This window comes from Pedobacter quisquiliarum, from assembly GCF_014642175.1.
Taxonomy (GTDB): domain Bacteria; phylum Bacteroidota; class Bacteroidia; order Sphingobacteriales; family Sphingobacteriaceae; genus Pedobacter; species Pedobacter quisquiliarum.
Genome location: NZ_BMIL01000011.1, coordinates 1 through 57671 on the forward strand (window position 1 = coordinate 1; position 57671 = coordinate 57671).

43 protein-coding genes (1 of these 43 running past the window's edge) are annotated in these 57671 nt (G+C 46.9%); 16 read left to right on the top strand and 27 right to left on the bottom strand.

Annotated features, from left to right (window positions below; genetic code table 11):
- Positions 1–121: 121 nt before the first annotated feature.
- The 5 genes from prfB to IEW69_RS14770 form a co-directional block, all read right to left on the bottom strand.
- Positions 122–1199, bottom strand: a protein-coding gene (gene prfB, locus IEW69_RS14750) for a peptide chain release factor 2 (RefSeq protein WP_229663636.1) whose coding sequence is annotated in 2 segments (ribosomal slippage) — positions 122–1138 and positions 1140–1199 — 1077 coding nt in all. Because the reading frame shifts where the segments join, the coding sequence is not laid out codon by codon here.
- Between the two features lie 55 nt (positions 1200–1254).
- Positions 1255–2331, bottom strand: coding sequence for an ACR3 family arsenite efflux transporter (arsB, locus tag IEW69_RS14755; protein ID WP_188627649.1), 1077 nt, complete (start codon positions 2329–2331; stop codon positions 1255–1257).
- Positions 2332–2745, bottom strand: coding sequence for an arsenate reductase ArsC (locus IEW69_RS14760; protein ID WP_188627776.1), 414 nt, complete (start codon positions 2743–2745; stop codon positions 2332–2334).
- Positions 2746–2776: 31 nt separating this feature from the next.
- Positions 2777–3247, bottom strand: coding sequence for a DUF6428 family protein (locus IEW69_RS14765; RefSeq protein WP_188627650.1), 471 nt, complete (start codon positions 3245–3247; stop codon positions 2777–2779).
- Between the two features lie 37 nt (positions 3248–3284).
- Positions 3285–3614 (bottom strand): ArsR/SmtB family transcription factor, encoded by a 330-nt coding sequence (locus tag IEW69_RS14770; protein WP_188627651.1) that lies wholly within the window; start codon positions 3612–3614, stop codon positions 3285–3287.
- 471 nt (positions 3615–4085) lie between these two features.
- Between IEW69_RS14770 and IEW69_RS14775 the strand changes: the two genes are divergently transcribed.
- From IEW69_RS14775 to IEW69_RS14790, 4 genes are all read left to right on the top strand, one after another.
- Positions 4086–7160: a SusC/RagA family TonB-linked outer membrane protein gene (locus IEW69_RS14775; RefSeq protein ID WP_188627652.1), complete on the top strand. Its 3075-nt coding sequence runs from the start codon at positions 4086–4088 to the stop codon at positions 7158–7160.
- Positions 7161–7177: 17 nt separating this feature from the next.
- Positions 7178–8518 (top strand): RagB/SusD family nutrient uptake outer membrane protein, encoded by a 1341-nt coding sequence (locus tag IEW69_RS14780; RefSeq protein ID WP_188627653.1) that lies wholly within the window; start codon positions 7178–7180, stop codon positions 8516–8518.
- A gap of 25 nt (positions 8519–8543) precedes the next feature.
- Positions 8544–11237 (top strand): M14 family metallopeptidase, encoded by a 2694-nt coding sequence (locus IEW69_RS14785; protein WP_188627654.1) that lies wholly within the window; start codon positions 8544–8546, stop codon positions 11235–11237.
- A 69-nt stretch (positions 11238–11306) separates the two neighbouring features.
- Positions 11307–11606, top strand: a complete 300-nt coding sequence (locus IEW69_RS14790; RefSeq protein WP_188627655.1) for a hypothetical protein — start codon at positions 11307–11309, stop codon at positions 11604–11606.
- Between the two features lie 189 nt (positions 11607–11795).
- Here the strand turns inward: IEW69_RS14790 and IEW69_RS14795 are convergent, their stop codons facing one another.
- Positions 11796–12239: a hypothetical protein gene (locus IEW69_RS14795; RefSeq protein ID WP_188627656.1), complete on the bottom strand. Its 444-nt coding sequence runs from the start codon at positions 12237–12239 to the stop codon at positions 11796–11798.
- 269 nt (positions 12240–12508) lie between these two features.
- On the opposite strand from IEW69_RS14795, the gene pgi reads away from it, so the two are divergent.
- The 4 genes from pgi to IEW69_RS14815 all read left to right on the top strand — a co-directional run bounded on the left by pgi (position 12509) and on the right by IEW69_RS14815 (position 18357).
- Positions 12509–14158: a glucose-6-phosphate isomerase gene (gene pgi, locus IEW69_RS14800; RefSeq protein WP_188627657.1), complete on the top strand. Its 1650-nt coding sequence runs from the start codon at positions 12509–12511 to the stop codon at positions 14156–14158.
- Between the two features lie 100 nt (positions 14159–14258).
- Complete coding sequence (locus tag IEW69_RS14805) at positions 14259–15572, top strand: M16 family metallopeptidase (protein WP_188627658.1); 1314 nt, start codon at positions 14259–14261, stop codon at positions 15570–15572.
- 82 nt (positions 15573–15654) lie between these two features.
- Positions 15655–17727, top strand: a complete 2073-nt coding sequence (locus tag IEW69_RS14810; protein ID WP_188627659.1) for a M16 family metallopeptidase — start codon at positions 15655–15657, stop codon at positions 17725–17727.
- A 102-nt stretch (positions 17728–17829) separates the two neighbouring features.
- Entirely contained in the window at positions 17830–18357 is a 528-nt protein-coding gene (locus IEW69_RS14815; protein ID WP_188627660.1) for a DUF4251 domain-containing protein, read from the top strand.
- A gap of 56 nt (positions 18358–18413) precedes the next feature.
- On the opposite strand, the gene IEW69_RS14820 is transcribed toward IEW69_RS14815, so the two are convergent.
- The 8 genes from IEW69_RS14820 to secA all read right to left on the bottom strand — a co-directional run bounded on the left by IEW69_RS14820 (position 18414) and on the right by secA (position 29651).
- Positions 18414–19430: a glutaminyl-peptide cyclotransferase gene (locus tag IEW69_RS14820; RefSeq protein ID WP_229663637.1), complete on the bottom strand. Its 1017-nt coding sequence runs from the start codon at positions 19428–19430 to the stop codon at positions 18414–18416.
- Positions 19431–19491: 61 nt separating this feature from the next.
- Positions 19492–19854: a YraN family protein gene (locus IEW69_RS14825; RefSeq protein ID WP_188627662.1), complete on the bottom strand. Its 363-nt coding sequence runs from the start codon at positions 19852–19854 to the stop codon at positions 19492–19494.
- Between the two features lie 205 nt (positions 19855–20059).
- A complete protein-coding gene (gene dnaG, locus IEW69_RS14830; protein WP_188627663.1) occupies positions 20060–22111 on the bottom strand; it encodes a DNA primase in 2052 nt (683 codons plus the stop codon).
- The gene (locus IEW69_RS14835) at positions 22101–23669 is read right to left on the bottom strand and encodes a serine hydrolase (RefSeq protein WP_188627664.1); all 1569 of its coding nucleotides are present in this window, start codon (positions 23667–23669) and stop codon (positions 22101–22103) included. Before IEW69_RS14835 ends, dnaG begins: the two co-directional genes overlap by 11 nt.
- Positions 23670–23719: 50 nt before the next feature.
- Positions 23720–24652 carry a hypothetical protein gene (locus IEW69_RS14840; RefSeq protein WP_188627665.1) on the bottom strand — a complete coding sequence of 311 codons (933 nt, stop codon included), beginning with the start codon at positions 24650–24652 and terminating at the stop codon, positions 23720–23722.
- 5 nt (positions 24653–24657) lie between these two features.
- On the bottom strand, positions 24658–25845 hold the full coding sequence (locus IEW69_RS14845) for a M20 metallopeptidase family protein (RefSeq protein WP_188627666.1): 1188 nt from the start codon (positions 25843–25845) through the stop codon (positions 24658–24660).
- The gene (locus IEW69_RS14850; protein ID WP_229663638.1) at positions 25835–26275 is read right to left on the bottom strand and encodes an SPOR domain-containing protein; all 441 of its coding nucleotides are present in this window, start codon (positions 26273–26275) and stop codon (positions 25835–25837) included. The genes IEW69_RS14845 and IEW69_RS14850 overlap by 11 nt, the downstream gene beginning before the upstream one ends.
- A 70-nt stretch (positions 26276–26345) precedes the next feature.
- Positions 26346–29651: a preprotein translocase subunit SecA gene (gene secA / locus IEW69_RS14855; protein WP_188627667.1), complete on the bottom strand. Its 3306-nt coding sequence runs from the start codon at positions 29649–29651 to the stop codon at positions 26346–26348.
- Positions 29652–29844: 193 nt separating this feature from the next.
- Between secA and purD the strand changes: the two genes are divergently transcribed.
- Complete coding sequence (purD, locus tag IEW69_RS14860) at positions 29845–31131, top strand: phosphoribosylamine--glycine ligase (protein WP_188627668.1); 1287 nt, start codon at positions 29845–29847, stop codon at positions 31129–31131.
- Between the two features lie 125 nt (positions 31132–31256).
- On the opposite strand, the gene IEW69_RS14865 is transcribed toward purD, so the two are convergent.
- From IEW69_RS14865 to IEW69_RS14890, 6 genes are all read right to left on the bottom strand, one after another.
- Positions 31257–31922, bottom strand: coding sequence for an HAD family hydrolase (locus tag IEW69_RS14865; protein ID WP_188627669.1), 666 nt, complete (start codon positions 31920–31922; stop codon positions 31257–31259).
- Between the two features lie 5 nt (positions 31923–31927).
- Positions 31928–33004 carry a glycoside hydrolase family 43 protein gene (locus IEW69_RS14870; RefSeq protein ID WP_188627670.1) on the bottom strand — a complete coding sequence of 359 codons (1077 nt, stop codon included), beginning with the start codon at positions 33002–33004 and terminating at the stop codon, positions 31928–31930.
- A gap of 208 nt (positions 33005–33212) precedes the next feature.
- Positions 33213–34283, bottom strand: coding sequence for a c-type cytochrome (locus IEW69_RS14875; protein ID WP_229663639.1), 1071 nt, complete (start codon positions 34281–34283; stop codon positions 33213–33215).
- A gap of 129 nt (positions 34284–34412) precedes the next feature.
- A complete protein-coding gene (locus tag IEW69_RS14880) occupies positions 34413–34901 on the bottom strand; it encodes a DinB family protein (protein ID WP_188627671.1) in 489 nt (162 codons plus the stop codon).
- 24 nt (positions 34902–34925) lie between these two features.
- Entirely contained in the window at positions 34926–36461 is a 1536-nt protein-coding gene (locus IEW69_RS14885) for a SulP family inorganic anion transporter (protein WP_188627672.1), read from the bottom strand.
- Complete coding sequence (locus IEW69_RS14890; RefSeq protein ID WP_188627673.1) at positions 36442–37662, bottom strand: glycosyltransferase; 1221 nt, start codon at positions 37660–37662, stop codon at positions 36442–36444. Before IEW69_RS14890 ends, IEW69_RS14885 begins: the two co-directional genes overlap by 20 nt.
- 283 nt (positions 37663–37945) lie before the next feature.
- On the opposite strand from IEW69_RS14890, the gene IEW69_RS14895 reads away from it, so the two are divergent.
- The 3 genes from IEW69_RS14895 to IEW69_RS14905 are packed head-to-tail and all read left to right on the top strand — an operon-like array spanning position 37946 to position 41746.
- Complete coding sequence (locus IEW69_RS14895; protein WP_188627674.1) at positions 37946–39106, top strand: CDP-glycerol glycerophosphotransferase family protein; 1161 nt, start codon at positions 37946–37948, stop codon at positions 39104–39106.
- Positions 39107–39121: 15 nt separating this feature from the next.
- Entirely contained in the window at positions 39122–40483 is a 1362-nt protein-coding gene (locus IEW69_RS14900; protein WP_229663640.1) for a bifunctional cytidylyltransferase/SDR family oxidoreductase, read from the top strand.
- Between the two features lie 30 nt (positions 40484–40513).
- Positions 40514–41746: a glycosyltransferase gene (locus IEW69_RS14905; RefSeq protein ID WP_188627676.1), complete on the top strand. Its 1233-nt coding sequence runs from the start codon at positions 40514–40516 to the stop codon at positions 41744–41746.
- A gap of 15 nt (positions 41747–41761) precedes the next feature.
- On the opposite strand, the gene IEW69_RS14910 is transcribed toward IEW69_RS14905, so the two are convergent.
- Complete coding sequence (locus IEW69_RS14910; RefSeq protein WP_188627677.1) at positions 41762–42925, bottom strand: MFS transporter; 1164 nt, start codon at positions 42923–42925, stop codon at positions 41762–41764.
- 165 nt (positions 42926–43090) lie between these two features.
- Here IEW69_RS14910 and IEW69_RS14915 point away from each other — a divergent pair, with 165 nt between their 5' ends.
- Complete coding sequence (locus tag IEW69_RS14915; RefSeq protein WP_188627678.1) at positions 43091–43774, top strand: MCP four helix bundle domain-containing protein; 684 nt, start codon at positions 43091–43093, stop codon at positions 43772–43774.
- 149 nt (positions 43775–43923) lie between these two features.
- Here IEW69_RS14915 and IEW69_RS14920 read toward each other — a convergent pair whose 3' ends face one another.
- From IEW69_RS14920 to IEW69_RS14930, 3 genes are all read right to left on the bottom strand, one after another.
- Complete coding sequence (locus IEW69_RS14920; protein ID WP_188627679.1) at positions 43924–45639, bottom strand: GMC oxidoreductase; 1716 nt, start codon at positions 45637–45639, stop codon at positions 43924–43926.
- 14 nt (positions 45640–45653) lie between these two features.
- On the bottom strand, positions 45654–46184 hold the full coding sequence (locus tag IEW69_RS14925) for a gluconate 2-dehydrogenase subunit 3 family protein (RefSeq protein WP_188627680.1): 531 nt from the start codon (positions 46182–46184) through the stop codon (positions 45654–45656).
- Positions 46185–46331: 147 nt separating this feature from the next.
- The gene (locus IEW69_RS14930) at positions 46332–48215 is read right to left on the bottom strand and encodes a sensor histidine kinase (protein WP_188627681.1); all 1884 of its coding nucleotides are present in this window, start codon (positions 48213–48215) and stop codon (positions 46332–46334) included.
- Between the two features lie 140 nt (positions 48216–48355).
- On the opposite strand from IEW69_RS14930, the gene IEW69_RS14935 reads away from it, so the two are divergent.
- Positions 48356–49603 (top strand): cation:proton antiporter, encoded by a 1248-nt coding sequence (locus IEW69_RS14935; protein ID WP_188627682.1) that lies wholly within the window; start codon positions 48356–48358, stop codon positions 49601–49603.
- 20 nt (positions 49604–49623) lie between these two features.
- Here IEW69_RS14935 and IEW69_RS14940 read toward each other — a convergent pair whose 3' ends face one another.
- The 3 genes from IEW69_RS14940 to IEW69_RS14950 all read right to left on the bottom strand — a co-directional run bounded on the left by IEW69_RS14940 (position 49624) and on the right by IEW69_RS14950 (position 54565).
- Positions 49624–52296: a glycoside hydrolase family 78 protein gene (locus IEW69_RS14940; protein WP_188627683.1), complete on the bottom strand. Its 2673-nt coding sequence runs from the start codon at positions 52294–52296 to the stop codon at positions 49624–49626.
- Positions 52297–52462: 166 nt separating this feature from the next.
- A complete protein-coding gene (locus IEW69_RS14945) occupies positions 52463–53722 on the bottom strand; it encodes an MFS transporter (RefSeq protein ID WP_188627684.1) in 1260 nt (419 codons plus the stop codon).
- Between the two features lie 18 nt (positions 53723–53740).
- Positions 53741–54565, bottom strand: coding sequence for a hypothetical protein (locus IEW69_RS14950; protein WP_188627685.1), 825 nt, complete (start codon positions 54563–54565; stop codon positions 53741–53743).
- A gap of 444 nt (positions 54566–55009) precedes the next feature.
- On the opposite strand from IEW69_RS14950, the gene IEW69_RS14955 reads away from it, so the two are divergent.
- Both IEW69_RS14955 and IEW69_RS14960 read left to right on the top strand, forming a co-directional pair.
- Positions 55010–55597 (top strand): TlpA family protein disulfide reductase, encoded by a 588-nt coding sequence (locus tag IEW69_RS14955; protein ID WP_188627686.1) that lies wholly within the window; start codon positions 55010–55012, stop codon positions 55595–55597.
- Positions 55598–55648: 51 nt separating this feature from the next.
- Positions 55649–57671: the 5' portion of a transferrin receptor-like dimerization domain-containing protein gene (locus IEW69_RS14960; RefSeq protein WP_188627687.1), read on the top strand. It continues 212 nt past the right edge of the window; 2023 of the gene's 2235 nt are visible here — the first part of the coding sequence; it begins with the start codon at positions 55649–55651; its stop codon lies beyond the right edge, outside the window.

Below are 57671 nucleotides of genomic sequence, written 5' to 3' on the forward strand. Positions count from 1 at the left end.
ACAGTCAACACATTTTGCATAACAACAATATATTGACCTTTTTAAAATTCTCAGTAAAAATAAAAGGCTCCCAAAGTGGAACCTAGGAGCCTTAGTTTACATGCCGATAGGAGCCCGGCGTTTAAAATTCCATTAAATAAGCTTTCAGAAATTCATTCAACTCTCCATCAAGAACGCCTTGCGCATTCGAGGTTTCATAGTTGGTACGAAGGTCCTTCACCAGCTTATACGGATGCAGTACATAATTGCGGATTTGCGAGCCCCATTCAATTTTCTTCTTGGAGCCTTCAATCAACGCAGTAGCTTCCATGCGCTTACGCATTTCAGCTTCATACAACTGCGACTTCAATAGGCGCATTGCATTCTCCTTATTCTGGAGCTGTGAGCGTGATTCCTGGTTCTTGATCACGATCCCAGAGGGCTTGTGGTACAAACGAACAGCCGTCTCGACCTTGTTCACATTCTGCCCTCCAGCACCACCGGAGCGGAAGGTTTCAAACTCTATGTCCGCATCCTTCACTTCAATCTCTATTGAGTCATCCACCAAAGGATATACATATACAGAAGCAAATGAAGTGTGCCTGCGGGCATTAGAATCGAATGGTGAAATGCGGACCAAACGATGAACACCGTTTTCCCCTTTAAGGTAGCCGTAAGAAAATTCTCCTGCAAATTGAAGCGTCACAGATTTAATGCCTGCGACCTCCCCTTCCTGAGAATCTTGTTCTGTAACCTTGTAGCCATTTTTTTCACCCCACATGATGTACATACGCATCAGCATGGCGGCCCAGTCACAGCTTTCTGTACCGCCCGCACCTGCCGTTATTTGCATGACGGCATGCAGCTGGTCTTCCTTGCTGCTGAGCATGTTCTTAAGCTCTAAATCCTCTATGGCGGCACGGCAGGTTTCATACTGTTCCTGCATTTCTTCTGCAGAGGCATCCCCGGCGAGCATAAACTCGAAGAGCACCTCCGTATCTTCCAGCATGGCATTCGCCTGTTGCCAGGCATCAGTCCACACCTTCATGCCGTTCAATGAAGCAAGATGCTTTTCAGCTTTCTTGGGATCATCCCAAAAATCTGGCGCCAGCGTAAGCTGTTGCGCGATATAAATATCTTCTAGTCGGTTTTCGACGTCAAAGATGCCTCCTCAGCGACGCTACTCTGTCCCTTAAATCCTGTATTTGTTCTTTTGTCATAATTTCAAAGTTATAATAATTCTTAGGAAACAGACACTTCCGCAATTCGGTGCAGCTATGAATTTATTGGTTCGCCATAATACTTTTTGCGGAAGTAAAAGGCCAGGTTGACCAGCGCAATCAAGGCCGGTACTTCAACCAAAGGTCCGATAACGCCTGCAAATGCCTGCCCCGAGTTGATCCCGAACACACCAATCGCCACGGCAATAGCAAGCTCGAAGTTGTTCCCGGTGGCGGTGAATGCAATAGATGTGCTCCTGGAATAATCGGCTCCAAAATATCGCCCTGCAAAGAAACTGAGCACAAACATGATGGCGAAGTAGATCACCAGCGGAATTGCGATCCTGACCACATCCAGTGGAATCTGCACGATAAGCTCACCTTTAAGGCTAAACATCACCACAATGGTGAACAGTAAAGCAACCAGCGTAATTGGAGATATGAATGGAATGTATTTATGCTGGAACCAATCTTCACCTTTTAAACGGATGAGCACAAAGCGGCTAATCAATCCCATGGCAAACGGCACACCCAGGTAAATCCCTACACTTTTTGCAATCTCGGCGATCGTTACATTTACTTCAAGACCATCAATGCCAAAGTAGGGCGGCAGCACAGTAATGAACAGGTAAGCGAAAACACTGTACAGCAACACCTGGAAAATACTATTCAGCGCAATCAAGCCCGCAGCATATTCGCGGTTGCCCTCCGCAAGTTCATTCCAGACGACGACCATGGCAATACATCGGGCTAAGCCGATCAGGATCAGGCCCACCATATACTCCGGGTAGTCCTTCAGAAATACGATTGCTAATAAGAACATCAGGATTGGACCAACTACCCAGTTCAGCAACAGCGACACGCTGAGTACCTTTGTGTCTTTGAATACCTCACTCATCTGCTCGTACTTCACCTTTGCTAAGGGCGGATACATCATCAAGATCAAACCGATGGCCAGGGGGATGTTTGTCGTTCCACTGGAAAAAGAATTGATGAAGCCCGAAGAGGACGGCAGGAAGTGACCAATGCTTATTCCTATTGCCATGGCAACAAAAATCCAAAGGGTGAGATAACGGTCTAAGAAACCAAGTTTCTTTCTTTGTACAGCTGGTGCACAGTTATTTGCAGACATCTAAAAATGAGTTTCGATAAAAGCTTTTGAATATTGCTTGATCATGTCTCTGACACGCTCGAAAGCTGCATTAATTTCCGCTTCTGTGCCTGTTGCTTTGGCCGGGTCGGGAAAGTTGTAATGGAACTTTTTCGCATCCGAGGGAAAGAAGGGACAAACCTCCCTGGCATGATCACAAACCGTAATCACGTAGTCGAACGCAACATCCTGATATTCGTTGATGTTATTTGAAGTATGCTTTGAAATATCGATGCCATCAGCTCTCATCGTTTCGACAGCTTTGGGATTCAGTCCATGCGTTTCCACACCGGCACTGTAGACTTCAGCCCTTCCCGCAGCAAAATGCCTGAGGTAACCTTCGGCCAGCTGACTTCTGCAGCTGTTGCCGGTACATAATACGAGTATTTTCTTCATCATTTCTATTCGCTAGGTGCTATCTTTAATGTTAGCAGCAGCCTCCGCCCGGTGTACAAACGCCGCCTGTTGCCGCAAGATTCTGCATCTGCAGTTTAGGCTTTTCTGCCGGTACGCCACATTGTTCTGGTGCGAGGCAAGCCGTTTGCTTGGACAAAAGCAGGAAATTTTCACCATCATAACCCAGGTCGTACTTTCCTATGGTTTGTGCCTGATATTCAACTTCAATATCCAGGTCTTCCATACCCAATACCTTTTCTGACAATCCGATAATGCTCAGCAGTTTTCCGGCTTTTAGGCGATGTTCATGATCATCGGCATTCCAGAGTTGGAAGTTGGCCACTTTCTCATGCCTAACCACGCCGCCACAGTCAATGAAGTCTTTCGTGATGATGCCCACTTCGGTAACATGGAAATGTTCTGGCACCATGGTGCCGTCTTCGAGTTTGAAGTTTACGCTTTCTGCGTTCGACAGGTATTGTTTTACTTCTGATAGTTTCATGATAAAAATTTTACGATTAATGGAAACAAAAAAAATGCTAACAGCAGCTTACTGGTCCTTTGTAGGCGTTTAAAAAAGTTCCAATCTGCGCAGTCATTAAACCCCAGATCTCCGGGTTGATGCAATAACACACACTTACCCCTTCGATTGTACCCTGGATAATTCCAGCGTTCTTAAGTTCTTTTAAGTGCTGTGAAATGGTCGCCTGCGCAAGTCCAAGCTCATCTACCAAATCACCACAGATGCAAGTGTTTGAGGCCATGATCCTTTGTAAAATGGCAATCCGCGCCGGATGCGCCATTGCTTTTAGCAATTGTGCCAGCTGATTTTGTTCTGCTGTAAAGATTTCTGTTTTTGTAAGTCCCATATTCTATTGTAATATTACGATTAAGCTTGGAATAATCCAAATCTCCGGGATGTTTTTACCTTAAAAAGGCAATTAAACATAAACGTGTAGCTTGTAGATTTTACTTATAACGGCATATTCTCCAAATTTTATACGGTTTGTGGTTTTTATTGTGTTTTATTTAAAATATAATTTTGATTCGTGGATAATAGCGCTATATTTGTCTATCAATTTAATAGACTTTAATATGTATTCAACACATGCCACAGAAAAGGATCTGATCCTTACGAAAAAAGTCCAAATGCCAGTTGCTGCTTTAGAACCACAAGTTGCTGCTGACAATGGCTTTTTTCGAATGTGTATGTGCATGTGTTAATCCCCCGCTTACGGCCGATCCCCGGTCTATAAAGAATATAAATTCCTGCTTTAAAATAATCATGTGCGCCAGCGCAGCAGGAATGCTATTGCCTTAAACCTCCAACCTAAATAACCATGAAATCTTTGTTTACAAAAGGTTTCTGCGTGACCCTGCTTGCCCTTTGGGCGCAGCTTGGTGCTGCGCAGGTAAACCCAGCGACCATTAAGTCCCGACTTCAGGGCACAATCCTCGATGCCCGAACGAAACAACCCCTTGCCGGTGCAGTGCTTAAGATTAAAGGCACCACCCATGCCGTCTCTGCAGACCAGGATGGCAAGTTCACCTTTAACACCGGCCAAGCCTTCCCCTACACCTTGCAGGTGAGCTACATTGGCTACATTCAGCAGGAAACCGTTGTAAATGGCACACCCGTTACCATCTTCCTGGAAGAAAGTCAGGTACAACTAAGCGACATTGTCGTTACGGGCTACAGTACCCAGCAGCGGAAGTATATTGCCAGCTCCATTTCCAGTGTCAGTGGAAAGATTGTGCAGGATCAACCTTCAGGAGGTTTCAATCAGCTTCTACAGGGTAAAACCACTGGTGTGCAGGTGAGTTCAAACTCCGGGGTACCTGGTGGCGGCATCACCTTTCGTGTACGAGGTAATAACTCCATCAATGCTTCTGTTGACCCACTGTACATCATAGATGGCGTTTTTGTCAGCAATGCCGATCCCATTACCGCTGGTCTGGGTAACCAGCAAGCCTCCAACCCCATTGCAGATTTAAACCCTTCTGACATAGAAAATATTCAGATCCTTAAAGATGCCAACGCCACAGCCATCTATGGATCATTAGGTGCAAATGGTGTTGTTATCGTAACCACCAAACGTGGTAAACGCAACACCAATGCACGCATAAACTTCAACACCATTCAGGGCTGGTCGGCCGCGGTCGACAAGTATGACGTCGCCAACGGTCCTGATGTTGCGCGACTCACAAATGAGTCCAGAATAAACACCGCTATTGACAACGGTATAGATCCGAGTACCATAACCCTGCCCTTTCCAAATCCGGAGTCATTACCCACCTACGATCGTATTTCGGGATTGTTCCTGACTGCTAAAACATCTAACTACGAACTATCAACGCAAGGGGGAACAGATAAGAGCACCTATTACATCAGCCTGGGCTACCTGAATCAGGAATCCATTGTAAAACCATCTGATTACACCCGATATGCAGGTCGTTTGAATTACGACAACTTCCTGAATGACAAACTGAAGGTCGGCACCAGCCTGAACTTCACCCGGTCAGAAAGAAACCTGAGCGGCAGTGACAATAGCCCAACCGGTGTCATCAACTCTGCCCTTTTCCCCCGGTCTTACCTGCCCATTTTTAATGAAGACGGCACTTTCGCTCGCTATGGCAGCTTCGACAACCACCTGGCGCTGATTGAAAACCTCGACAATAAAGCGGTGGGTTGGCGAACGATCGGCAACATCTACGGCGAGTATAGCTTCCTGCCGGAACTTAAACTGAGAAGCAGCTGGAGCATAGACAACAGCAGCGAATACGACAACAGCTACTCGAATACCTTAATCAGCGCAGGGATTGCTAACCGTGGTTCCGCCTCATCATCCGAAAACAAGAACCTGGTGCTGACCAACGAACAGGTGCTAACCTATATTAAAACCTTTGGAGAAAACAAACAACATAACCTGAATGCGCTTGTCGGAAACACCATAAACACCGTACTAAATGAAGGTACGAGTGCAACTGGCACCGGCTTCGCGGCGAACAGCCTGCGCTCTGTGGCTGTTGCCGCTACGCGATCGGGCTCTTCTTTCCGCAGCAGCTCAAAACTGCTTTCCTTTTTCAGTAAGGTGAGCTATACCTATAAAAACAAATACATCATCGACGGTAGTATTCGTGCGGATGGCTCATCCAAATTCGGCGCCAATAAACGCTGGGGCTACTTCCCTTCAGGTGGTGTTGCCTGGCTTGTGGGAGAGGAAGCGTTCATTAAAAACCTGAACGTTTTTGATGAGTTAAAACTTCGTGCAAGCATTGGATTGTCCGGAAATCAAAACGGCATTGGCGCCTATGCCGCACAAGGCTTATGGTCGTCCGGCGCCAACTACCTGGAGCAGCCAGGAATTGCACCTACACAGCTCGCCAATCCAGACCTTACCTGGGAAACCACCAGGCAGTTTAACCTTGGCGCCGAGTTCGGCATCCTCAAAAACAAACTCAGCATCGTTGCTGATTATTACAACAAATACACGTACGACCTGCTGTTGAACGTACCCGTGCCATACCGCTCGGGGTTTGCATCTTACCTGCAGAACTATGGTGCGGTACGGAACAAGGGTTATGAACTTGGCATAAACTCGACCAACATCCAAACAGAAAACTTCAGCTGGACCACAAATTTCAACGTATCCTTCAACAAGAATAAGATTGAAAAGCTAGCCTCCGACATCAGTCTTGGTGCTTCCGGCAGAAATATCTCCATTTTAAAACAGGGCTATGCGGTAAACTCCTTCCAGCTTTACAAACAGCTATCTGTTGACCCACAAACCGGGAATGCCGTTTACGATGATGTAAATAACGACGGCATCATCACCTCTGCGGACCGGCAGATTGTTGGCAATGCACTGCCGGATTATACCGGCGGTTTAACGAACAACATTACCTACAAGGGACTGGATTTTAGTTTCTTCTTCTATTTCCAGAAGGGGAACAAAATCATGAACATGAACGACTTCTTCATGGTTCATGGCGGCACGCAGGCCAATATCGGCTTTCTGCCGCGGCAGTTGGAGCGCTGGCAGCAGCCCGGAGATGTAACAGATATCCCACGACTGACCACCTATTCCGGGAATCCGACAGCAAATGGCGGTGCAGCCAACAATTACGGCGGTAATGTGGCAAGCCTGAGCTCCAGATACCTGGAAGATGGTTCCTTCCTGCGGTTGAAGACACTTACCCTGGGCTACACCTTCCCTACAGTGGTATCCAGAAAGATCGGCATGAACAAACTTCGGATCTATGCGCAAGGCACCAACCTGTTAACTTTTACGAAGTACGGGGGACTAGATCCGGAAGTAAGTTCACAAAGCAATAATCAGAATACAGCCGGTTACGACTGGGCCACCGTGCCGCAGCCAAGGACCTTCCAAGTCGGCGCAAGTGTAACCTTCTAAATTTTAAAAGCAAAGTCATGACTCTACAACATATAAAAACCACACTCTTCCTTGGCATTGTACTGCTTAGCATCACGTCCTGCAAGAAATTCCTCGAAGAGACGCCCAATAACGCATTGCCAACCGAAACCGCCATTACTGATGCAGGTACGGCAAGAGCAGCAATAATCGGCGCATATGACCGGCTGCAGGAGTACTATGCGGCAAGCTATCCGACGTTGGGCACCATTACCACCGACAATGTGGTATTTAACGGCACCTTGAGCCAGTATCTGCAGCTGGATCAGAACGCCATACCAACCGACAACGTGATTACCGTAGCTGCTTACCAGGGCATCTACCGGGCGATCAATTCGGCCAACAGCGTGATTGCTTATGTGCCGGCGGTAAATGATCCAACGTTGAGCAATGCTGAAAAGGACAGAATCCTGGGTGAGGCATACTTCATTCGTGCATTGTCGTATTTTGACCTTGCCCGGGGATGGGGCGGTGTGCAGATCCAACTCGAGCCTACAACTTCGCTCGACGGGCTGAAAGGGATCAAGCGAAGTACGTTGGACCAAACTTATGACCAGGTGCTTGCCGATCTGGTTCGTGCGGAAGCATTGCTACCCGAAGATGCAACCACCCGTAACCGCGCACAGAAAAGTACTGTTTTCGCACTGCGGGCCCGCTTACACCTTTACCGTGAGCAGTGGGCAGATGCTGAAAATTACGCCACGCAGGTGATCAACAATCCAAAGTTTGCACTGGTAAAACCTTATAATGCCTTTTTTACAGCACCCTTTCAAAGTACAGAATCTGTGCTGGAACTCGCTTTTTCACCAAACGACCGGAATGCCTTCTGGAACCTGTGGTATCCGAGTTCGGCAGGTGGCCAATACACGCTTAAACCTTCAGAGGCATTGGTGAATAAGCTTAACGATCCTTTGGTGGGCGGCAGCAGGAAGAGTCTGCTCGCCGGGACGGGCAATACGGTGTATGGCGTACTTTATAATACGGCCGGCACCAGTACCGATCCGGCTTACCTGATCAGAATCTCAGAATTGTACCTGATCCGTGCAGAAGCGCGGGCACACCTTGGTAAGCTTACTGAAGCTGCGGCAGAGCTCAACACCATTCGCCTTCGCGCGGAGGTTCCACCAACACAAGCTAGCACACAGGCAGCATTACTGCTGGCCATTGAAGCGGAAAATGCGGTTGAATTTGCTTTCGAGGCGCACCGCTGGTTCGACCTCACCAGAACAGGGCGTGCAGAAGCCGTACTGGGCCTATCGAATAGAAACTTCTGGCTGTTCCCACTGCCTTTATCAGATGTACAGTCTGATCCCGACCTCACTCAAAATCCAGGCTATTAACCTTTGCTAAACCAAACCTCCAACCATGAAACATTTTCAAAGCATTTTAAAACTCACCTTGCTGCTCAGCATTATCGCGACCTTCAACGTAAGCGCGCAGAACAGCTATTTCTTTGCTAAAACCAGCAACCTCAATCCTAAAGTTCCAACACCGGAACAGTTTCTGGGATATCCCATCGGCACGTATTTTACCAGATACGACCAGGTGGTTGCGTATTTTAAAGAACTTTCCAAAGTATCGGACCGGGTACATGTGGAAGGTATCGGTAAAACCTATGAGCAGCGTGAGCAGGTCATCGTGACCATCACCTCTCCGGCGAACTACGGCAACCTGGAAAACATCAGGCAGGAGCACCTGAATCAGGTGGATCCTGCTAAACCTGTACTCAGCAACAATGCACCTGTCATTATCCACCTGGGCTATGGTGTGCATGGAAATGAAACGTCCAGCACGGAGGCCAGCTTACTGGCGGGTTATTACCTCGCCGCAAGCGATGATGCAGAGACCCAGAACTGGCTTTCAGGTGCAGTGATTTTTATTGATCCAGCACTGAATCCCGACGGGCGGGACCGCGCAGCAAACTGGCATAATGCTTACCACTCTTTTCCGGCTGTTGGCGATCCGTTGGATAAAGAACATCAGGAGGGCTGGCCAAATGGACGTACCAACCACTATTTCACAGACCTAAACCGCGATTGGCTGAACTTAGTGCAAATTGAAAGTCGTAACCGGATTGCCTTTTTCCATAAATGGTATCCGAATGTGCAGATCGATTTCCATGAGCAGGGCACCAATGCCACCTATTACTTTGAACCGACACCAAAGAGCCATGAAAGTCCGATTATACCGCAATTCTTATACGAGTTCCAGGTAACCTTAGCCAAGTATCACGCGGAGGCGCTCGACGAGATTGGCTCCCTGTATTTCACCAAGGAGAACTACGACAACCTGTCGCCGATCTATGGTTCTACCTATCCGAAGTTCTTTGGCTCTGTCGCCGCAACTTTTGAGCAAGCCAGTTCACGCGGCATACTCCAGGAATCCAACAATGGTCCGCTGTCCTTCGCCTTTACCATCAGAAATCATCTGCGCACCAGCTTCTCGACCATTAAAGGGGCCATTGCTGAAAAAGCAGGATTGTTTAAAGTGCAGAAAGACTTCTTTAAATATGCACTTAGTCAGGGGCAGAAAAACCCGGCAAAGGGCTTTGTCTTTGGTGACATCAAGGATAAGACACTTACAAATAAATTTCTAAACCTGCTGCTGCAGCATCGGATTGAGGTGTTTGAAGTGCCTTCCAAGATCACGCAGGATGGAAAGACCTTTGAAAAAGGAAGCGCATACGTGGTTCCTTCCGCGCAACCTAATTTCCTGTTGGTGCATTCCATCTTTGAAGAAAACACTCTGAAGGACAGCATATTCTATGATAATACAGGCTGGAGCCTGATCCATGCTTATGGGTTAAAATACGCAAAGCTTAAGGGTGCAGTTTCCAAAGGCGCGGCAGTACTTCAGCTGCCCGCTTCCGGCACAAAACCAGTGATTGCTAAATCGGGTTATGCGTACCTGATCAATTCGACAGACTACAATTATACCAAGGCACTGTACGAACTGCAGCGCAAAGATGTACTGGTGAAAACTGCGTTTAAGGGCTTCTCAGCGAAGACCGCTACCGGTGAAGTATCATTTTTACCAGGATCATTGGTGATTCCGGTTGTAGGGCAGCGCCTTACGGCTGATTCGCTTTTTGCGGCTGTAAATGCCGTGGCAAACAGCACCAACATTGATGTCCTTGGGGTAAATTCTGGCTTCAGCGCTGCGGGGATCGACCTTGGCAGCAGCAACATCCGGGCGACCAGAAAGCCGGAAGTAGCCGTAGCATTCGGTCAGGGTGTAACCGCTTCTGAAGCTGGTCAGGTCTGGTTTTTACTGAACCAGCAGCTGGACCTGCCGGTGTCTAAACTCGACCTGAGCACTTTTGCCAGGGCACCATTGGCCAGGTATAACGTGATTGTGCTGCCTGCAGGGAACTACAGCGCTTGGGACCAAGCCACCGTAGCGCGGATCAAATCCTGGGTAGAGGCTGGCGGAACTTTAATCACGTTTCAAACGGCAACCGCCTGGGCCGTGGCGAACAACCTGGTTCAGGAGAAGCTTGCACAGACGGATGTGTTCAGGCGGCCGGGTGACTTAACTCCTGCGGTAGCTGCGGGGAAACCTGAAGAAGGGCAGAAAAGTGATGGCGCTAAAGCAGAAGCGGGTAAAGGTGATGGCGCCAAAGCGAATGCCGGTCAAGGAAAAGCTGCTGCAACGTCGGCTCGTTTGGACTATGCTCGTCAGGAAGATGTTGAGGGTTCGAAAAGAATTAATGGTGCGATTTTTCAGGCAGACTTAGACATTACGCATCCAATTGCGTTTGGGATCACAGACCGGAAGCTCTTCATCAATAAGAATGGTCCGACCTTGCTGGTACCCAGCAGCAATAAGTACGCAACTGTAGCACAATATACCAGTCAGCCATTCATCAATGGTTATGCATCTAAGGCGAATATTGCCAAGGTGGCCAACTCAGCGGCGATCATTGCTACCGCAAGCGGCAATGGAGAAGTGATTTTGTTTGCAGATGACCCTACTTACAGGGGCTATTGGCTGGGTACAAACAGGCTCTTTCTGAATGCATTGTTTTTTGGGAATCTGCTAAATGGAGGTAGCAGGTAAAAAAGAGCAAGGACGCAGCATCATTTTTGGTGCTGCGTTTTATTTAAAATATTTAAGCTAAATTAGGGTATGAGAAAAGTGTTAACCTTCGTTGCGCTGGCTGCGCTGGTGTACAACATATATGCTGTAGCAATTTGGTTGTACGCTTTTTCTGGTTCTGCAGGCCATAATGAGGCCGTAGCGAAGTACCTTACTTTCTTTCCTCAGGGATTTTCAACGAGTGCCATTCATTGGGCGAGTTTCATTGTAACGGTGTTTTCCATTGTAATCTTCGCGAACTATAAAGGGTATCGCAATCATAGGGCTTTTACGGCATGTATCATCATGCAAGCCGCTTTTCTATCTTTATATACCTGGCAAAGCTTGTAGCAGCGTTTCTGTCACGATATACCTTAGCGTTTGTTGCCGTCTTTCTCTATTTACCTCGCTGACGATGTTTGTAGTAGCATACCGGTTAGGTTTGTCGCTTAACCCGCTAAAGCTTCGAATTGCGGTGTTTGTAGTAGCATAAGGGTCAAGTTTGTTGCTTACCCGCCGAAGCTTCGAATTGCTGTGGAGCTAAGGATTTTCTATCTTTTGAAACACAAATCGGACACTATCGAAACGGAGTTCTTCTGGCTTGAAGTAGGGTATGTTAAAATATTCGCCCTGTCCACCCTCGCCCATGGCCAATCGATCGCCATCTTTTAACAGCGCAAAAGCCACACGCTTCCACTCCAGTCCGTAATGCAGGTAGTGAAAGTCGCCCAGCAGGGAATCTCCACGAACAAGGCCTCTCACTTCACCTGAGTCTATAAACCGACCGGCAAAGTTGATGGCACATCGCCCTTTGAAGGTGCTACCCTTGATACTGAGCGCCAAGGTTGCCGTGTCTGGACCAGCCACGGCGATGTAGGATGCGGAACTGCTTTCAAGAACTTTGAGTTCATTTGGGCGGCTGCATCCGTAAACGAGGAAGAACAACAGCAGGCATGTGAATAATGGAGACCGGACTTTAAACATGCTCCGAATTTAGGGAGAATTGTGCAGGTAAGAAATAAATGGCGGATGCTGGTCTAAGTTTGAAGTTGTGCCCATGGAAGGATTGAATCACTTACTTCAGAAGGCTGAAACAGGCGCGCTGCTAGAGTACACAACGATTAGCGAAACGGTAAATCCTGCCGTGCTTAAGAAAGTATCGGATTGGGTTATCAAGCGTTAAGACATAAAGTTTGGTAATTACTTCGTTACCGGAATAAATATCTGCTATTTTAGCAATAAAAACATCAGATATGCTTCCAACTATTAATTTTACTGAAACACAAGCTTATAAATACCTCGCAGATCACTTCATAGACATCAACACCAAGAATCTAAAGGAGCTGTTTGCAGAGGATCCGGAACGCTTCCAGAAGTTCACCATCCTTTTTGATGACATTTTGCTGGATTACTCCAAAAACCGCATCAATGACACCACGATGGCGCTGTTGGTACAACTAGCCAAAGAGTGCAAACTTGATGAAGCCATAACGGCGATGTACGGTGGCGAGGCCATCAACCAGACAGAGAACAGGCCAGTATTACACATCGCGCTGCGGAATCAAAGCAATACGCCGATTCTGGTAGATGGAAAAGATGTGATGCCTGAAGTAAACCGCGTACTGGAGAAGATGAAAAGCTTCGCAACACGGGTTATTTCTGGAGAATGGAAGGGTTATACCGGCAAAGCCATTACCGATGTGGTGAACATTGGCATCGGGGGTTCTGACCTGGGTCCGGTGATGGTTACAGAAGCCCTGAAAGCCTATAAAAACCACCTGAACATGCATTTCGTGTCCAACATCGACGGCACACACATGGTGGAAACCTTGAAAACCGTAGATCCGGAAACAACCCTATTTCTGGTGGCCTCAAAAACCTTCACCACACAAGAGACCATGACCAACGCACGTTCTGCAAGAGCCTGGTTCCTGGAGCAAGGTGCAGCAGAGGACGACATCGCAAAACATTTCGCGGCATTATCAACAAACAGCAAGGATGTTGCGGCTTTTGGTATCAATACCGACAACATGTTTGAATTCTGGGATTGGGTAGGTGGCCGTTATTCTCTTTGGAGTGCTATCGGTTTGCCAATTGCTTTGAGCCTTGGTTTCGATAAGTTCGAAGAGCTGCTTAAAGGTGCACACGCCACCGACCAGCATTTTGAAAGTACGCCTTTTGAGAAGAATATTCCAGTGATTATGGGCTTGTTGGGCGTTTGGTACATCAACTTCTTTGATGCAGAGACACAGGCCATTTTGCCTTACGACCAGTACATGCATCGCTTTGCGGCTTATTTCCAGCAGGGCGACATGGAAAGTAACGGCAAACATGTGGACCGCAACGGTGAAGAGGTCAGTTATGAAACCGGTCCGGTAATCTGGGGTGAGCCTGGAACGAACGGTCAGCATGCTTTTTACCAGCTGATTCACCAGGGTACACGATTGATCCCTTGTGATTTCATCGCCCCTGCGCAGAGCTTAAATCCAATCGGTGAACACCACCCAATCCTTTTATCGAACTTCTTTGCACAAACAGAGGCCCTGATGAATGGTAAAACAGAAGCGCAGATCCATGAAGAGCTAAGCGCTGATGGTAAGTCTGCCGAAGAAATTGAAAAACTAGCACCATTTAAGGTGTTTGAAGGCAACAGACCAACGAACTCCTTCCTGTTGAAGAAAGTTACACCGTATACCCTGGGTGCTTTGATCGCGATGTATGAGCATAAGATCTTTGTACAGGGCATCATCTGGAACATCTTCAGTTTTGACCAATGGGGTGTGGAGCTTGGGAAACAACTTGCGAAAAGCATTCTGCCTGAGCTTAAAGGCGAAGAACAGGTTGATACGCATGATGCTTCAACAAACGGCTTGATTAACCAGTACAAAGCCTGGAGATCGTAGGCGCAAGTCCATTAAAAGTTACATACATTAGTAAGCATCCTGGCTCGTTCCCTACAGGTCAGGATGCTTAAACTTCCGCATTAAACGCAAAATCAAATAAATGAAAAAAAATCTCCTTGCAACCCTGGTCTTATCGGGCCTTTGTTTGAGCGCCTTGGCTCAAAAAGTAAAATTTACCGAGTACGACCTCGACAATGGCTTGCACGTCATCCTGCATCAGGATAAAACAGCACCCGTTGTGGCTGTGTCTGTTATGTACCACGTCGGCTCTAAAGATGAAGATCCAAAACGCACCGGCTTTGCTCACTTCTTTGAACACCTGCTTTTTGAAGGCAGTCCGAACCTTAAAAGAGGTGAGTTCATGAAAACGGTAAGCAGTAACGGTGGGCAGAATAATGCGAATACGAGTCAGGACCGTACTTTCTATTACGAGATGTTCCCTTCAAACCAGCTGGAGCTTGGTCTATGGCTGGAAAGTGAGCGTATGCTACAGCCGAAGATTGATGAGGCTGGCGTAAGAACGCAAAATGAAGTGGTTAAAGAAGAAAAAAGACTGCGTGTAGACAACTCGCCATATGGCAAGTTCTCAGAAAATATCTTCAAGCATTTGTTCAAGGGCACGCCCTACGAGTGGCAGATCATTGGTTCTATGGAGCACCTTGATGCTGCTACACTACCTGAATTCCTCGCCTTCTTCAAGAAATACTATGGTCCTGCGAATGCCGTGTTGACCATTGCAGGCGACATAGATGTAGAAAAAACAAAAGGTCTGGTGAAGAAGTACTTTGCTGAAGTACCAAAATCGGCACCAGTGGTTAAAGCCCCGTACAAGCTGCCTGAAATGAACAAGCAGATCATTGATACGGCATATGATGCGAACATCCAGATTCCGGCGATCTTTACCGCTTACCGTGTGCCGGGCATGCGCTCCAGAGATTCGAAGGTGATGGAAATGATCAGTTCTGTACTTTCTGGCGGTGGCAGCTCGAGATTGAACCGTAAAATGGTGGACGAGAAGAAAACGGCTTTACAGGTGAGTGCCTTCAACTATGGTCTTGAAGATCATGGTGCCTACATCGCGCTTGCTTTACCGAATAACAATACCCCACTGAATGATTTACTGGCGGATATTGACGCAGAAGTATTAAAGCTACAAACAGAACTTATTACGGATAAAGAGTTTAAGAAGCTGCAAAACCAGTTTGAAAACAGCTATGTAAGTGCAAACAGCAGGATGCTTGGCGTGGCAGAAAACCTGGCTTCAGGTTATACCTTCCACAACAAGAACACCAATGACATCAATGAGGAGCTGGACGTGATAAAGTCCATCACCCCGGAGGAAATCAGAGCGGTGGCGAAGAAGTATCTGAATAAGGATCAACGTGTGGTTCTTTATTATTTGCCTAAAAAGTAGTTGAATCCAAAACATTAATTATCCAGGAACATGGAGCTTTTTTTCTTTAAAGGCTTCAGCACCACAACATTATTTCAAACAGATGAGAAAAATATTCATACTTGCGCTTACCGGGCTTTTTGCACAATCGGTTATGGCGCAAAAGCTTGATAGAAGTCAGAAACCTAAACCAGGTCCGGCGCCTACCATTACTTTCGCAGATCCTGCGATCTACAAATTGCCGAACGGCATTACCGTTCTTGTGGTCGAAAACCATAAACTTCCAAAGGTGACTGCAACCTACAGCATCGATGCAGGCCCAATTACAGAAGGCGCTAAAGCTGGGGTGTTAAGCCTTATGGGCGGCATGCTGAACGAGGGTACCACTAAAAAGACAAAGGCGCAGTTTGATGAGGCGGTTGACCTTATGGGTGCAGACGTTAATGTAAGCTCATCAGGTGGTTCTGCTTCTTCATTGACACGCTATTTCAATGATGCTTTTATGCTGATGGCAGAAGCACTGCGTAATCCAGCATTCCCACAGGCATCATTCGACAAGTTGAAATCACAGACGCTAACGGGCATTAAATCTAACGAGCGCAGTGCATCGGCAATCTCAGGCCGCGTTGTGAATGCAATCAGCTATGGCACCGATCACCCGATGGGAGAGTTCGTTTCTGAGCAATCGGTGAATGCGATCACCCTGGAAGACGTGAAATCGGCATACAGCAAATACATCACCCCTTCAAGAGGCTATCTGACCTTTGTGGGTGACATTACACCTGCTGCGGCAAAAGCCTTGGCTACAAAGGCCTTTGGCGACTGGAAAGGCACTACCCTTACTTTGCCTAAACTAGCGTCGGTGAAAAATCCAACGCAGACAGAGATCGCGCTGATCGATGTACCTACGGCAGTACAGGCAGAAATTACGGTTACCAACCTTGTTGACCTGCCTTTAAGCAGTCCGGATTACCATGCGGTATTGCTTGCGAATCAGATTTTGGGTGGTGGTTCAGATGCGAAGCTTTTCACGAATCTTCGTGAGAAACATGGCTTCACTTATGGTGCGTACTCCTCAACGGGATCAGGCCGCTTTCAAGCTAAATTCAGCGCTAATGCTGCGGTAAGAAATGAAAAGGTGGATAGCGCTGTTGTTGAGTTTTTAAGAGAGATCAACATCATGCGCAGTGAAAAAGTAAGTGCCGTAGATCTTCAGAATGCAAAAAACCTGTACAATGGTACTTTCGCGTTGGGACTTGAAAACCCTGCTAGAATGGCATCTTTTGCGTTGAACATCATGATCAACGATCTGCCAAAGGATTTCTACAGAACCTATTTGCAAAAGATCAATGCCGTGACGCAGGAAGATGTGTTACGCGTGAGTAAGAAATACTTCGGTCATGACGATGCGCGTGTAATTATCGTTGGTAAACAGGATGACATCTTGCCAGGATTGAAGAAGTTGGGCTATGATGTTAAGCTGTACGACAAGTACGCGAAACCAGTGAATGAAGCTGCTGTGGTTGGTGTACCGAAGAAGGCACCTGCAGAGGTCATTGTTACATACTTAAAGGCAATTGGCGGTGAAGCAGCATTGAGCAAGGTGAAGTCATACACTGCAAATGGCGACTTTGAAGTAATGGGTCAGAAGCTTAACCTGGTGGTGAAGCAGATGGCACCAAACATGGAAGCGACGATTGTATCTATGGGCGGCACAACGGTAATGAAGGACACTTTTGATGGGACCACCGGCATCAAGGTACAAGGACCTGCGAGCATCAACTATACTGCTGAAGAAGTAAAAGAGAAGAAAGCCAGAAAGGGTATTTTTGAACAACTTTACTACAGCAGTGCTAAAGTTGAGGATGGCGGAGTTGTGCAAGTGAACGGCGCACCGGCTTACAAGCTTAACGTGGTAATGCATAATGGCACTAGAAAGTCGGATTACTACGATGCAAAAAGCGGACTGCTGGTTAGAGAAGACCGGTATACTAAAATTGGTGACAAGGAAGTGCTGATCGAGATTTCTTTCAGCGAATACAAAAAGATTGGAGATATAATGTTTCCTTATAAACTTGTTCAGACCATACCAGTGGGTGAAACAACCCAGACTATGGGCATGTCTCTGAAGGATATAACTTTAAATGCACCGCTAACAGCTGCGGATTTCAAGTAGTATTAACAGCTACAAAAAGCCGGATCAAAGAACTTGATCCGGCTTTTTTATGGATTAAACCTTTTGCATGCATCCTTGTTTAATATTAATAACTACATAATTATGAAATCATTAACTAAAATTCTCACCATTATATTTGCGTTTGGCGCATTGCAGGCCTCCGCACAAACAGATAAGGAAACAACTGAACGGATCGTTAAGCAGCAGAACTTCGTTTTTAACGCCGTAACTGCAATTCCAATGGCTGACAATGCCTTGAATCAGGTCTTAAATCAATATCCGAACTCCAGGAACAACCTGTTGAACCTTTCCGGGCAGCAGTACGATGTCCGGGTAACGAAGGACAGTGTAGTGGCTTATCTGCCTTTCTACGGCCGTTCATTTACCCCATCTTACGACCCTAACGACTCCGGCACAAAGTTCAAGTCTAAAGACTTCAAGTACAATGCGGAGAAAAAGAAGAAGAACTGGGTGATTACCATTGAACCCAATGATGTAAGAGATCACCAGAAACTGGTGTTCAACATTTCAGAGAAAGGGTATGCAAGTCTTTCGGTTCAGAACGTCAACAGACAGCCCATGTCTTTCAATGGAAATCTGAGTGAACCTAAAGAAAAGAAGAAAGATTAGGGAATTTGGGGTTGTATAGCATATTTAATCGATAATGCGCAAAGCCCTTTAAATACCTATTGTGTTTTAGCTGGGACCAGCTTGATCTCGAACAGTTTGTCCCATCTTTTTCCTGTAATGAAAAGACGCTTTCCTTTTGCGTCCCATGCGATTCCATTTAAGACATCTGTGTTAATGAAAGTGTCACTCTGTGGCAGAATACCAGTCGCATCAATATAAGCTTCTACAGCGCCTGTTTTGGGGTCTATAATGGCTATTCTGTTCGACTGATAGATGTTCGCGTATAACTTTCCGTCAATATACTCCAGTTCATTCAGCTGACTTACCTCACCCTGATCGTCATAAACCTCAATTGAACGCTCTTCCTGGTAGTTATCCTTGTTCAGGAACCAAATCTTATTTGTTCCATCAGATTTCAGCAACTGCTTACCATCGAAGGTTAAGCCCCAGCCCTCGCGACTGTTTTGATAGTTGAATGTGCTGAGCTGCTTGAAGCTTTGTGCGTCGTACACAAAGCCCATATTGTGCTGCCAGGTTAGCATGATAACTTTCCCGTCGATCAGTGTAGAACCTTCAGCGAAGTAAGGCGGTGCAATGTCAATGCGCTGCAGCGTTTTGCCTGTTTTAAGCTCCACCCAGCGTAAGGTCGATTTCCCCACCTCCCCTGTGCTTTCCAGCAATCTGCCGTCGTGGTACTCCAAGCCTTGGGTATAAGAAGTTGTGTCGTGCGGAAAGGCATTTACCACCTGGTAGCCATGGATCACCGGCTTAATCGCCGATTTCACAAGGATGTTTACCGTCAGGGTGTCTTTGTTGGTGCCATTGTCCACGATTGCGGAGATTAGTTTGTAGCCAAGCGAAAGGTCCTTCGTTGGGAACCGGAATGCTGTGCCATCGTTTTTGGTTCCCAGCTGTGTACTGTCGAGCATGTAGGTCACCGACTTAATGGTCTGCCCTTCCGGAACTTCCAGCTGGACATCTACATCCTGCCCCAGCACATAAGATGCACCTTGTTCCGGTGCTTTAAAGCCGTATCCCGGCGTGCTGCCGCCATTTTCTTGCTTGCAGCTCATACATGCTGTAGAAAGGATCAAAGAAAAGAGAAATAGGAACTTGGTATTTTTTATGGTAACATTAGCTTGGCCAAAACGCATCTTGTATATGATTAATCTGATAAAGGTCTTTATTTTCAAATATAATAGCAATTATGTCAAATCGTATTTCCCCATGATGATTCCGTTGGGCAATGTATGCTGAAGAGGCAAATTCAAGCTGTTTTTCTTTCTTCCAGTTGACGAAATCTTCAGGTTCACCATGATCGGCGGAACGCCGGGTCTTTACTTCTACGAAAATGATCCTTTGATCTTTGCTGGCGATCAGATCAAGCTCCGCACGACCATAACGCCAATTCTGGTCCAATATTCTGTATCCTGCATCAATCAGGAAGTCTTTTGCGAGTTGTTCGCCATATCGGCCAAGATCCAGGTGTACTGCCATAGGCGAATTATTATTGGTTTACAGAAATGAAAACAGAGCATTGAAGCATAAATTGCGATATAGAGATTTTCTTTATGAGTGACGAACTAAGTGATGCGCTTTGTCAAACTTGAATAGCTTGTTGCTTAAAGGTTTATCCATCATTACGGAAGTTTTGCGCAGATACTACTTTGTACGGCCGACCGCACCCTCAAAAAAATGCAGTTTATTTCAGGATCACCGAGCCTAGAAACTTGGAAATCTCCTTTTCTACGTTCTTGATGTGCGCGTAGCGCTGCATTAAAATCTCCTGATTGGTGGCATCATTTTCTTCTTTAATCTCCTGCAGCAGGTCCAATAGAATCTGGTCTACCTTGCGCTTCTTCAAATGAAAAATACCACCCAGCACCGTTGCTTTCAGGTTCATGGTTTCATCCCGCACATAGATTTGATGCCGGTTGTACCAGTTTTCACTTAATGCATAGGGCGAAGTAGAAAGGGTGATGGCCAGGTCAGCGATCTCCCGATCCTCCCCTTTGATGAACTGATTTGCGACAGGCAATTGCCCGTTTTCAATCTCGTCGCGGTAGGCCGCGATGATCCGCTTGCAGATCGGGTGTTTAAAGCTCACATCCGAAAGGTTCTGGATGATGAACGATCCAATGAACATGTTGTCGATCTTGTCCCAGTTCACGAGCTCATGCCCATAAGCCAATAACAGTCGCACGATCTCCTTCTCCTGCACTTCCTCCTGATCAATCGTTACCGGCGCTGGTTGCGGACTGTCATCAAACAGGTTCTCAGGCGGCTGATCCGGATGGAACTGTGAAGGCTGAAAATTAGATTGCTGGTATTGACCTTGCTGATACTTTCCCTGCTGCCCAGAAGGGTATTGTCCCTGCTGGCCTGAAGGATACTGTCCCTGCTGGCTGGATGGGTATTGCCCCTGCTGCTGGTTTGTGGCTTTCTTAAACTTCGCCGCACGCATACTGTTCAGCTCCGTCAGCAAAATCCGCTCTTCCACCTGCAGGAGGTGACTGCATTCGCGGATAAACACGGAGGCCTTGATGTTGTCAGGAATCTTCGCAATGCTTTCTACGATATCCCGGATAATCCCCGCTCGTTTGATCGGGTCGTTGCCGGCTTCCTTAAGTAAGGTATCTGCTTTGAAAAGGATAAAATCCTTGCGGTTATTTTCAATGTAGTGCTTGAATGCACCGGCACCCACGAGGTGCATATACGAATCCGGGTCATGCCCGTCAGGGAAGTTCAGCACCTTTACGTTTAGCCCTTCCTCCAGGATCATGTCCAGCCCACGGAGGGAAGCTTTGATCCCCGCAGCATCACCATCATACAGCATGGTCACGTTCTGCGTGAAGCGGCCGATCAGCCGGATCTGCTCTGTCGTCAGTGAAGTACCTGATGAAGCCACTACGTTCTCCACGCCCGCCTGATGCGCCGAAAGTACATCCGCATAACCTTCTACAAGATAGCAGTTGTCCAGATCCCGGATCGCCTTCTTCGCGTGGTACAAGCCATAAAGCACGTTAGATTTATGGTAGATATCACTCTCCGGCGAGTTGACGTACTTGGGAACGTTCTTATCGGTCTTTAGGGTTCTTCCGCCGAAGCCGATTACCCTGCCGGTGAAGTTATGGATGGGAAACATGACCCTACCGCGGAAGCGGTCGTACAGCTTGCCTTTCTCGTTTTTCACGACCAGGCCGGTGCTTTCCAGGTAGGCTTCCCGGTGGCCCGCAGCTTTGGAGGCATTGATCAGCGCATCCCAGGAATCCGGCGAATAGCCCAGCTCAAACTTTCTGATGATGTCTTCACGGAAACCACGCTCCTTGAAGTAGCTTAAACCTACGGCACGGCCCTCAGAACCATTCCAGAGCTGCTCACTGAAAAAGCCCGCAGCATATTGCGAAACGATGTACAGCGCCTCACGGGCGTTTTGCGCCTCAATGTTCTGCGGACTTTGTACCGTCTCCTCAACCGGAATGTTATACTTATTGGCAAGAAACTTCAGGGCCTCCGGATAGGAATACTTCTCATGGTCCATGATGAAGTGGACCGCATCGCCCCCTTTACCACAGCCGAAGCACTTGTAGATCCCCTTGGTTACCGAAACGTTGAAGGAAGGCGTCTTCTCATTGTGAAAAGGACAGTTTCCAATCAGGCTGGTACCGCGTTTCTTTAAAGCAACAAAATCACCGACAACCTCCTCAATACGGGCGGCATCCATGATTTTATTGATGGTTTCACTATTTATCATGCACTCGTGTAAAATCTAAGTCCTGGAAATCAAAGCTGAAATCCGTAAGCGGCGAAATTGCCTCCATCTTAAATCCGATGGGTTTAGCTTCATGATTTAAGGTAAAGGTTACAAAAGCATCCGCGTCGAGGCTACGCTCATTCCATTTTACAATAAACGTGTTGCCCTTATAAAAGTACATCTTGCCTTGTAACTTAGGTGCATTTTTAGCGGTAAAATAGTACCCGGTTTTACGCGCGTCGATGTTTACATTTCCAAACCAAGAGTCTTTATAGTCGCCTTCAATCTGCTGCAATCCGCCTTTGCCTTTAGATGCTTTCTGCTGTGCTGCAATCGCGGCAGAAACATTATCGGTAATTGCTTTGGCTTCTTTCTCGTTGGCCAATCGCGCATCATTGTACTGCTTAATCCGGTCTTTGCCTTTGATGCCGAAGTAGCTGTCTTTAATGGTATTCGTGATGGCCGTAAATGCCGCGCCCGACTGCTGGTTGGTGAGCACAATAATGCCTAGTTTAAGTTCAGGAAGAATGGTCACCTGCGTAACGATACCTGCCAGTCCACCGGTATGTGAAGCCTGGAAATAACCATTTACGTCACTTAAAAACCAGCCAATTCCGTAACTATTAAAGTGCGTATTGTAAGGAGAACCACCTTTAACAAGCGTTTGTGGTGTCCACATTTCCTGATGCACCTGCTTGCTATACAGTTGCTTGTTCAGCCCCTCGCCATACTTCCCCTCATCGATCTTCGAAATCACCCATTTGCTCATATCCACAACGTTGGAGTACATGCCACCGGCAGCATTAGCCAGCTCACTGAAACTTAGTCCAACAGGCACCAGCTTATCTCCAATAGGTGCATGGCCATCTATAACATTGCTTTTATCCTTGAGCCTGTACCAGGAAGCTGCCGTTGCAGTCATACCCAAGGGCTGAATAATCTTCTGCTCAATAAAATCTTCAAAGGTCATCTTAGATACCCTGGCTACAACCTCTCCTGCGATAATGTACAACAGGTTATCATAGTCGTATTTGGAGCGGAAAGAGGAAACTGGTTTAAGATAGCGCAGGTTGTGAATAAGTTGTTCCTTGTTAATGGTATTTGAATCCGGCCAGATCATCAGGTCGCCTGCACCGAGCCCCAGTCCACTGCGGTGCGTCAGCAAGTCGCGCACCGTAAATTCCTGCGTTACATAGGTATCATACAGCTTAAATTCAGGGATCACGTCTGTCACTTTGGTGTCCCATTCCAGCTTACCCTGATCCACCAACATCCCAACAGCGGCAGCCGTAAAAGCTTTACTATTTGATGCCACGCCAAAAAGGGTATTTTCATCAACTTTCTCGTTGGTTTTGATGGACCGCACCCCATAGCCTTTTGCATGGATCAGTTTACCATCCTTCACAATGCCGAGCGCAATGCCGGGCACATTGAAGGTGCTTAGCGTCTTATTTACAACGCTGTCCAGCTGCGCCGCGCTGAGTTGTGCTTTAACTTCAAATCTTGTCGTAAACAGCAACAGTGCTGCGACAAATAAAATATATCTTGAGTTTTTCATGCTATAATATGCTATTCCAGGGCTCTTGCTAAGCGCCTTTGTTGCTCAGCTTAATTTCTGTAATCTTTGTGGAGAATCAGGAAACTTGCACGCTCCTCTTTTTTCAAAGGGATGTTCCAATTGCCCTGATAGGTGATTTTGCTCGGTAACTTCGTTTCATTAAGGTAGCGCATTTCAATGTTCATCTGCACATCGAAATCAAATAAAAGATTATCATATTTCATGTCCACATACCGGCCAAGGATTTCAAAATTACGCTTGTCGAAAATGGTGGTCAGTGTCTTAATCATGAGACCGTCCTTCGTCCAGCTGCTCAGGTCTGGTTTAACCTTAACCTCAAAGCGGTACACCGGAATGGAGTCCAGGTAAGTGGCACTGTAGAAGCTATAATCGTAATACTGGCGCATGTTGGCGGAAAAGATTTCCGTCTTGTTGCCAATCAGCGGCAAACCTTTCACGGGTCTTCCCGGAGAGAAGATCAAGGTCTTCAGCTTATCCTTATAGCTGCCGTTCTTCCCGTCGGCGGTCTTCGCGTTGAAGCTGCCATCCGAGAATTCTGATTGGTACGCATTCATGAAGATGTAATCGAACATCTCCAGCGTATAAAGCTGGTATTTGCCATTCTTCTTGAACACCTTTCCGCTGTCCTGCTTTACCAGGTACTGCACCTTATTGCCTTTTGTAGTCAGGTGATTGATCTTGCGGTAAATTTTACCGTTTATCTTGTTTTTTTTGTCGTAGGTATAGAACTGGTTCTCCGCCTGGAAGCGGTATTTCTTCATCTCCCGGAAAGCCTGGTAAAAGCTGGTATCGTTGATGATCGCCTGGATAAAGGTCTCCACATTCAGACGACTCGCCTTGATGTTCACAACAGAATCAAGCTGAATGGTTTGTAGTGTGTCCGGGTTGAAGCGCTGAATTTCCTGCGCAGAAGCGGTTTTCAGACCAAGAAACAAGAAAAGAAGAAGGAATCTTTTGTGCATTATAACTAGTTACCCAACTGCTTCAATGCAATGTATGCCATCAAACCTGTCGAGGTCTTCAGTGCATCTTCGTCTACATCAAAGTTGGGGGTGTGTACAGAGTTCGTGGTGTTCTTAGCAGGATTTCCTGTGCCTAAACGGTAGAAACAAGCGTTTGTAACCTGTGAGTAGTAGGCAAAATCTTCCGCGGCCATCCAGATATCCAGATCTTCCACGTTTTCCTTACCCAGGTAATCTTCTGCGTAGGCTTTGGCATTTGCAGTAAGCTGCTCCTCATTGATCAGGAACGGATAGCCATGCATGATGTTGAAATCACAGCTGCCACCCATACTCTCGGCAATGCCTTCTGCCATTTTCTTCATCCTGGCAAGCGCTTCTTTGCGCCAGTCTTCGTTCAGCGTACGGAAAGTGCCTTCCAGCTTCACTTCATTGGGTATGATGTTCGTCGCACCATTCGCATTCACTTTTCCAAAGGATAAAACCGTTGGCAAACGCGGATCTGCATTGCGACTCACCACTTGCTGCAGGGCAACAAGGATATGTGCCGTAATCAGTACCGGATCGATGTTCTGGTGTGGCTGTGCACCATGGCCGCCCTTTCCATGCACCGTAACATACAGCTCATCTGTGCTGGCCATGTAAATACCAGAACGGAAGCCAACCTTACCACTTGGAATCAGTGGCATTACATGCTGACCGACGATGTTATGCGGCACTGGATTTTCCAGAACACCTTCTTGAATCATGATACTCGCGCCGCCAGGTAAAACCTCTTCAGCAGGTTGAAAAATCAGTTTGATGGTACCGCCAAACGAGTCCTTTAGATTGTTCAATATAAAAGCCGTGCCCAGCAAAGAAGCGCTGTGCACATCATGACCGCAGGCATGCATTACACCCGGGTTCCTGGAAGCATAGGGTTTATCATTGGTTTCAAAGATGGGCAGTGCATCCATATCGGCACGCAAAGCGATGACTTGGTCGGATGGTAAAGCACCTTCAATAATGCCCACAACACCGGTATTGGCCATGCTGGAAAAAGGGATACCCCAGCTTTCAAGCTTGTCCTTAATAAACTTTGAAGTTTCAAATTCCTTGAACGACAGTTCTGGATTGGCATGCAGGTGCTGGCGAAAGGCCACCACATCATCAAATACCTGTGCCGCTAAGTGCTGGATCTTATCTTTAGTTATCATTGCTGTAATCTAGATTAGGCGCATTTATCTTCTCCCGGAAGATAAACAAAGTTGGATAGGTTGATCTGAGTTCAGACATCAGCTTCTGCGCTTCCATACGGGTCCGGAAGTCGCCAACGCGGAGGTAGTAGTTCGGCTCCTTGTAGGTTACGTAGGTCATCAGGGCCGGGTAAAGCGCAGAAAAACGTGCCTGCTCTTTAAAGACGACCCTACGGTCCGATCCGTAGTAAACCTGAACCCGGTATCCCATCTGAGAAACAATCGCACTGCCTGGTTTAGTCGTAACCGGCGCATCCTTCTTATTAAGCAGAATTCGCTTTTCAATGATGGTATCAATCTTGGGATCTTTAACAACTGTCACCGTCCCTTTGCTCTGGGCCAGGGTCGTTAAACCAATTACAGTCAACAAACAGGTAAATAATAACTTCATGAAAAGGTCCTAAAAAGAAGAATGCCGATATTCTTTTACAAAAATCGGCATTCTTCGTGGGTATTACAAATTACATTCCAGCGCCATGGCAATTCTTGAACTTCTTGCCGCTACCACAAGGGCATGGCTCATTTCTTCCCGTTACTACTTCCTTGCGGATGGGTGTTTGCGGAACTGCCTCACGCGTATCGTCCATAACAATGGCATCGCTGGTCGCAGATTGAAACTCCGGTTTAGAAGTTTTCACATTCGCCGGAACAGCTTTAGGTGCTTCTGGAGCCTCCTGAATCTGCTCTGGTTCCTGCTGAACCGGAATTCCACCTTTGTATAAGAAACTAACTACCTCTTTATTTACCGCATTAAGCATGTTTTTAAATAGGTTGAAAGCCTCCATTTTATAGATGATCAATGGATCTTTTTGCTCATAAACAGCATTCTGTACAGACTGCTTAAGCTCATCCATCTCACGTAAGTGCTCTTTCCATGACTCATCGATCAAGCCCAATACAATGGTCTTCTCGAATGATTTGGTGATCTCTCTACCGTTGTTATCGATCGCAACCTTTAGGCCTACTGGCACCTGGATGCTTCTGATACCATCAGTGAAAGGAATTACGATCTGCTCAATATAAGTACCGCGCTCGTCATACACCTGTTTCAATACTGGTAGCGCCTGCTGAATGATCGCATCAGACTTTCTTTCATAGAATGAAGAAGCTTCTGTAAATAAGCGATCTGTTAGCGCATTGATGTTCTGACTGGAGAATTCAGCTGAAGTGATTTCGGTGTCCATAGAGAAGTTACGAATCACTTCCAGCTTAAAGCCGTCGTAATTTGCAGACTCCTTATATTCTGTAACGATATCTTCCGCTACGTCAAACACCATGTTGCTCATGTCAACGTCTAAACGCTCACCGAACAATGCATTTCTACGTTTCGCATAGATAACGGTACGCTGTGAGTTCATCACATCATCGTACTCCAGTAAACGCTTACGGATACCAAAGTTGTTCTCTTCAACTTTCTTCTGTGCACGCTCAATAGATTTGGTGATCATGGAATGCTGAATGACTTCACCTTCCTCGATACCCATTTTCACCATAATGTTCGAAATACGTTCTGAACCGAATAATCGCATTAGGTTATCTTCCAGAGACACAAAGAATTGTGACGAACCTGGATCACCCTGACGACCGGCACGACCACGTAGCTGTCTGTCTACACGACGAGACTCATGTCTTTCTGTACCTACAATCGCTAAACCACCGGCTTCCTTCACGCCTGCGCCTAACTTGATATCCGTACCACGACCAGCCATGTTGGTGGCGATGGTTACTGTACCTGCCTGACCTGCTTCGGCAACGATGTCTGCCTCGCGCTGGTGCATCTTCGCATTCAGTACATTATGTTTAATACCGCGCAACTTAAGCATGCGGCTTAATAATTCTGAAATCTCTACAGAAGTGGTACCCACAAGAACCGGACGACCGGCCTCCGTAAGCTTACCAATCTCTTCTGCTACTGCATTGTATTTTTCTCTAACTGTACGGTAAACATAATCCTGGTGATCCGTTCTTGAAATCGCACGGTTGGTTGGAATTTCAACCACGTCCAATTTGTAGATCGACCAGAACTCACCCGCTTCCGTAGTCGCGGTACCGGTCATACCACATAATTTGTGGTACATTCTGAAGAAGTTCTGCAGGGTAACCGTTGCATAGGTTTGTGAAGCATCTTCAACTTTAACGTTCTCTTTTGCTTCAATCGCCTGGTGCAATCCATCAGAGTAGCGGCGACCGTCCATAATACGACCAGTCTGCTCATCTACAATCTTAATCTTGCCTTCGTCGATGATGTACTCAACGTCTGCCTCAAACAAGGTATAAGCTTTTAACAATTGGTTTACAGAGTGAATTCTTTCTGCTTTGATCGAGTAATCACGCATCAATTCATCTTTCGCCTGCACCTTTTCTTCGTTGCTCATTGCAGATTTTTCAATCTCCGCAATCTCGGTACCCACATCAGGTAATACGAAGAAGCTCGCATCCTCACCAGATTTGGTGATCAGCTCAATACCCTTTTCCGTTAATTCTACCTGGTTGTTTTTCTCGTCGATGTAGAAGTACAACTCCTCATCTACCTTCGGCATGTTCTTAGACTGATCTGCCAGATAGTGATTTTCTGTTTTCAGTAAAGTCTGCTTTACACTTCCTTCACTTAAAAACTTGATCAATGCTTTATTTTTAGGCAAACCACGGTGTGCTCTAAGTAAGGCTAATCCACCCTCATCAGCACCGGTCTTACCATCATTAATCAATTTCTTAGCTTCGTTTAATGCTCTGGAAACATAATCTTTCTGTGCAGAAACCAAACGCTCAATGCGTGGTTTCAACTCATAAAACTCATGCTGATCACCGAAAGGAACCGGACCAGAGATGATCAATGGCGTACGTGCATCATCAATCAATACCGAATCGACCTCATCGACCATCGCGAAGTGCAGCTTGCGTTGCACCAACTGACCTGGTGTTTGAGACATATTGTCGCGCAGGTAATCGAAACCAAACTCATTGTTCGTTCCGTAAGTAATATCTGCAGTATAAGCGTTTCTACGTGCTTCAGAGTTTGGTTCGTGTTTATCAATACAATCTACACGTAGACCATGGAATTCGAACAAAGGACCGTTCCACTCCGAGTCACGTCGTGCAAGGTAGTCGTTGACTGTAACGATGTGTACGCCCTGACCAGCTAAGGCGTTCAGGTATGCAGGCAATGTACTTACAAGGGTTTTACCCTCACCTGTTGCCATCTCTGCAATCTTCCCGCTGTGTAGTACAATACCACCAATCAGCTGCACATCATAGTGCACCATGTTCCAAACTACGTCATTCCCGGCAGCATCCCAATGGTTTGCCCAGATTGCCTTGTCGCCCTGAATGGTTACGTTTGCTTTACGCGCTGCATAGTTGCGGTCGTATTCTGTCGCCGTAACTTCCAGGAACTGGTTCTCCGAAAAACGTCTTGAAGTTTCCTTAACCACGGCAAATGCCTGCGGAAGGATATCCAACAGCACTGTTTCCAGTTCTTTATCTCTGTCTTTTGCTAAAGCATCCACCTGATCATAGATCGCGGTTTTACCAGCAAGATCCAGCTCAGCACCTTCTGCGCTTGCTTTCAGATCGCCGATTTTACCATCTATATCTGCAAGTGCTTTTGCGATAACATCCTTAAAGTAAACGGTTTTTGAACGAAGTTCGTCGTTGGAAATAGACGAGAGTTTAGCGTATTCTTCGTTTATTTTGATTACAAGGGGTTGGATCGCCTTAATGTCTCTTTCTGACTTGCTTCCAAATACCTTGGTTAAAAATCCTAACATGTCTTATGCCTAATATTTTATAAAATTGAGAAATTTACAACAACCAGGCCATTGCCCCAACACAGGTCATTATGGCAGTTGTCGCCGCTAAAAATACGAAATATCCTGTACTTTGCTCAGGCGCCTTTTGTATTATTTGCATTAATTAAACCATAAACTGGATAAAGTTCCTCAAACCGGTATCTTTGTCCATATGAATATCTTAATATTAGGTTCTGGCGGCCGAGAAAGTGCTTTCGCCTGGAAGATGAGCCAATCTGAAGCTTGTACATCGCTGTTTATTGCACCCGGAAATGCGGGCACATCCGCATACGGTAAAAACGTGCCACTTAATCCAAATGACTTCGCTGCCGTAAAGGCATTAGTGCTTAAGGAAAACATCCAGATGGTGGTTGTTGGACCCGAAGAACCTTTGGTAAGCGGTATTCATGATTACTTCTTAAGCGATGCCAGCCTGGCAAACATCCCGGTGATCGGCCCGAAAAAAGAAGGCGCCATCCTGGAAGGTAGTAAAGATTTCTCCAAGCAGTTTATGGTACGCCACGGCATTCCAACTGCAGGTTCCAGAACGTTCACCGCAGCTACGCTGGAGGAAGGCCTTACCTACCTGGAACACCACGCAACGCCGATCGTACTTAAAGCCGATGGCCTCGCTGCTGGAAAAGGGGTGCTTATCCTGGACAACAACGCTGAAGCGCAGGAAGAGCTGAAACTTATGCTAAGCGGTAAGTTCGGCGATGCCGGTTCAACGGTTGTCGTAGAAGAGTTCCTTTCTGGCATTGAACTCTCGGTGTTCGTGTTAACCGATGGTGATCATTACGTGATCCTGCCGGAAGCTAAAGATTACAAGCGCATCGGCGCAGGCGATTCTGGCCTAAATACAGGCGGTATGGGTTCCGTATCACCGGTTCCTTTCGCAACACCAGAATTCCTGAAAGAAGTAGAACAAGACATCATTAAACCAACCATAGAAGGCCTGAAGAAAGATGGTATAGACTATACCGGCTTTATCTTTTTTGGCCTGATTAAAGTTGACGAGAAGCCATACGTTATTGAATACAACTGCCGTATGGGCGATCCGGAGACGGAAAGCGTCATTCCGCGTATTGATTCTGACCTTGTCGAGCTGTTTAAAGCAACCGCTGAAAAGCGCCTTAATGAAGTTGAATTGAAGATCAGCGATAAAAGTGCGGCAACGATCATGATTGTTGCCGGCGGATACCCTGGCCATTACGAAAAAGGAAAAGCGATCTCTGGCATTGAAAACATCCGTAAATCCATTGCTTTCCATGCAGGTACCATCGCCGATGGCGCACAGGTGAAAAGTAACGGCGGCCGCGTGATCGCAATTACCAGCCTGCAGGACACGTTTTTTGATGCACTACAATCCGCAACAGCAGATGCTGCAAGGATTTACTTCGACGGCAAGTACTTCAGGGAAGACATCGGCTTTGACCTTGCTTACGACCCAAAAGCATAGATCACTGCATTGCTGCAATCCACATAAACCAGCTTAGTTCTGCTATTTGATAATGCAGACCAACAAAAAGGCCCGGAACTCCGGGCCTTTTCTATATCTACTAAGTTAGCTAATTCAAGAATAACCTACACCAGGCCTTGCGCCTCAAGATCCTGAATCGCATCATCTAAACGCAGGAAAATCTTATCTGCAATACTTAAAAGCGGATGCTGTGTTTCATCGTGCTGAATCACGTAGCAAGTCACGCCTGCACCTTTCGCTGCTCTCAAGCCATTCAGGGTATCTTCAAAGGCTACACAGGCAGCTTTGTCCACACCCAGCTGCTCAACAGCCTTCAGGTAACTTTCCGGATCAGGTTTACTCAGTTCCACATCAGAACGGGTCACCATCGTATCGAAGTAGTGCCCCAAGCCATTGCGTTCGAAAATGATCTTCACATTATCCCGCGGACTAGCAGTTACCAGCGCGATCTTTAATCCCTTGTTCTTAAAATATTCCAGCGTCTCTGCCGCATGTGGCATCAAACGGATGTCCTTCGTAGAGAAGCCTTCTCTGCTCAACCTTTCCCGCCAGTCCATCAATTCCTGTATGGGAATATCCAGGCGGAAGGTCTCTTTAATCGTTCTACAGTTTTCCGGAAGCGGATGTCCCGCATACGTGATCGCCCATTCCTCATAAGGAACATGGATATCAAAAGTGCTGAGGATATCCATCCAGCAGCCATAGTGAAAATATTCAGAATCGATTAAGGTACCATCAAGATCAAACAATACAGCTTCTAATTTATGCATCAGGTCTATTTTAACTTTCTCTTTTCAACCCCCTCATTAGTGATTTTCACCGGAAGGATCATGCCGTTCTCGTCAAAATACATGCGGTCTACGGCAGTTTCACGATGATAGCCAACTTTCGTGTTCAGCGGTCTGCGGTGATAAAAGATATACCAGTCGTCTGTGCCCGGCGCGTTGATTACGGAGTGGTGACCAGCACCTCTTGCAATCTCCGGATCCTGCTGTAAGATCTTGCCAACGCGTTTAAATGGCCCCATTGGTGAATCCGCGACAGCGTAAGCTACACTGTAATCCGGACCCATCCAGCCGCCTTCAGACCACATCAGGTAGTATTTACCTTTACGCTCAATCATAAACACACCTTCCACAAAGTTCTCCGGTGTTATGGATTTGAACACCGTGCCATCTTCAAAGGGGATAAAACCCGTAAAGTCGTTATTTAGTTTTGCAATATTGCAGTGTTTCCAACCGCCATAAAGCAGGTAATATTGTCCGTCAACATCTTTAAACACGAATTGATCAATAGGCTGCGCACCATTATGGAACTTATCAATCAGCGGTTTACCGATATGATCTACGAATGGTCCTTCAGGTTTATCTGATACGGCAACGCCGATACCACCCAGCTGCTCATCATTCTGAATGTCATTTGCACCAAAGAACAGGTAGTACTTACCATCCTTCTGGGTGATGGACGGCGCCCAGATGGAATAAGCAGCCCATTTTACGTCTTTTATGTCCAAAACATTCGGATGTTTTTTCCAGGTCACCAGATCTTTAGATGAAAAAGCATCCAGGAAAGTTTGTCTCAGGTATTGCGGATTGATGGTGTTTTTCTGGAGTGCCTGCTGCTCTGGGGTAAGCTGACGGGGTTTCTGGTTCTTTTTAGGTTCGCCATATTCTTCAGAAAAGGTTGGGTACACCCAGTAAGTGTTGTTGAAAATACGGGCCTCAGGATCTGCATACCAACCGGGAAAGATGGGGTTGCCAGATTTTGTTGCCGATTTCTTCTGCTGTGCGTAACCAGACGTACTCAGGAGCGCCAGGATCGTAAAAGTAAATAGCGGTTTAAAGGTCTTCATTGAAAATTGGGTTTAAGGATAAATATCTTGACAGCGCGCATCTTATAACAAAAGTGTGTATTATTTACTTTTTTCAGGCGCCTTAATGCGCCCATTGAAGTAACTTCTTTATAGCAAAGAGACCGTTGCAGCGGAAATCCAGCGCAGACGAGCGGGCGACTTGAGGCCTACAGGCCGGCGGCAAGGCCTTAGTGAGGCCATGGCCCTGTTAACCCCCTGTTTGCCCCCTGTGATCCCCCTGTCGGCCCCTTGTTATCCCCATGCTTGCTGTGGTGCTTTTCCCAAATTCTACAATCGGCTTAAAGGGGCCGTATTTATGCTGCAATTCGGAAAAATGATCCGGGTAAGGCCCATACGGGGCATCAATGGGCTTCTTGGCAAGATCCGGATAATCCTTTTCCTGTGCGCGATGTGGCCGTGGCCTGCTGTTCACATAGGCTGCCACATCCCAGGCCTCCTCATCTTCCAGTACTGGATTATTGTGGTCAATGCCATAAGGCATGTTGTTTTTAACAAAGCCCGCGAAATTGCTCAGGCGATACATGCCAGCACCATCATTATAGCTGTTTGTGCCCCATAAAGGTGGATAAAGGTACGTCAGCTGATCTTTGGCTTTCTGGCCAGCACCATCTGCACCATGACAGCTTTGGCAATGCTCTTTATACACCAGCAGGCCCTTTGCCGGATCCGCAGGGCGGTCCAGATGGGCCAGTTTAGCAGTAGCTGTACCACCCACCTTCTCCCCTTTTTGTACACGCTGACCAACCCATTTGAAATAGGCCACCATCGAACGGACTTCCTTGCCCGTTTTATCAGGCATCTTGCCGTTTAAACTTCTTTGAAAGCAGTCGGATATACGATCTGTAACCTGATCCGTTTTCCCGGAGCGGGCGCCTTTCTTCGGGTAGTTTGCAAAGAAGATTGCGTAGTTGTTAGCGAAAGGTTTTGTGCCGGCATTCAGGTGGCAGTTCTGGCAATTCATACCGTTTGAAATTCTGGCGATTTTTCCCTGGGGGCCGAAATATTTTGCGGTGTTTGCAATGAGTTCACGGCCGTAACGAATGGAGTCGCCGAGGGCGCCGGGTGGTATTGACGATTCCTGCGGTGCGGTCCAGGCCGCAGTCTTTTCAGGCAGTGCAGCAAATCCGGCACTTGAATTTGAATTGGGCAGTGTGGATATTGGTGGGCTAAAACCTTTGTGCGTCAAAGGGCGGCTCATGAAGTGCGTACTGATGTAAATCAAGCCAACGCACACAAACAGCAGCGATAGCAGGACCATAGATTTGGCAGTATAAATAATTACGCGTTGTTTGTGCTGAGGGTACTGTTGCATCAAAAAGGATGGGATCTGGGGTTCACATCCCACCTCAAAACTTATACCCTACTAAACCGCTAGAGAAAATGGGTATCAGGTCGTTACATTTTTCACATGTAATGCACGCAGCAGTTGTTTGAGGATTACAATCTGCCCAAGATGATAGTGGACATGCTCTACACAACCCTGTAGACTCTTGTAGGCGCTCGGATAGCCTGGCAAGATTTCCTGTTCCAGTTGTCCGACGGTAAGTTTCTCTGTCGCAGCAGCTAATGCATTGCCCGACTGGAAACATTCTTTTTTCAGGGTATGCCAGGTAGCCGGATCATTCAACGCGGCATTATCATAGCCGTTAGACTCCGGTATTTCAACCTTCATGCCGGCAATGCGCTGCGCCATGACGCGGTTCCAGAACGTCAGGTGATGCACCAGTCCGGCGATGGTGTTGACAGAAGCTGGTGTAACCTCCGACGCCTCTTCATAGCTAACGTCTTCCAGGGTGGTTTGCAAATTCACCTCTGTCCAGTTTTGCCCGGCATACACATCCCGCAGATGCCTAGCAATATGTTCCGCGATATTCATACCTGAATATACACATGTTTAGTTTTATTTCAACCGGTCTACGGCAACGTGATATGTTGGATCATCATCCACGTTTACATCTATTACAGCCGATGCGTTACGGAGCAGGATGCGGCAGTCTTCACTCAATGACCGCAGGTGCAAAGTTTTGCCCATTTGAGCATATCGTTGCGTGAGCTTGTTTAAGGCATCTATGGCCGACATGTCCGTAACTTTGCATTCCTTGAAGTCTATGATCACCGTCTCGGGATCATTCTGGACATCAAATTTCTCATTGAACGCGGCGACAGAGCCAAAGAACAATGGACCGTAGATTTCATAGTGCTTAGCACCATCCTGATCGATAAACTTTCTTGCCCGGATGCGCTTGGCACTTTCCCAGGCAAAAACCAAGGCAGAGATGATTACGCCAACAAGTACTGCGAGTGCAAGGTTATGCAGCCAGACGGTGATCAAGGCGACCAGTACCCCCACAACGATGTCCTGTTTAGGCATCTTGTTGATGATCTTGAAACTCATCCATTCAAAGGTGCCAATGGCAACCATAATCATCACGCCGGTTAGCGCAGCCACGGGCAGACGGCCGATAATTGGTGCGCCAAACAGGATGATCAGCAAGATGGTCAAGGCGGCGACAATTCCAGAGAGGCGTGCCCTTGCCCCTGCAGAAAGGTTTACCAGCGTTTGTGCAATCATCGGGCAACCGCCCATCCCGAAGAAAAAGCCGTTCAGCATGTTTGCACTGCCCTGTGCAATACACTCCCGGTTCCCATTTCCGCGTGTTGCGGTGATTTCATCTACCAGGTTCAGCGTTAGCAAACCTTCGGTGAGGCCCACAGCAGCCATAATCAACGCATAAGGGAATATGATCTGGAAGGCTTCGAGGTTAAAAGGAATCTGGGGGATGTGGAAAGGCGGAAATCCACCACTTACAGAGGCAATATCACTAACGGTTTTGGTCTGGATACCAAGTCCGAATACCAACAAACCTACGACGATGATCGCCACAAGGGAAGGCGGCACGGCTTTGCTGATCTTTGGGAATAGATAGACAATGGCGATGGTTAGCGCAACCAGTCCGGCCATAATGTATAATGGCGTTCCGGAAAGCCAGGTCGTTTGCCCGTTCACCACGGTTTTGAACTGCTCAAGCTGCGCCATGAAAATGATTACAGCCAGTCCATTCACAAAGCCATACATGACGGGTTGGGGCACCAGCCGGATGAACTTCCCAAACTTCAATACGCCGATCAGGATCTGGATAACCCCCGCGAGTGCCACTGCCCCAAATACATATTCGATGCCATGTGACTGCATGAGCGCGATAAGGACAACCACCGTAGCACCAGCCCCTCCGGAGATTAATCCCGGACGGCCGCCAAAGATGGAAGTAACCAGCCCCATGATGAAAGCTGCGTACAGGCCTGCCAGGGGCGGAAAGCCAGCAAGGATCGCAAACGATAGGGATTCGGGCATCATGGTCATGGCCACCGTGAGCCCGGCAAGTATTTCAGTTTTGTAGTTTACCTTTTGCGTGAAATCAAAGAGACGGGTGTTCATGGGTCAAAGGTACGAACTCCGGGTCATTTTCCTGATATTCCCTGCCCGCAGCAACGTCGCGGTAGAGCCTGTCGATCTTACCGATCACGCTGTCCCAGGTAAAGTCCTGTGCAAACACCTTTGCTTTTTTTCCCATCACTACTTTCAGCTGTTTATCGTCTAGGAACTTCTGTATGGTTTGCTGTAAATCATCCAGGTTGGTGTGATCAACAAGAAAGCCTTGTTCACCTTCGGTGATGTAACCATCCATGCCTGTTCTGCGAGAGCCGATGATTGGAAGTCCACAGGCCATCGCTTCAATGTAAACCCTTCCGAACCATTCTTTATAACTTGGAAGCACGAACAGGTCGTATTCCGCCATGGTTTGCGGAACCAGGTCATAGGGCACGAAGCCCTTAAACTGCACCTTATCTTGAAGTCCGGATTCCTGAACAATGCGTTCGAGATGCTTAAACTCCGGCCCATCGCCGTATATGTCATACGTGAAACCTGCACCAATGTTCTTCAAAGCGTAGAGCACCTTGTCTATGTTCTTCCAATCGAGTAAACGCGCCATGGTCACGATCTTTAAAACCGGACCATCATTATAGATCTTTTCCTGTTGCAGGAATGGCTTTTCAACGCCATGAGAGATCACGTAAGAGTGTGCGGTGAATGCATCACAGGCCTTTTTCTCCTGATGATTCAGGCTGATCATGGCTTTGGCGCGGCCCATGAACTTGATGATGTGCTTGTCCAACTTCCCTTTTCCCATTTGCCTGGAGGTTACAACATAGGGTATGTTGAACTGCTCCGACAGCTGGCAGGCCACCCCGGCATCGGCCATGATGTTGTGTGCATGGATGATGTCGATCTTGTTTTCGCGGACAATTCGGTCTAATTTTTTCTTATTCAGGAAATAGGCCAGACGCATATAGAAAGACCAAAGCTGGGGGTTCCACTTGAATCTGGGCACTGCAATAATTTCGATCTGCCTGTTATCAGCGGTAAACTGCTTCAAGGCCAGGAAATCTTTATGCTCCTTGTGTTTGGGGAGCCACTTGGAAAAGAAAGATGTATAAAGCACATAAACGAAGGTGTATTTAACATCTTTGTGCATCTCTTCATGCAGTGCTGCTGTTTTCAGCAGGACATCATTTTCCCTCTTTTTTGTTGTTAAAATCGGAGCAGGTATAACATTCGTCAAGACCAGGACATTCATATAATAGATTTAGCTTAGAATCAGATAATTTTTCCTAGAGTACTCAGCAATATACTTGATTTACAGCCCGCAGGTCGAGCGTCCCGGTGCTCTGCTTACCCTTTTGTTGATTTCTGAGATAAATTTCACAGAATAAACCATTCTGATGCACAGAATTGAGAAGTAAGAGCTGGATTTAAGTTATTGGAATAGTTTTGCGTACTGATTAAGAGAAGGTTAAGCTGATGTTAAATTAACACTTGCAAAACTTCTTCTTAGACTAACTAAATTATAAAGCTCGCCTATGGGTATACGGTTCTTTCTGCTGCGCCTGCGCAGGATTCTTTTCACGTGGCTATCTTATTTCATTCCTAAAAAGGAAGGTTTAATCGTATTCTATCCGACACATAACAAAGCTGGTTTTTCCGGAAATCTAAAGCAGTATTTTCTGTATTTGAATAGCTGTCCTGAAAAAGCACGGTATACTGCCGTATGGTGTACTAATAATGCGGAAACATACAACATGCTCCGGGCGCAGCACTTCCATGTTGTAACGGGCCGGATGCTTGTTCATTACAAACTGTTTCGTGCAGAACACATCATTCAAGACAGCACCTATACCTGGCTCATCGGCAACTTTTCCATCCTGCAGTTATGGCATGGCAATGGGTTTAAGAATTCAGCACTCCTGGACACCACCAATGCGCCCAAAAAGTTGGTTTTGCTTAGGAAAGCCTATAAGCAATACCGGATGATTTCTGCTGCTTCAGACGCACATCAGGAGTTGATGATCCGCAGCTTTGAAAACGAGAATGTCGCCATAACGGGCTCTCCCAAAAACGACGTCTTTTTTGATGATGCAGCTGTTTTTCAGGAAATTAAAGTCAGATATGGCTTGGACAAGTTTGATAAAATCTATGCCTATACACCCACTTTCAGAGACAAAGGGGCATTTGAACCCTTCAATGTTCAGTTCTGGGGCTTACTGAACGACTGGCTGGAAGGTAACAACATTGCTTTTGTTGTGAAAAAGCATCCATGGGATAAGACGCTGAAAGTTCCGGATCAATATAAAAACATCCTCGATCTTTCTGACCGTATCGATGACTCTCAGGAGTTGATGTTGATATCGGACCTGTTGATTTCAGACTACAGCGCGATTGTAACCGATTTCGCCATTACCGGCAAGCCGATTATCTATTACTTCCACGACTACGATAATTATACAAAGATGCGGAGCTTTTACTATGATCTGAAGACGGTTTTACCAGGACCGTTTATTTACGATGGTGAAACTTTGCTTACATACTTAAAAGATCTGAGCTGGTTTACAACACCAGCGTATCAACTTGAATTTCAGAAGTTCCTGAAAACATTTCATACCTATATGGATGGTGACTCATCCAAACGGGTTTTGGAAGAAATGAAGAAACTGTCTTCTGGCACAAAGAAGCAGTTTTCATAAACGAAAATGAATAGCATGAAGAAAAATATCGCAATCATATTAGCAGGCGGAAAAGGCGTAAGACTTGGTGAACAGCGGCCAAAACAGTTATTAAAAATTGCTGGCAGAAAGGTTATTGAGCATACCCTTGAAGTCTTCGAAACGCATCCTGAGATTGACGAAGTTGCCGTTGTATCGAATCCAGATCACATCAGCGACATTGAAGAAATTGCAAAACTAAACAGCTTTACGAAGCTTAAGAAAATCTTAAATGGCGGTGCCGAACGCTACGACTCCAGTCTCTCGGCGATTAACGCCTATTCCGATCAGGACGTAAACCTGATCTTCCATGATGCTGTACGGCCATTGGTAAACCATCGGATTATTTCCGACTGCATAACAGCATTGCAAACGTATAACGCGGTAGATGTTGCCATCAAAACGACGGATACCATTATACAGGTTCAGGACAACCTGATTAATGAAATTCCAAACCGGGATTTCCTATATAACGGTCAGACCCCTCAGGCATTTGCCATTGGGACCATCAAGAGGGCTTACGAGCTTGCGTTGCAAGATCCAAATTTCAGGGCTACTGACGACTGCGGTGTGGTTAAGAAGTATATTCCCGAGGAGAAGATCTATGTGGTGCATGGAGAGCAATTCAACATGAAGCTCACGTACAAGGAAGATGTTTTTCTGATCGATAAGTTATTCCAGCTAAAATCCTCTTTAGGGACAGGTGGTTCCAGCTTATCGGAAGGTATACAGTCGACACTTAAAAACAAGGTTCTTGTCGTTTTTGGCGGAAGCTATGGCATTGGAAAGGAAATACTTGACCTGAGCGCCCAAGCTGGTGCTAAAGGCTATTCCTTTAGCCGTTCTAATGATGTAGACGTATCCTCGGCAGAACAGGTTGCAGCAGCGCTTAAAGGCGTATATGACAAGGAAGGCCGAATTGATTTTGTGGTGAATACGGCGGCCGTGCTGGATAAACAATCCCTCACCAACATATCTTATGAAGACATTATAAAAAGCATTAACATCAACTATCTGGGCTCGGTCATCGTCGCGAAAGAAAGTTTCAAATACCTGAATGAATCAAAAGGCGCCGTGCTGCTTTACACCTCCAGTTCTTACACCCGTGGCAGAAGCTTGTACAGTATTTACTCTTCTACGAAAGCGGCCATTGTGAATCTTGTGCAGGCCCTTTGTGAAGAGTGGCCGGATGTGCGAATTAACTGTATCAATCCGGAAAGAACGAAAACACCAATGCGCGTTAAGAACTTCGGTAATGAAGCCGATGATTCATTATTGAAACCTGAAGTTGTCGCCGTCGCATCCATCAACACACTGTTTTCAGATAAATCTGGTCAGGTAATCGATGTGAAACTTTAATCCCCAAACAATCATTTCTCCCTATTCTCCATGAAAAAGAAGTTATATTATATTTTAGGCGGTTACCCGGTGGTGTCCCAATCCTTCCTGTATAATCAGATTACGGAAGTGATTAAGCAGGGCAATTACGAGGTGCTTATTATCGTGCTTAACAAAAAAGAAGGAGCCGTACACCCCGCCTACGAAAGCCTGAATAATCAGGTGCGTTACTTTGAAAGCGGGCGGGAGAAAGGTGTTCTTTCTAAGTTCCCCATGGCAATGAAGGCCATTGGCAAACTGCTTTTCAAAGATCCGGGCTTAATGTTCCGAGCGATGAACTTCTTTAAATACGGCCGCGACGCTGCCAATGGCACGTATGTCATCCTTGCAGAACAATTCCTGAAATACCAACCGGATCTTATACATTGCCACTTCGGCACCACGGCACGGGTGATCGCGGATCTGAAGGATATGAAGGCAGTTAATTGTAAACTCATCTCTTCTTTCCACGGAAAGGACATCACGGTATATCCGAAGCAGTATGGCAACGCTTATTATACCCGGCTGTTCAAAGCATGTGAAATGTTCACCGGAAACTCCAGGTTTATCATCAATAAAATGATTAATACGGGCTGTCCGGAAGGGCAGATTGTGAAAATACCGATGTGTTTAAACACCAACCAGTTTCACTATCGGGAAAGTCCGCCCGCAGGTGAAACTTTCAGAATACTGACGGTGGGCCGTTTTGTTGAAAAAAAGGGCTACCCTTACTCACTACAGGCTGCAGCATTGCTGAAGAAAGCAGGCGTAAAATTCCAATATCATCTGATTGGAGAAGGGCCCTTGCTTAACGACATGAAAGCATTGGCAAAAGAACTGAACATTGAAAACGAAGTGGTGTTCCATGGTGCCATGATGCAGAATGAGGTGATCAAACACTACCAGCTGGCGGACGTGTTCCTGCTGCCAAGTGTAACCGCTGCCAATGGGGATACCGAAGGACAAGGGTTGGTTTTGCAGGAAGCGCAAGCGATCGGAATACCGATTGTCGCCACCCTACACAATGGCTTTCCAGACAGCGTGATTGATGGCACCACGGGCTATCTGGTGCCAGAGAAAGACTCCAATGGCTTATACGAGAAATTGCACCTGCTTGCCGGAAATGCAGATTTGAGAGCCATTATGGGCAGACAAGGCCGGACATTCGTAGAATCTCATTTCGACTCCAAAATCATCGGAAAAGAACTGACAGCTGTTTACGAGCAGATGCTCGCAACGCCTTAATGCTTTCTGGTAGAGCTACCCTTTAACCAATACCGTTCCGCGTTGTTTAAGCATCAGCAGCATACAAAAACCGATACCAACGGCGGCCAATCCTGCACCCACATACTGTGGAGAGGTATAACCATAGCCCATCGCTATCGGCAAGCCGCCTAAAAATGCACCTATGGCGTTACCAAAGTTCGCTGTGGCCTGCAGTACGGCAGAAGCAATCATTTCCGATCCCTTTGCCGCACTGATCATCAGCATCTGCATCGGTGCAATCACCGCGAAGGCAATTGCCCCGGTGATGAAGGTCATGGCAATGGCAGCAGGTTGGTATTGAGACACTGCAGGGATAATGAATAAAGATAAGACCATGGCCGACAACAGCACGGTTGTGGTGATCAATGGAGAAAACTTATCCGCCAGACGGCCGCCGATGAAGTTACCCACAGCCATACCAACACCCGCTATAATCATGATCACCGTGATGTTGTTGTTGCTGAAGCCGGATACTTCCGTCATTAATGGCGCAATGTAACTGATCCAGGCAAACATACCGCCGGTACCAATTGCGGAAATACCAATGATTAACCAAGGGTCTACATTCTTGAATACCGCAAGGCTGTCCTTGAAACTGCCTTCGTTCTTGTTTTTAATGGCCGGCAGCCACAATTTGGTGGTTGCAGCGGTAATAAGTCCGAAAGCCGCAACGATGAAGAAAGACAGTCGCCAGCTGAAGTTATGACCGATGTATGTACCAATAGGCACACCAATGATATTGGCAATGGTCAGGCCTGCAAACATCATCGACACAGCACGCGCTTCCTTGCCGGGCTCCGCCAGCTGACTAGCCACAACCGCACCGATGCCGAAGAAGGCACCATGTGGCAATCCTGCCATCACGCGGGTGATCAGTAAGAACTCGTATGATGGTGATAAGGCAAACAGGGCATTAAACAACCCAAACATCACCATTAATCCAATAAGTACTTTCTTAGGGGGCAGCTTGGAAAATAAGCCAACCATCAAGGGTGCACCGATGACAACGCCCAGTGCATAGGCAGATATAAGGTGACCGGCAGTTGGGATGGAAATGTCCAGGGATTTAGAAACGTCAGGCAGTACGCCCATCATCATAAACTCCGTCATTCCCAGGCTAAAGCCGCCAATTGTTAAAGGCAATAATCGCTTGTTCATAGTCTTGAGAGATTTATACAAAGGTACACGATAGTGTACAACTTACACTAACAAAAATGAATCCATAGCTCTGGATCAGGGCTTTACGACTTAATATTGCAAACCAATGAAAAACGGGTTCCTCCCCAAGAATCGCTATCTTAGTTATTTCCTAACCAAATAGCCATGAGATTCGCCTATTCCATACAACAGAAGGTCAAGATAGCGGTATTGCTGTTTTTCATCATGACCTGCTCCATCTTGATCCGTATTCTGGAAGACAAGAGTGTGAAGAATATGAATGAATCTTTTATATCGCTATATAATGACCGTTTGGTACCAGCCATGGATCTTTACCACATCGTGGAGAATCTTTATGCAAGGCGAAACATCATTGAGAGTGTACTTTATACGAATGCGCAGGCCCATCAACTTGATCTCCGTGGCAATTTGGCGAGATATAACCGGAACATTGATTCTCTGGTGAACAAGTACGAGAAGACGTACCTGGTACAACAGGAAAAGGTTCAATTGCAGGACCTGAAAAAAAACCTGAAGTCAATTATGACGATGGAGCAAAGGCTGGTAAACCATGTTTACAACAACCAATCTGCTGTGGCACTGAACGATTATGAGCGGCAGGGAAAAGCGATGTTCAGCAATGCCACCAATTACCTCACTAAGCTGATCGACACGCAGAAACAGGTGGGCAATGAGATCATCACGGATACGGAACGCATTGTTTCGGGTTCAAAAATCTACTCTAACCTGCAGCTGGCACTGGCCATCCTCATTGGGATTTTGATTGTCGGTATTCTTTTTACGTCTAATGTGGTGAATATTCGAAACGATAAGTTTAATCTGAACTAGCTTTGTGTGATTGCGTCGGTGTTCACGCCGGTGCCATCAGGATGTTGATGTTCATTGGCTTAGACATGTAATCGTCCCTTGCTGTATGGAAACAAAAAGGCCTGATTACCTCCGTGTCTGGAGGCAATCAGGCCTGTAAAGCTTAAGAACTAGATCTCGTACTTGTTGATCGATTTCACCGCATAATCTACCGCTCTTGCCGTTAGCGCCATATAGGTCAACGATGGATTCTGGGTAGAAGTCGATGTCATACACGCCCCATCCGTCACAAAAACGTTCTTACAGGCATGAACCTGATTCCACTTATTCAGAATAGAGGTTTTTGGATCGTGACCCATCCTTGCGCCACCCATTTCATGGATGTCCAGACCTGGCGCCTGTGAAGAATCATTGACTTTAATGTTTTTAAATCCTGCTTCGGTAAACATCTCAGAAAGCTGTTCAATGTAGTCCTTCTTCATTAAACGGTCGTTTTCATCGTAGTCTACCGAGATGTTCAATAGCGGAACACCCCAGGCATCCTTTTTATCTTTGCTCAGGTTAACGAAATTCTCCGCCTTAGGAATGGTTTCTCCCATCATGTGCGAACCCACCTGCCATGGGCCCAGTGGTGTTTTCACCAGATTATCCTTTAGCGCAGCGCCAACACCGCTGGAATCGCGGTTTACAGAACGTCTTGCGCTGAAACCAGCTGCATAACCCCGCTTGAAGTCGGTCTCCTGTTTGTGCAGGTTACGGAACCTTGGCAGGTATCCCCCACCTGCAGGATTGCGGCCATCGGTGGACCACTGCAACAAGCCATCGTACTCTGCACTGATTCTCGCACTGTAGTTATGGAAAGCGACGAACTTACCCAACTGGCCATTGTCGTTACCCAAGCCATTAGGGAACCTGTCGGACTTAGAATTGAGCAGGATCAGGTTCGTGTTCAACGCCGCAGCATTTACGAAAATGATTTTCGCATAAAACTCCATTTCCTGCTTGCTGTTCGCATCAATAACACGCACGCCGGTTGCCTTGCCTTTTTTATCATCGTATATGATGGATTCTACGACCGAATTTGGTCGCATGGTCAAATTGCCAGTCTTCGCAGCCCATGGCAAGGTAGATGCATTACTACTGAAATAGCCCCCAAAAGGACAGCCACGCTGACAGAGCGTTCTGTTCTGGCATTTTGCCCTGCCCTGATCCAGGTGGATCTGATTGGGTTTAGACAAGTGCGCACAACGTGCGCTGATCACGTGCCTGTTCGGGTATTTTTTATTTAATACACCTTTGAAGTGATCTTCTACGGCATTGAGTGGAAACCCTGGAAGGAACTCCCCATCAGGCAGCTCCTGCAAGCCATCTTTATTACCTGCAATCCCTGCAAATCGCTCTGCATAGCTATACCAGGGCGCAATGTCCGCGTAGCGGATCGGCCAATCCACAGCGAAGCCGTCCCGCGCAGGGCCTTCAAAATCCAGGTCACTCCAGCGCTGCGTTTGCCTTGCCCATAGCAGCGACTTCCCGCCCACCTGATAACCACGGATCCAGTCGAACGGCTTTTCCTGCTGGTAAGGGTGTTCATTGTCTTTCACAACAAAATGTGCTGCATCTTCCCTGAAAATATAACACCTGCTGGCGATTGGATTTTCCTGCTGAACCGCCAATGGCATTTGACCACGATGATCAAATTCATAGGGATACATGTTTGTAGTGGGGTAATCTTTGATGTGTTGCACATCGCGGCCTCTTTCGAGCACCAGGGTCTTAAAACCCTTTTCTGTAAATTCCTTGGCAGCCCAGCCACCACTAATTCCAGAGCCAATAACAATCACATCGTAGGTGTTTGTCTTTTGGCTATCTATATTGATATTCGACATTGTTCTTTAAAAAATTAAGCAGATTTAACAGCATAGTACGGGTTCCAACGGCCTGGCACGAGTTCCCATACAACTAGGTTGGTCATCACGTATTTAGAGCTCAGATATCCTTCAATGGTTTTCGACTTTATGATGTCGTAAAACTTCTTGATCGCAGGTTCCGCCTGTTCATCTTTCTCGATGGCCAGGAGTAGCTGTTCGCGTTCCGGCACGGTTAACTTCTGAAAGCTTCTGGAAAACTGTGCTTCCGAACGGTCCTGTAAAGCGTCAAGGCCTTTGAAGAATAGCTCCTGATCTTCTTTCGCATAGCAATCGTCCAGCATCTTTATCGCAAACAGGTGCAGATTCAGGCTTTTCGCGCCAGGCGTCTTCGTTTCGGGAATGATGGTTTCTGAAATGTCTGCCAATAAGTGTTCCTGATCGAGGCTGACGTCTATGGTTTGAAGTGCTATTGAGGATTTTCCGGTATCCCTTAAACAGGATGGAAGTAGTGCCATACCACCCGCGAGGAATAATATTTGTTTGATCGCTAAGCGTCTCTCCATTTTTATATTTGATTATATCTTCATTATGGCCTGCGGCAATGTGGTTATTGCGAATGCGAAGCCTTGCATAACATTTAAAGTTATGCATTTTCAAAGATATGGAAGGGAGCGCGTACAATTTCACGCAAAAGCTGGTAGAATTTTAACCTAAACGCCTTCCAAAGGAAGGTTAATGGTCACCTTCGTGCCCGCGGCAGCCTCAATGTTAATCGTACCATTTAGCATCCGGACTTTATTCAGCAGAGTGGCAAGTCCGAGCCCAAACTTGCCGGACTGCGCAGGGTTAAACCCTATTCCATTATCCTGGACTAGAATGGTAAGTGCACGACCTTCCTTTATAATTTCGATGATCGCTTCACTTGCTGCAGCATGACGTACCACATTTACCAGTAGTTCCTGAACCATACGGTAAACAGAAAGCTCGATGTAACTGTCGAGCCGGTTGGTTAAGCCAACAACGCGACAGGATAGATCAATATCTGGCTGAAACTGTTTACATAGCTCAATAACTGTTTCCTCCAGTCCAAAATCTTCAAGGATGGCCGGCGTCATCTGGTGAGACAACCTACGGACTTCTTTTATGGCATCTGCCAAAATTTTATCCGCATATTGTTTCGCACGGTGGAAAGCCTCAGGATCTGCAAGAGCCTTATTCGCGTCCACCGGCTTGAGGTTGATCTTCACCGCATATAACAACTGTCCGATGCCGTTACGCAAATCCTCCGCGATCCGCCGCCGCTCTTCTTCCTGCGTCCGTAAGCTTGCTTTAAACACCTCGAGCTTCTGATTCTCCTGAATGTCCCGGATTCTCGCTTCTGCTTCCCGCTGCGCGGTGATATCCAGGTTTGTGGCAACCAGGCTTCCATCCATCTTCACAAATGTGCAGGAGAACCAACGGTTAAAACCTTCAAACGGATAAAAGTATTCGTGTTGCTCCGGGCGGCCGCTTTCCATCACTTTAATCATGATGTCAAATAAGCCCGCAGGCTTAATGCCCGGAAACTCAGCTGCATAATGCTTACCCACAAGGTCCTTACGGCCAGTCTCATTTTCCAGGCCTTTACTAACCAGCACAATGGTAAAGTCTTCAATTTCATTTTGCGCATTACGTATCGGCCGGAGCAACGATATGCCGATCAACGTAGCATCAAAGATGGATTGAAGCAATGCATTACTCTTCTGCAGTTCTTCGTGTGCTTTGATTAAAGCTTCACTGGACTTCTTTTGACTTGTAATGTCATGGGACACGCCCAGCAAGGATAATGCTTCGCCCGCCTGGTCTGTGATGACCTTCCCTTTGCTCAATATGTAGCGCATTTCTTTGTTGGGAAGATAAATGCGGCGGGTATACTCATATGTTCCATGGTTTCGGATCGCATCTGATATAATCCCGCTGACCACCTCATCATCTCCCCGATAAGATATCACCTTTAAGAATGCAGTTGTTGGCTCAAATGCACCTGGCTCATACCCGAGCAGGCGGTACATACCGTCAGAAAAAGTAATGCGTTGGCTCTGCAGCTCAAGCTGGTAACTCCCTGTAGAACCGGCTTCTTCTACCTTTGAAAGTAGGTCTGCGGCTTCTGTAAGCTTCTTTAAGTCGTTCTTAGCGCGACGTTCAAATTCAAACTCTTTTTTTATAAGCCGCGTGATGTCCAGTAGTTTGTGAATGATGTACAACAGTTCACGCTGTTCATTTAAAACTGGTGTTTGGATGATCTCGTAATAGCGGTGGCGGATATATTGCGCATCAATGGTGCGGCTTTCGCCAGTCAGCAGCACTTCATCCAATGCTTTGGATACCCTGCGGGACAGGTCAGGAATACTGGTGTTATAAAGATCAAGGACCAATGCCAAATTACTAAGCTCCGCACTTGATCTCGACAAGCCCATTAATTCCAGGTAGAGATCTGTAGCTGTAAGTATTTTCTTGTCCACAGACAAGATCAGATATGCCTCCGGAAGCCGCTCAAGTACCTGGAGCAAACTCACGCTCAAAGCACCAGAATTGATGTAGTTATTTAATTCCATGTCAATAACATCCCCAGATGGTAAACAGTGTTAAATCAGGTCTTAAACAAAAATAGCGATAACTTATCTCAGTTCAGCTCAAAAACCAGCACGGCTATATACCTGTTTATTTCGTATTTTACCCTCGTTTTTAAGCCTACATGAATTTTTTCGCAGTCATAACCACCCTCCTTACCATCACTGCTATTTTTAGTTACATCAATGCCCGATGGATAAAATTACCCGGTGTTATCGGGGTCATGTTGCTGGCAATAGCCGCGGCCTTAATGACCGTTTTCGCCGGCAAAGTGCTACCTGATTTCACACGCTTGATCACGGAATTAAGTGCCTCTATTGACTTTTCAAGCACACTGCTCGACATCCTTCTTGGTTTCCTGCTTTTTGCCAGCGCACTGCATTTTGATGTAAAGAAGCTACGATCGAACCTAAAAGGTGTGCTCGTCATCAGCACTGTGGGGGTACTGCTGTCTACCCTGATCTTCGCTGCACTACTTTTTTACGCACTCGGCTATGTTGGGCACGACATACCATTCATTTACTGCCTGGTATTCGGCGCCTTGGTCTCCCCTACCGATGCCGTCGCCGTAGCCGCACTGCTCAAGAATACCCGGATGCCTAGCCGGCTGGAAACCATCATCAACGGCGAGTCGCTGTTTAACGATGGGATCGGCATTGTGCTGTTCATTACGTTTGTAGGCTTGGCCGCAGCGCCCGGAAGTCATTTTTCACTTAGTCATACTTCCCTGCTTTTCGCGCAGGAAGTTTTTGGAGGGCTGCTGCTTGGGCTTGTGCTGGGCGCAATAGCCTACCGCATGATGCGTGCCATCCAGGAGTTTCAAACCATCCTAATGATTTCACTGTCGCTGGTCATGATCATCTCTTTAGTTGGTAGCATGCTGCACGTGTCCATTCCTTTGGCCGTAGTGGCGGCAGGTCTGTTAATTGGCAGTAAACCATTCAGCGACAACGCGGAATCCAGACTGGATGAATACCTGCAAGGGATCTGGGGCTTACTGGATGAGTTGTTAAACACCGTGTTGTTTGTGCTCATTGGATTGCAACTGGTGATGGTTTCCTTTAGCCTGGATTATTTTGTTGCCGGTGCTTTCGCGATTGTGATCCTGCTTATTGCCAGAATGCTGAGCATTGTACTTCCAATCGCCTTCTTACGTCGTTCGCTGCGTATAGAGTACAACAGTGTGGGCATACTTACCTGGGGTGGTTTACGGGGCGGTATCTCTGTGGCGTTAGCGCTGTCACTACCTCCTTCACCCTATCGCGAACTGATCTTAACAGCAAGTTTCTGTGTTGTGGTGTTTTCTATTTTCGTACAAGGCTTAACGCTGAATAAGGTTGTTGGCCGGTTGCTGCAAGAGAAAAAACATTAGTTTACTAATCCTAGCATTTGCTATTCTATTTCAAACTGGTAGGTTCCGGCATCCAGGTGTAGTATGTCCTGAACGGTCGACTTTCCCTGATATGCTTTTTGTCCGGCCTGCAAAGGAAAGTAAACCGTCGCACTTGAATTCGCGGGAATTAAAACCACATAGGTTACCTTTTTCCCCTGTCTCTTCCAGGATGACTTTATCTTACCTTGCGGGCCTTCATGTTCTGCATCAAAGTGATCCAGACCCTTTACAAAGTTCGGTTTAAGCAACACATGCTTAAAACCAGGGCGTTGCTCATCCAGCATAATACCGCCAATACCTTTAAAGAACCAGCCGCCAATTTCGCCAAACATCATGTGGTTCAAGGAAATATCGCGTTCCGCCTGGATGTTCCAGTTTTCATACAAGGTCGTTGCGCCATTAACAATCCACCAACCCCATGAAGGATAGGTATCCTGCACCGCAAGATCATAGGCCGTCTGGGCCTGCCCATTTTCACTTAAAGCATTTAGGATTGCCTTTGCACCCAGCACCCCAACATCCAGATGATTACCATCCGCCTTTACCCTTTTCGCTAAATTTTCAGCAACCTTAGCTTCCATACCTTGAGGTACAATATGCCATTGCAAGGCTACACTGAGTTCCGTTTGTAGTCCACTACCATAGATCCCGGTTTGCGCATTGAAATATTTCTTATTGATGGCTGCTTTTATTTTTTCTGCCAGCGCGCTGTAATAACGCTGGTCCTCAGGCTTATTGAAATGTAGTGCCGCCTTGCTTAAAATCACCGCATCAACATAATAGTAAACCGAAGAAGTGTATTCTAAAGGTGATTCTGACTTTACCGGCACCCAGTCACCGCGGCCAAAGCTGGTCAGTCCTTCCGGGCTGATGCGTTCCACATAGTTTACGTATTTCTTGATGCTCTCATAGCTGTCTTCCAGCAATTTGGAGTCTCCATAAAAGAGATACACGTTCCATGGAATGATGGCAATTGTGCTCGTCCAATCTGTGCCGTTTGCAGTACCGTAACCCCATCCACCTGTCGGGATGATATCCGGCAGCACGCCATTGGGCTGCTGCTCATCACGATGGTCGGCGAGCCATTTTTCGTAAACAGTGATCCCATCAAAGTTGTACAATCCGCTTTCAATGGCGAAATGTCCATCCCCGGTCCAGCCGTTTTTCTCCCGCTGCGGACAATCTGTAGGATAGCCATATAAGTTTGACAGGTAAGAGTTGTTCGTTGCTGCCCACAACTTATTCACGAGGGAACTGGAGGCGTTAATCTTCCCTGCTACCGGCACATCACTATGCATAAAGTAACCGGTGATGCTCGATTTGTCGATTTTAACAGGCTTACTGCTGGTCACCTCTACATACTGGAAACCTTTGTAATTGAATTTAGGCTTAAAGGTTTCTATACCTTGTCCTTTGAGGGTGAATAGATCCGTTTGAAAGGGATCTGTATTGTCTTTCGGTCGATAGTAAACGTCGATATTCGACAGGTCTACCCTCCCATCAGGCAACAAGCGTTCGCCATGTTTAATGCGCACCACGGTACCTGCCGGACCTTGAACTTTGATTTCCGTAACGCCGGCGATGTTCCTACCCAAATCAAACACATAGGTGGAATCATTTAACACTTTCAAACTTTGTGCAGGAATGGTTTGTACATCTCGTATCGGATGCATGAGCTGGCTAACCACCTGTGTGGAGGGTGCAGCCTGCAGACGCACGCCACGCCACTTCTGATCATCAAAGTCGGCCGTATTCCAACCCGGCTGTTCCAACCTTGCATCGTAATGTTCTGCAGTGTAAATGCTGTTAAAAACCACCGGGCCAGCATCCGTCTTCCAATCGCCATCCGTTTTCACCACCGAAGTGGTACCATCTTCATAGGTAATCCGCAGATCCAGACAGAAGGTTGGACGGGCGCGCCATGGCGCCGTATCAAAGTTCCATACGGCTAAGGACTGCATATTGTACCAGCCGTTTCCAAGCAGCACACCCACCGCATTCTTACCTGCTTTAAGCTGGGCGGTCACATCATAACTCACATAAAGGTTCCTGCGATCAAAACGGGTATACATTGGATCCAGTCGATGGTTACCGACCTTCTCTCCATTTAAGTATAATTCATATAAGCCAGCCGCCGCAACATAGGCACGTGCAGATTTAATCTTCTTGTTTACGGGGTTAAATACTTTTCTGAAGTAGGGAGCAGCACGCTGATTGATGTTATGACCGTCGCTGATCCAGGTACCCTGCCAGTTGGCCATGCCCATCATACCCGTCTCAAAGCTACTTACACTGCTACCGCATGGCTTTCCATCTTTATCCCACACCTCAACAGCCCAGAAGTATTTCGTAAAGGGCTGCAACGCTGCACCCTGGTACCGAACCAGACTTTCATCTGCATTTACCTTCTTGGTATCCCAGGCATCTCCCTTTCGCTGTACAACAGACAAAGAATCTTTACCTACCAGAAGTCTGTAAGCCGTTTGCTTTGCACCTTGACGCGCATCGCGAAGCTTCCATGATAATCTCGGATGCATTTCATCAACGCCAATTGGACCTTCTAAATGTTCACATTGCAAAGCGTATGGCGCTGGAAGCTGGGTTTCGGCTTTCAAACCGGCGGGAATCAGCAACACACACAGGTAGAACAAATTTAAGATGCAAGACTTCATGTTTAACGTTTAAGGCGTCAATCTACCATGTTTAATCTTAAGTCGCAACCTGTGCTGTCCTGAAAATGGATTCAAGGTCAACATCCGCTGTAACATTTTGATGGAGATTAATGGCACTTACAGCGGGCTTTAAGTTGAAATGAAGATTTAGTGATTTTGTTAAAAACTACACCTCAACATAATCCAGGTCCTTGGAGAAGGTATCCTGCATATGGTACAAAGCCCAAAACGCCAGCACCAGGCAAATCAAACCCACCGCGATACCGGACGCAACCAGCGAACCATCAAATACACCCCGCAGGTATTGAAACAGTAAAGTCATGGGCACAACAGCCCCACGCACGAAGTTCGGCACAGTGGTGGTAACTGTAGCACGAAGATTTGTACCGAATTGTTCAGTTGCAATGGTCATAAAGATCACCCAGTAGCCAACCGAAATGCCCATCACAAAGCAAATCAGATAAAAATTAAACAAGCTTGTGTCTCTTGAAAGAAAATAAACCACGATGCACAACATAGACAGGAACAGGTAGATGTAGACCACCTTGACCCTGCTTTTTAGATACTGACTGATTAAGCCACTTAGTATATCACCAATAACCAATCCGCCATAACAACATGCCACGGCAGCACCGGCCTTTACCTCGCCCTGAATGTTTAGCGCTTTTCCAAATTCCGGAGAAAACGTGATGAGTATACCCACGACAAACCATAAAGGCAGACCGATAATGATACACCGCATGTACTTCAGAAAGCGACCTTTAGTAAATAGTGCCAGAAAGTTCCCGCGACTTACCGTATCTACTTTGGTCTTATCGAACATGCCAGACTCTGCGACACCAACGCGTAGCAGGAGCAGCGAGAGCCCCAATCCACCGCCAATAAAGAAACAGGTGCGCCAGTCGAAAAATTGTGCAATGAAGTAGCCGACAACGGCACCACTCACCCCTACGGAAGCAATAATCGTGGTTGCGTAGCCGCGCTTCTCCTTCGGCATGAGCTCAGCAACCAGCGTGATGCCTGCGCCAAGTTCCCCAGCCAGGCCGAAGCCCGCAATGAAACGCCAGAACGCATAACCCTCTATGCTATGTACAAAGCCGTTTGCAATATTCGCTACAGAATACATAAATATGGAACCGAAAAGGACGTACAAACGACCTTTCTTATCCGCCAGAATTCCCCAGACAATGCCGCCGACAAGCAGTCCGATCATCTGAACATTTAAAAGGTAAATACCCGAGCTGGTTAGCGCCTCTCCACTGAACCCCAGCGATTGCAAGCTGGCCACGCGAACAATACTGAACAGCAACAGATCATAGATGTCTACGAAGTAGCCGAGGGAAGCAACCAGAATTGCGGCATGCGCAACGCGCTTCCTGCGCGCTGCATCTTCAGAAAAGGGTGCCTGGTCTTGGGCGGAAAACATGGAGCGCTTGATGAGCTGTTACGACTTCGACATCACAAAATTTCCAAAGTAAACCTTGGCCTGGTTATCATAAGAAAACGGTGCACTCAGGTAGAAATATTTCGGCAAGTCCTTGCGTAGCATCCTCGTGTCCAGAACCTTTGAGCGATTTACATACACCCGCATGGTTTCACCTTCTACAGCAATCGCCACGTGCAACAAGCCGTTTGCATAGTTCGCGAATGGATAGCTTAACGTATTATACACCTTGGTATCACTGCTGGAGTTGTTGATGTCGCGGTTATGGAAATGGAATTGCGTGTTGGTGATCCCATTATCATTATAGGCGTCCGAGATGTAGTTCTTGATGGAATTATCACGCGCAAAGCCGAAAGCCATGCTGCCGATATCTTTGGCCTCATCGCTACGGGTAACCAGATCAAATTCTATGGTAAAGTTCTCCGGTGCCTTTAACAGGCTGTCGATCTTATAAGTGGTGCGTGGAGCAAGGGCAAGCCAGTTCCCCGGCATGTCTGGAATGGAAACGACACTTCCGGTACTGCTGGTCTTCCATCTTTTCGGCATGGAACCTTTGCTGTCCCGCTTAAAATCAGACTCAAACAGGATCGTCGAACCCGGTGTAAAGGAGTAAACTTCTTCTACCGGTGGTGGTGCATCTTTCGCTGCTGTGCTTTCCGCCGCAGGACTTGTTGCCTTCTTTTTACCATTCAGCACATCATCTACTTTCTGACTCGCTTTGTCTTCAAGCGTTTTCTGGAATTTCTTAAGGAGCTGCGCCTCTGCATGGTTCGAATACGCAAGCAGTCCGAGCACTGCAAGTATAGAAAGGTTCTTCAGTTTCATGTTTGGTTGATTGTATTTCAAAAATATAATTTTTCAGCTACATCACTTATTTTTTTTACAACGTGTGAAATCATTAACGCACGCTGTCTCAAGGGATCAAGCACCAAAACAGATGCATGAAAGTAACGCGACGGAACGGTATTTCAACCGGCTTTCGTTCGCCTATTGTTCGCCTTTCGTTCGCCTATGCTTCGCCTCCAGCCGAAGGAAACCCGAACAAGAGCCGGATGATGGGCATACCAGATAAGAAATGTTTCACAAATTGCTGCCTGCTTAGCAGCCCATGCACCCGGTTAACGCCCAAATCGACGCGCCTGCTTTCAATTTCATCACAGAAATTTCACACTTTTGAACAAAGTCTACTAATTCTATAGTATTAATATTTTTAGCAACTATATTTGCCGGCGAGGTCAACTAAATAGTCCCTGTTTAAATACCGTTATTATGAAATTCTTTGTACATCCCCTTGCCGCAATTGGCCTGTCGCTATTTACCGTTGTGGCTACCACCGGAACATCAACTGCACAGGCACCCGCTGCAGCAACCACAAGCAACAGTACGGTAAGTGCTGACGAAGACCGTGGATACCTGGTGAAAGTTGGCGATCAGGCACCGGAAGACTTCGAGTTGGTGTTACAGGACGGCAGCAAAACTTCCTTAAAGGAGTTGAGAGGCAAGACCGTAATCCTGCAATTCACCGCAAGCTGGTGCAGCGTATGCCGTAAAGAGATGCCGCACCTCGAGCAAATGTGGCAGACCTACAAAGACAGAAATGTGGTACTCATCGGCGTAGACCGCGATGAACCCATTGAAACGGTGAAGAAGTTTCATAAGGACATGAAGATTACCTATCCGCTGGCGCTTGACCCGGGTGCCGATATATTTGGTCGCTTTGCAAATAAAAAGAGTGGCGTTACCCGCAATGTCGTTATCGATGCTACCGGAAAGATCGTTTACCTGACCCGCCTGTATGACGAAAAAGAATTTGCCGATATGGTAAAGGTCATTGATACGCTTGCGAAGAAGTCGTAACGAACAGCACACCGATAAACCAACCTTCCCTAACGAATAAATACCGTCTTTATGAACAAAACATGGAAGACAGGGCTACTGCTATGCCTTGTCGGTTCGCATTTCGCAATGGCCCAGTCGCCACAACTGAAAGGCTATTCTGCCGCAACAGCAACGAAACAGCAGCAGCTGGAAAAACAGTTTGATCAGCATCTCGAAGCGGCAAACATCGGTCAGACTATAAAGTCTCTATCCGCCTACCCGCATCATCTGGGTTCTGCTCAAGGTAAACGGGTGGCAGAAGCCGTATTGCAGAAATTTAAAAGTTACGGATGGGATGCCAAGCTGGAAACCTACCATGTTTTGTTCCCGACACCTAAGACCAGGCAACTTGAACTGATCGGCCCAACAAAGTATACGGCCAAGCTTCAGGAGCAAGCATTTCCGGAAGATGTGACGTCTGGTCAGGCAGGACAGCTGCCAACCTACAATGCCTGGGGCGCCGATGGCGATGTTACCGCGGAACTGGTCTTCGTGAATTACGGACTGCCTGACGATTACGAGCAGCTTGCAAAACTTGGCATTGATGTAAAGGGTAAGATCGTCATCGCTAAATACGGCAGGTCATGGCGCGGCATTAAACCCAAAGTCGCTTATGAGCATGGCGCCATCGGATGTATCATCTATTCCGATCCTAAAGACGACGGCTTCTACCAGGGCGATGTCTATCCAAAAGGACCATTCAAAAACGATCAGACGGTACAACGGGGATCGGTGATGGACATGGTGATCTATCCGGGTGATCCGCTTACACCTGGTACTGCATCTACCCTTAAGGCAAAAAGATTGGAACGAAGCGAAGCGACGACAATTCTTAAAATACCGGTGCTGCCGATCAGTTATGGCGATGCGCTGCCACTACTTTCAGCACTTGAAGGCCCGGTGGTTCCTGCCGAGTGGCGGGGTGCACTGCCCATTACCTACCGCACCGGACCAGGAGCGGCGAAAGTGCACCTTAAAGTAGAATCCAATTGGGACATTGTGCCTGCATATAACGTGATTGCCACGATGAAAGGCAGCACCTATCCCGATCAGTGGGTCATCCGGGGTAATCACCATGATGCCTGGGTGAACGGCGCTGATGATCCGATCAGTGGTTTGGCGGCGCAGCTTGAAGAAGCCAAAGCTATTGGCCAACTTGCAAAGGCCGGTTTCCGGCCCAAGCGTACGCTAGTGTATTGTGCCTGGGATGGTGAAGAACCTTCATTGCTAGGCTCGACGGAATGGGTTGAAGACCATGCCGAAGAACTCAGGCAAAAAGCAGTGGCTTACATCAACTCCGACGGCAATAGTCGTGGCTTCCTGCAGGCAGGCGGCTCCCATGCCCTTGAGCAGTTTATGAGTGAAATCTCAAAAGACGTTCGGGATCCACAAACCGGCGTCAGCATCTTTGAGCGTAAACGTGCCAAGGATGCGGTAAATGCAGGCGCTGCGAAAACACAGGCGGCCATACTGAAGAAAGATACACTTACGCTTAGCGCTTTGGGTACCGGTTCAGACTACTCTGCTTTTCTGCAACACTTAGCCGTGCCGACATTAAACCTTGGCTTCGGCGGAGAAGATGAAGGCGGCGATTATCACTCCATCTACGATTCTTACGATGATTATGTGCGGTTTAAAGATGGTACGTTCGTCTATGGCGTAGCGCTGGCGCAAACTGCTGGTCGCGCCGTGTTGCGACTGGCCAATGCGGAGGTGCTACCTTTCGACTTTTCGAACCTCGGTCAAACTGTAGGGAAGTATGTGGAGGAAGTGAAGGCTTTAACGGCACAGCTGAAGGAAAAGCACAGCGCAGAAAACGCACTCATTAATTCGAAAAGCTATCAATTGGCTGCTGACCCGAAGTTAAGCTGGATTGAACCCACTGCAAAGCCAGAAGTGCCGGCCATAGATTTCAATGCGCTTGAGGCCGCAGTAAAGTCCTTGCAGCAGTCGGCAGCGAATTTAAACAGCTACCTGAACAGCAAACCTGCAACAGACAAAAAGGCCATAGCCCGTGTAAACCAGGCTTTGTTTCAGGCAGAAAGGAGTCTGC

What these genes read in the sequence shown, in the direction of transcription:
- arsB (WP_188627649.1), bottom strand. Translation starts at nt 2,331, where the DNA reads ATGTCTGCAAATAACTGTGCACCAGCTGTACAAAGAAAGAAACTTGGT.
- IEW69_RS14760 (WP_188627776.1), bottom strand. Translation starts at nt 2,745, where the DNA reads ATGAAGAAAATACTCGTATTATGTACCGGCAACAGCTGCAGAAGTCAG.
- IEW69_RS14765 (WP_188627650.1), bottom strand. Translation starts at nt 3,247, where the DNA reads ATGAAACTATCAGAAGTAAAACAATACCTGTCGAACGCAGAAAGCGTA.
- IEW69_RS14770 (WP_188627651.1), bottom strand. Translation starts at nt 3,614, where the DNA reads ATGGGACTTACAAAAACAGAAATCTTTACAGCAGAACAAAATCAGCTG.
- IEW69_RS14775 (WP_188627652.1), top strand. Translation starts at nt 4,086, where the DNA reads ATGAAATCTTTGTTTACAAAAGGTTTCTGCGTGACCCTGCTTGCCCTT.
- IEW69_RS14780 (WP_188627653.1), top strand. Translation starts at nt 7,178, where the DNA reads ATGACTCTACAACATATAAAAACCACACTCTTCCTTGGCATTGTACTG.
- IEW69_RS14785 (WP_188627654.1), top strand. Translation starts at nt 8,544, where the DNA reads ATGAAACATTTTCAAAGCATTTTAAAACTCACCTTGCTGCTCAGCATT.
- IEW69_RS14790 (WP_188627655.1), top strand. Translation starts at nt 11,307, where the DNA reads ATGAGAAAAGTGTTAACCTTCGTTGCGCTGGCTGCGCTGGTGTACAAC.
- IEW69_RS14795 (WP_188627656.1), bottom strand. Translation starts at nt 12,239, where the DNA reads ATGTTTAAAGTCCGGTCTCCATTATTCACATGCCTGCTGTTGTTCTTC.
- pgi (WP_188627657.1), top strand. Translation starts at nt 12,509, where the DNA reads ATGCTTCCAACTATTAATTTTACTGAAACACAAGCTTATAAATACCTC.
- IEW69_RS14805 (WP_188627658.1), top strand. Translation starts at nt 14,259, where the DNA reads ATGAAAAAAAATCTCCTTGCAACCCTGGTCTTATCGGGCCTTTGTTTG.
- IEW69_RS14810 (WP_188627659.1), top strand. Translation starts at nt 15,655, where the DNA reads ATGAGAAAAATATTCATACTTGCGCTTACCGGGCTTTTTGCACAATCG.
- IEW69_RS14815 (WP_188627660.1), top strand. Translation starts at nt 17,830, where the DNA reads ATGAAATCATTAACTAAAATTCTCACCATTATATTTGCGTTTGGCGCA.
- IEW69_RS14820 (WP_229663637.1), bottom strand. Translation starts at nt 19,430, where the DNA reads ATGAGCTGCAAGCAAGAAAATGGCGGCAGCACGCCGGGATACGGCTTT.
- IEW69_RS14825 (WP_188627662.1), bottom strand. Translation starts at nt 19,854, where the DNA reads ATGGCAGTACACCTGGATCTTGGCCGATATGGCGAACAACTCGCAAAA.
- dnaG (WP_188627663.1), bottom strand. Translation starts at nt 22,111, where the DNA reads ATGATAAATAGTGAAACCATCAATAAAATCATGGATGCCGCCCGTATT.
- IEW69_RS14835 (WP_188627664.1), bottom strand. Translation starts at nt 23,669, where the DNA reads ATGAAAAACTCAAGATATATTTTATTTGTCGCAGCACTGTTGCTGTTT.
- IEW69_RS14840 (WP_188627665.1), bottom strand. Translation starts at nt 24,652, where the DNA reads ATGCACAAAAGATTCCTTCTTCTTTTCTTGTTTCTTGGTCTGAAAACC.
- IEW69_RS14845 (WP_188627666.1), bottom strand. Translation starts at nt 25,845, where the DNA reads ATGATAACTAAAGATAAGATCCAGCACTTAGCGGCACAGGTATTTGAT.
- IEW69_RS14850 (WP_229663638.1), bottom strand. Translation starts at nt 26,275, where the DNA reads ATGAAGTTATTATTTACCTGTTTGTTGACTGTAATTGGTTTAACGACC.
- secA (WP_188627667.1), bottom strand. Translation starts at nt 29,651, where the DNA reads ATGTTAGGATTTTTAACCAAGGTATTTGGAAGCAAGTCAGAAAGAGAC.
- purD (WP_188627668.1), top strand. Translation starts at nt 29,845, where the DNA reads ATGAATATCTTAATATTAGGTTCTGGCGGCCGAGAAAGTGCTTTCGCC.
- IEW69_RS14865 (WP_188627669.1), bottom strand. Translation starts at nt 31,922, where the DNA reads ATGCATAAATTAGAAGCTGTATTGTTTGATCTTGATGGTACCTTAATC.
- IEW69_RS14870 (WP_188627670.1), bottom strand. Translation starts at nt 33,004, where the DNA reads ATGAAGACCTTTAAACCGCTATTTACTTTTACGATCCTGGCGCTCCTG.
- IEW69_RS14875 (WP_229663639.1), bottom strand. Translation starts at nt 34,283, where the DNA reads ATGGTCCTGCTATCGCTGCTGTTTGTGTGCGTTGGCTTGATTTACATC.
- IEW69_RS14880 (WP_188627671.1), bottom strand. Translation starts at nt 34,901, where the DNA reads ATGAATATCGCGGAACATATTGCTAGGCATCTGCGGGATGTGTATGCC.
- IEW69_RS14885 (WP_188627672.1), bottom strand. Translation starts at nt 36,461, where the DNA reads ATGAACACCCGTCTCTTTGATTTCACGCAAAAGGTAAACTACAAAACT.
- IEW69_RS14890 (WP_188627673.1), bottom strand. Translation starts at nt 37,662, where the DNA reads ATGAATGTCCTGGTCTTGACGAATGTTATACCTGCTCCGATTTTAACA.
- IEW69_RS14895 (WP_188627674.1), top strand. Translation starts at nt 37,946, where the DNA reads ATGGGTATACGGTTCTTTCTGCTGCGCCTGCGCAGGATTCTTTTCACG.
- IEW69_RS14900 (WP_229663640.1), top strand. Translation starts at nt 39,122, where the DNA reads ATGAAGAAAAATATCGCAATCATATTAGCAGGCGGAAAAGGCGTAAGA.
- IEW69_RS14905 (WP_188627676.1), top strand. Translation starts at nt 40,514, where the DNA reads ATGAAAAAGAAGTTATATTATATTTTAGGCGGTTACCCGGTGGTGTCC.
- IEW69_RS14910 (WP_188627677.1), bottom strand. Translation starts at nt 42,925, where the DNA reads ATGAACAAGCGATTATTGCCTTTAACAATTGGCGGCTTTAGCCTGGGA.
- IEW69_RS14915 (WP_188627678.1), top strand. Translation starts at nt 43,091, where the DNA reads ATGAGATTCGCCTATTCCATACAACAGAAGGTCAAGATAGCGGTATTG.
- IEW69_RS14920 (WP_188627679.1), bottom strand. Translation starts at nt 45,639, where the DNA reads ATGTCGAATATCAATATAGATAGCCAAAAGACAAACACCTACGATGTG.
- IEW69_RS14925 (WP_188627680.1), bottom strand. Translation starts at nt 46,184, where the DNA reads ATGGAGAGACGCTTAGCGATCAAACAAATATTATTCCTCGCGGGTGGT.
- IEW69_RS14930 (WP_188627681.1), bottom strand. Translation starts at nt 48,215, where the DNA reads ATGGAATTAAATAACTACATCAATTCTGGTGCTTTGAGCGTGAGTTTG.
- IEW69_RS14935 (WP_188627682.1), top strand. Translation starts at nt 48,356, where the DNA reads ATGAATTTTTTCGCAGTCATAACCACCCTCCTTACCATCACTGCTATT.
- IEW69_RS14940 (WP_188627683.1), bottom strand. Translation starts at nt 52,296, where the DNA reads ATGAAGTCTTGCATCTTAAATTTGTTCTACCTGTGTGTGTTGCTGATT.
- IEW69_RS14945 (WP_188627684.1), bottom strand. Translation starts at nt 53,722, where the DNA reads ATGTTTTCCGCCCAAGACCAGGCACCCTTTTCTGAAGATGCAGCGCGC.
- IEW69_RS14950 (WP_188627685.1), bottom strand. Translation starts at nt 54,565, where the DNA reads ATGAAACTGAAGAACCTTTCTATACTTGCAGTGCTCGGACTGCTTGCG.
- IEW69_RS14955 (WP_188627686.1), top strand. Translation starts at nt 55,010, where the DNA reads ATGAAATTCTTTGTACATCCCCTTGCCGCAATTGGCCTGTCGCTATTT.